The sequence below is a fragment of the Mycobacterium sp. SMC-19 genome, assembly GCF_045310815.1.
Classification (GTDB): Bacteria; Actinomycetota; Actinomycetes; order Mycobacteriales; family Mycobacteriaceae; genus Mycobacterium.
Genome location: NZ_JBJIAM010000001.1, coordinates 453,716 through 509,440 on the forward strand (window position 1 = coordinate 453,716; position 55,725 = coordinate 509,440).

Below are 55,725 nucleotides of genomic sequence, written 5' to 3' on the forward strand. Positions count from 1 at the left end.
ATTTGGGCCCACCGAGAGTCGCCCCCTCGCCGGGTGGCGGTGGCACCATGGAGGTCATGCATGTGACCGTCCGGATTGCCGCACCCCTGCTGGCCGCCGCGGCACTGACCGCCGCGCCGGCCGCCCACGCCGATGACGCGAGCTATCTGGCCCGGGTCAACGCCGCCCCGGTGGCGATCCCGGTCGCCGACCAGGTCAAGGTGACCTCGGGGCACTACGTCTGCGCCGAGTTGCGGATGTATGGCCACACCGGGACTTACCGCTCCGGCATCTCGCCGGGCGACCTGGTGCGCCAGCTGACCAACACCTTCTATTACAGCCCCGAAGCGGCCGACGTCCAGATTCAGGCGGCGCAGGCTGAGATCTGCCCGGAGACGTTGCGGCCCTGAGGCTTAGCCGAGGCCGAACCCGGCGCCCGGCCCACCCTTGGCGTTGAGGTCATCGAGGATCGCCTTGAACATCACGATCCCCGGCCCCGACTGATCCAGCGGTGCGGTCGGGAAGCTTCCATCGCGAACCATGCCGACGAGCAGGTTGTCGATGGTGATCGGGGCCCCGTCATCACCGGGCTTCCACCACTCTTCACCGGCAGTGTCCACACCGGCTGGCCCTATGTCGTAGCAATTGAGGCCGGTGCCCCGGCCGAGCTTGCAGGCCTGCTTGGGGGCGGCGGGTTCCGGGGCGGGGGGTTCCGGGGCGGCGGGCTCTTGGGCGGCCGGTTCTGCATTAGCAGATTCTGGGGCGGGTGACTCCGGGGCGGCAGGTTCCGCGGCGACGGGTTCCGGGGCCGGAGGCGTCGGCTCTTTCGGGCCCAGGCCGAAGATCCCAAAGCCTTCGTAGTCGCCGATCGGTTTGACCTTGACCGGGTCGAACTCGATCACCGCGTAACCCAGTCCCTGGTCGGCGGCCACCACCGTGCCCACACCACCGTGATCTTCGGCGCCCTCGACGACCACCGACGAACCCGGCCCACCGCAGTTCGCGGCGGTAAAACCGATCAGCCGGCCGCTGCTGTCGTGGCCCATCGCGGTCAGCGTGCACAGTGTGTCGTCGTGGAGCACGATCCCGGCACCGCCGCCGAGCTGGATCTTGTCACTGGCCGCGGCGGCGGGCGGCAGACCTGCGGAGGCGATCACGGCGGCGATGACGATTGCCGGCGCTCGTCGAGTCAAGGCACGGTGCACAGCGACTCAGTCTAGGGGCGGGCCTGATCGACAACCGTCATTCCAGCTCGCACACCGGGCTTGACCTGAACGGTCCCGCAAACCATGCCGGCAGCGTACGGTCGAATGTGAGCCGATTGATTGTCGGCGGCGGTCCACCCAGACGCGGCCCGGGCGGCCTCCTCGGGCAATTGTGATTCCTCCGCCTACCTGCACCCGCGGGCCAGACGAATCCGACTGTGACGGAACCGCCCGTGGATTGTGAGATCTGGTGCGACACTTAGCCATACCGAGATCAGCGTTCGACCGCAATACGCCTACCGCCCTGGTCATCGAAAGATCCCAGAGGCAGCAAGAGCAGTTGCGATGATCTACCCGCTCGGAGGCGCACGCCATGCCCGTCCTATCCGGCTCACGCTGGCTCGCGAACTCGGCCACGACATAGACGGTGCTTGGTGGCCACATGCGGATCGCATCACCAACGAATTGCCGAACCTGGTGGCTATCCTGACTCCCCTGCTCGGAGACATCACCGCCATCAACGTGAACTGGTCCGCGCTCCAACGCCCCCCTGACCTGAACTGGCCGGGATGGGAAGGCAAACGCCAGCACGTAATGACTGTCAGCGGCGTGCACGCGCGCGCCAACCTGCTGGTCATCTCCTACGCGACCCACACCGCGCTCGCCTTGATGGTGATGCGCTCCGCCGCAGGCCTGCCGATCGCTGCCGTGGACCGCGACAAACTCGCGTGCTTGACGGCGGGATCAGTCCTGCGGCACGCCAGACAACAACGCGACCCTGCCTACGGTTGCTAGCCACCTGATACCGGGACGCTGACTGCCGTGGCGCGCCGACAACGCATCGGCGCCGATTGACCATGGTGGCCAGGGCCGGGATCGGCCGGCGACGTTCCGATTTTCGGCTCCCCGCGTCACCAGGTCGAGAAGATGCGCCCTGCGAACATCGAATCAGTGTGGGCGACGGCCAGGCAGGAATGTGATGGTCGGCGGGAGGGTTGCTGAAATAGTCTGTCCGCCAATCGGAAGGCCCTTGTTGTGGCACTTGAGCAGTTCACTCCCGGCGTGATCCCGATGGTCCGAGGCGATGAGCGCGAGGTGCTGCGCACGGCGGCCGGTGCCTCGACCGGATTGGTCATGGACTCCAATGCGACCGGCGGGGCGGCGAGCGTCTTGGACATCACCCTGGCCGTGGGCGCGGACGGTGCTGCCCCGCACTTCCACACGCGCTCCTCCGAACTGTTCTTCGTCGTGTCGGGTCAGATCGAATTCCTCGCCGGCGATCACGTGGAGACGTTGAAGGCCGGCGACACCGCCGTGGTCCCGCCGCTGATGCATCACGCGTTCGCCGCCAGCCCGGGCAGTGCGGCGCACCTCTACACCGTGCTCACGCCAGGAGCGCAGCGCTTCGGTTACTTCCGGCTGTTGGACGACATCTTCAACGGCAGAGTCGACCGCTCCAAGCTGGAGGCGGCGCAGGCCGACTACGACAACTGGTTTGTTGAGAGTCCGGTATGGGGTGAGGCGCGAGGCCTGACGACGCGCGGTTAGCCCCAGACAGCAAAAGAACCACCTGGCATCAGGTGGTTCTCATTGTGGCCAGGGCCGGGATCGAACCGGCGACCTTCCGCTTTTCAGGCGGACGCTCGTACCAACTGAGCTACCTGGCCGGAAGGCACCAGGTGCCTCGCCGTAATAAAAGCGACCCTGACGGGACTTGAACCCGCGACCTCCGCCGTGACAGGGCGGCGCGCTAACCAACTGCGCCACAGGGCCTTGCTTGTACTGCTTCACTCCCGGCGTTTCCGCCGCTTGCGAGTACCCCCAACGGGATTCGAACCCGTGCTACCGCCGTGAAAGGGCGGCGTCCTAGGCCACTAGACGATGGGGGCCAGAACCGAATCTCTCCGAGGCACTCACAACGTTTCACGTTGGGAGCTTGGCTAGCTTAGGGCACAGTGGCCCGAATCCTCAAACCCGGCCCCCATCCAGCACGATCGGGCAGGCAGTATTCTGTTCCAGCACGGCCCCTATAGCTCAGTTGGTAGAGCTACGGACTTTTAATCCGCAGGTCGCAGGTTCGAGCCCTGCTGGGGGCACCACACCAACGTCCATCCGCCACATCGACGGACCCACCCGCTGTGATCCGTTTCATACCGTGGGACCAGGCAGAACGGCGCTCAAGTAGGTCATGTCGTCGAACGCCACCGCCAGTTCGTCATCGCCGTACTCCAGGCCGCACTCGTCGTAGAGTTCGCGGACCTGGCGGCCCGTCACCGTCCAGCCGGCACCGGTCAGGTACTCGATGATGTGGTTGCGTTCGCCGTGGTAGATCAGGTCGCCGATCTCCACGTCGAACCCCAGCGCCGACATCTTCTCCCGGTGCTCACGCCAGGCCGGGCTGGCGAACACCGAGGTGTCGCTGATGAATTCGCAGGCCACCCGGCTGCCCGGTGCGCTCAGCGACTTGATGGTGTCGAACAGGGCGTCCTGGGCATCGGGCTGCAGGTAGATCAGCAGGCCCTCGGCGCTCCACACGGTCGGAGCCTGCGGGTCGAATCCGGCGGCCTTAAGGGCCGTCGGCCAGTCGTCACGCAGGTCGATGGCCACGGTGCGGCGCTCGGCGGTCGGCTCGGCGCCCAGGTCACGCAGCGTGGTGGTCTTGAACTCGATCACCTCCGGCAGGTCGACTTCGTAGACCACGGTGCCCGCCGGCCAGTCCAGTCGGTAGGCACGGGAGTCCAGGCCAGAAGCGAGGATCACCGCCTGGCGGATGCCGCTGCGCGTCGCCGACAGGAAGTGCTCGTCGAAGAATCGGGTCCGCACGCCCATGCCGTGGCCCATCCGGATCGGGTCGAACTCGCCGCCCTCGACGACGGGGATGTCGCCGTCGACCATCCGGGTGAAGAAGTCGATGCCCACCGCCCGCACCAGCGGCGCCGCCCACGGGTCGTTGATCAGTTTGTCCGGTCCCGAGGTGGCCAGCGCGCGCTGCGCCGCCACCATGGTCGCCGTCGCCCCCACACTGGTGGCCAAGTCCCAGCTGTCACTATCCGTGCGCGTCATCGATGCCTCTCCGAAAATTCTGCAAACTATCTAGCCAGGCTACCGACCACCGTGGACCACCGCACCGGCGACAACCGTCACCGCCACCAGCCCGGCGTCGAGGGCGACCGGATCACCGGCCAGCAGGCACAGGTCGCCGGGCTCACCGACGGCGATTCGGCGCGGTGCCGCGGGCCGATCGGCCCGGCCGGTGAACCCGCGCAGCGCGACACTGGGCGAGATCCGCTCCCCCGGCCCCAGCACCGCGCCGCTGGGCGTGGTCCGGTGCACCGCGGCACGCATCGCGGCCCAGGGGTCACCGTCTCCGAAGGGCGTGTCGGTGGACAGTGCCACCGGAATTGCGTTGCGCTGCAATGAGGCAACCCGCCACAGTTCGTGGTGACGCTCGGGTTCGATGGTGGCGAGGTAGTCGTCGCCGCGTTCGGCGACGAAGTTCGGCTGGGTGACGACGACGATCCCCAGTGCGGCGAGATCGGCCAGCCGGTCGTCGGGCACGACCGCGGCGTGTTCGATGCGGTCGTCGGGGTGCGGCCCGGCGGCCTGCCAGGCGGCGATCGCGACGGTGATCTGGGCGTCGGTGACACAGTGCAGGGCCACCCCGTGGTCGCGAGCGTGGTTGTCGGACAACGCCTTTATCAGCGCATCCAGATCGAGGCGGTCGTCGTCGAGGATGATTTTGGCCGGCCCGACGGTGATCCCGGAGACAGCGGCGGCCCCAGCCGATGCCAGGCAGTGCAGCCGCTGCAGGAGCTGGCCGGCATTGTGGGCGGCGGCGAACGCGGCGATGTCGGCGTCGCCGTGGCCTGGGGTGGCGTCGGTGATTCCGGTGACGCCGCATGCTGCCAGCTGCCGGCTCAGCCGGGCCAGCGAGGGTTCGCGGTGCGGGAGGCGGGGCGCGGGATCGCCGTGGGCGCGCAGCAGCCGCCCGTCGGGGTGCTCGGTCATCCCGGTGCGGGCCAGACCGGCGGAGTTCAGCACCCACAGCGCGCCGCTGCGGTGCGCCACCCGCATCGGCAGCTGCGGTGAGAACCGATCCAGCAGTGCGGCGTTGAGCTCTCCGGCAACCGATTCGTGGTAGCCGTAGCCACGCACCCAACCGTCAGCATCGGGGGTGGCGGCCCGCAATGCGGCGGCCAGTTCGTCGAGGATGCGCACCTGCGGCGGTCCCAGGCATACCGAATCCAGCGCCGCGGCGGCCGATCGCAGGTGCACGTGGTGGTCGTGCAGCCCGGGAATCACGGTGGCGCCGCCCGCGTCGAGGACGTCTTCGCCGCGGTGCGCGGTCAATGCCGGTGCGATTTCCTCGATGGTGTCGCCAAGGCGGATGTCGACCCGTGCGCCGTCCAGCAGCACCGCGCGCTGGATCAGCACCGCGCCGCCACCAGGTCGCTGATTCGGGCGTTGTCGGCCCCCAGCGCCGGACCGGCGCCCTCAATAGGAGGACGTGGCGGCGCCAGCACCGGTACCTCACCGGCGGGAACACACTCCGGCAGCGCGGCATAGCCGGCGGCGACGGCGGCCAGCGCCAGCGTGATCACCTCGCCCCCGCCGCGGGCCAACGAATCGGAAACCGCCGCAGCGGCTTCGATGCCGGTCAACGGGTCGGCGATGGCGTCGGCGCAGAACACCTGGCCATCACCCACCAGGCCGCCGGCGACCGCGGCGTCGTCGCCGAACCCGGTGTAGCCGCTGGCGGCACCGTGCGCGGTGATCTGCAGCCATACCCGCCCGGGCCGGCCGGCCACGTCGAGCGGGCCCAGGCCGCGGCGGGCCAGTGCGGCCGGACGCGAGCCCTCCAACACCACATCGGCGACAGCCAGCAGCTGGGCGAGCACCTTGGCGCCACGATCGAAATCCAGGGCGCAGGAGAGCTTTCCGCCGTTCATCCAGTCGAAGAAGGCGCTGGGCCCGCCGCGGGTGCCGTCCGGACGCGTCGGGCTTTCCACCTTGATCACCGTCGCCCCGGCCTGGGCGAGCAGGCGCCCGCACAGCGGCCCGGCCCACAGTGACGTCAGGTCGACGACAAGCGCTCCGTGCAGACCGCGGACCGCGCCCGCCGGCCCCACTCGGCGCACCACCGGCGCGGCCGGGGCGGTCTCGCCCAACGCCGCGGCGGGCAGATCCAGCAGCCGCGCCCGCTGCACGACCTCGGCCACCGGCCGTGTCGAACACCACCCGGCGATCGCCACCCATGGCTCGCGGCACTCGGATTCGATCAGGGCAGGCACGGCGTCGAGGTCGTCGGCGCGAGCGAGCGTCAGCGCCCACCACCCGTCCGCGGCGGCCAGCAGCCGCGAGGCTCCCCCGGCCGATACCCGCCCGGCGCGCGTCCAGCCCAGCAGCCCGGCGCGGCCGGCCAACAGCTCCGCGGCGTCGGCCCGGACACCGGTCGCGGCGGTGAAGCGGCCCAGCACCTGCGTCGCGCGCGGCAGTATCGCGGCCCGGGAGAAATCCGGGCGTCCGTCAGGCTGCCCGGTCAGCCAGGCCAGCCCCGACGCGCCCCAGCCAGCCGCGGCCGTCACGTGACCTCGTCGACAAGGCCCCACCGCAGCGCGGTCTTCGCGTCAAGGGTGCGGCCGGACAGAATGAGATAGGCGGTACGCCACCGCCCGATCCGGCGGGTGACGCTGACGGTGCCGCCCGCACCTGGGATCAGACCCAGACTCAGCTCGGGTAGCCCCAATGTCGTGGCGGGGTCCGCGCGCACCCCGCCGCAGAAGGCGGCCATCTCCAGGCCGCTGCCCAGCACCTGGCCGTGAATCTCGGCCCGACAACGCGCGCCCAGCCGAGCGGTCAGCGCATCCAACGCCAGCGCCGGGCTGTGCCGGGTGCGGGCCAGATGCGCGCTGGCCACGTCGGTGAACCCGCCGAACTCGGCGAGGTCGCCACCGCTGCAGAACGACGGCCCAACACCACTGAGCACCACTTCGTCGATCGAGGGGTCGGCGGCGGCCACGGCCAGTCCATCGAGCAGGACCGCCCGGGTCGCGTTGTCGAAGGCGTTGTGGCGCTGCGGCCGGTTGAAGCGCAGTCGCAGGGTGTCGCCGTCGCGGTCGAGCAGCAGGGGATCGGCGACCTCCGACACGGCGGCCGGGCCGCGGGCCGCCAGCCAGCCGGCGAACTCCGGGCCGGCTTGCAGCACCGAGTAAGCCAGCGATTCGGTGACCACCCCGGACCGGGCCGGTGCCGCAGGGTCCACCGCGCGCAGCACGTCGTCGCAGATCGCCGCCGCCTGCGGCCAGCGCGCGCAGCGGTCCGTGATCTCGGCGAGCGCCTCGGGCACCGAGGCGACGGTGATCACCCGCCGATCCGTCGTCTCGGTCTCCGAGAGGGTGAAGGTGGCGTGCTGCAGCCAGTGGTCGCTGTGCGAAGTGTCGAAGCGAGCGCCTGCCGCGATGATGATCCCGGCGCCGGGCGCGGCGTCGGGCACAGCGGCGTCGAGGTCGATCGTTGCGATCATGTCGCACGTCAGCGTACCCAGCGGCGGTGTTGCCACAGCCCGTACGATATCGAAACTACCGAAAAATGATAATGTCGTTCTCATGGCGGTTCGGAGGGCGCAACGGTGAGTATTTCGCTGCTGCTGGAGATGGCGGTGTCCGCCGACCCGGATCGGGTCGCGGTCGTCTCCGAGACCACCCGCTACACCACCGCGGAGCTCAACGCCCTCGCCGATGCCGGGGCGGGAGTGATCGAGGAGACCGGCGCTGCCAGCGTGGTCTACGTCGGGATGGGCGGCGACATGCTGCCGCTGCTGTTGTTCTCCGCGGCGCGGTCCGGACGGCCGTTCGCGCCGCTGAACTACCGGCTCAGTGGCCAGGCGCTGCGGGAGCTGATCGAACGACTGCCACAGCCGCTGGTCGTGGTCGATAAGGAATACCGCGACATCCTCGGCGATATCGGTGTGGCAGTCATGGATTCCGACACCTTCTGCGCCCGCGCTCAGACCGCCACGCCCGCGGTGCAGTGGCCCGATCCCGACGATGTGGCAGTGGTGCTGTTCACCTCGGGCACCACATCCAAGCCCAAAGCCGTTGAGCTGACGCACAACAACCTGACCAGCTACGTGACCGGCACGGTGGAGTTCGACTCCGCCGATACCGGCGATGCCGCGCTGATCTGCGTTCCGCCGTATCACATCGCCGGCGTCGGCGCGGCGCTGAGCAACCTGTACGCCGGGCGCAAAGCGGTCTATCTGCGCCGGTTCAGCGCCGCGGAGTGGATCCGGCTGGTCAACACCGAGGCGGTGACCACCGCGACCGTGGTCCCAACCATGTTGGAGCGCATCGTCTCCGAGTTGGAGACCCGCCCCGCCCCGCTGGCCACCCTGCGCAACCTCGCCTACGGCGGCTCCAAAGTAGCGCTGCCGCTGGTGCGCCGGGCTCTGGATCTGCTGCCCGAGGTCGGCTTCGTCAACGCCTATGGCCTGACCGAGACCAGTTCGACGGTCGCGGTGCTGACCCCCGAAGACCACCGGACCGCCTATGCGTCCAGCGAGGAAGCCGTCCGCAAGCGGTTGGGGTCGGTCGGGCGCGCGGTGCCCGGGATCGAAGCCGTCATCCGCGACGATGAGGGCCGGGTGCTGCAAGCCGGACAACCCGGCGAGCTGTACGTACGCGGCGAACAGGTTTCGGGCAAATACACCGGCATCGGATCGGTGCTCGACGGCGAGGGCTGGTTTCCCACCCGCGACCTCGCGGTGCTCGACGAGGACGGCTACCTGTTCATCGTCGGGCGGTCCGACGACACCATCATCCGGGGTGGGGAGAACATTGCCCCCGCCGAGATCGAGGACGTATTGGTCGAACATCCCGAGGTCCGCGACGTCGCGGTGGTCGGCGCACCCGACCCGGAGTGGGGACAGATCATCGTCGCGTGCGTGGTGCCGGCACCGGGTGCGTCGCCGGACCCTGACGCACTGCGCGAGTATGTTCGACAACAGCTGCGAGGGTCGCGTACCCCGGACCGGATCGTCTTCCGGTCGGAGTTGCCGACCACCCCGACCGGCAAGGTGTTGCGGCGCGAGCTGGTCTCTGAAATCGAAGCACAGCACGCCAATATCGAAGGGGCGCAATGATCAAGTCCGGTACCCGCCTGAAGAGTCAGGTTTGCGACACCCAGGTCATCGTCGTCAAGACCGCCGACAGCCTCGATGACCTTCGTGCCGGTGGTGCACCGATGGTGCCGCTGGATGACGCGACGTCCGGCGGTGCAGCACTGGATCCGGACTACTCCGGCGGCGCGGTGATGGGCAAGCGCTACGTCGACGAGGCGGGCGCCGAGGTGCTGGTAACCAAGGCCGGCGCCGGAACCTTGAGCATCGGTACCGTGCCGCTGAGCATCAAGGAAGCCAAGCCGCTGCCGGCCAGCGACTAAGCGCTCAGCTCGCCGGCTCGCCGGCCGTTTCCGATTCGTCGCCGACGCGCATCAGGTGCGCCAGGCGACCGACGAACACCGGCGGATAGATCCCGACGCCGGCTCGGGTGATCCACTCGGAGGCGAACTCCGGTTCGTTGATCCACTGCCCGGCGCCGAGTTCGTCGTCTGCTTCTTGCAGCATGAAGATCTCGCGCGGATTGTCGAAGGCCTGGAATATCAGGATCTTCCGGATCCCGGCCGCGGTGAAGTGCTGCTCGGTGTCATGTACGTGGGAGATCAATGCCTGGGTGTCGCCGACTTCGGCCACGGCGGCGACTACGACACCCGGCGGTTCGGCGAGGCTCGCCGGAGTCGGCCCCCGGGCCGGCGGAGGCGAGACGAAGCCGGGACCGCCGAATGAACCGAGCGGTTCGGCGAGGCTCGCGGGTTCGGCGAGATCGATGCGTTCCACCAATGATCCGGCGAACACCGCCGGGATATCGCTGACGCCGACGGCGTCGAACCAGGCCATGAAGGCCTCATCGCGCAGCAGGTCGACCACCGGCTGCGCGGCATGGATCGCCATCACCGCCAGTACCCGGCCTGGATCCACCGACGAGGTGTAGACGAGGACGTGATGGGCGCCCAGGTGGGCAAGGCTGTCGCGGTGGCGCTGCATCAGCGGCCAGACCTTGGCCGGATCCGGCACCCGATAGTCGGTCACCAGCACCAGGGAGCGTGCCAGTGGGTCAGGCATCATGTCGGTCGCGCGCTGCCCGCGCCCTTCAACTGGCTGGGCTCAGGTCCGCCGCGACCGAGGTACACGCGGCCGGCCCACAGCGAAACGTCTCGATATGGGCGTCCCAGGCCTGGGAGCCCGCCGGGTCGATACCGGCCGCTCGCAGCGCCTGAGCCTTGAAGGCGCGAGCCGCCGCGCTGAGCCGGTGCTGACGGGCGTCGACGTCGCTGTCCAACTCGGCCGGCACATCGCCCCACAACGTCACCTCGGTGCTGCTGTGCTCCAGCGCGTCGATCACCCCCTGGCGCACCCGGGCGTGACCGTCGAACATCTCCGCGCACACCGCGATGGTCTGCGGGTGCGGCCAGTGCTCCCACTGGGTGAGCACCGACGCCAGGTCCAGCACCTTGGCCCCCAGGATCTCCAGGGGGCGGGTGTCCTCGGCGTCATCGATCAACACGGTGACGTCCCAGCCCGCGGTCGCACGGTCATAGAGCCAGCCGCCGGCGGCCATAACGACGTCGACGACGCTGCGCCCCACGATGTCGAACCGGTAGCGCATGTCCTGCTCCCCGGCCCCGGTCACCGCTGCGCGCCCTTTTCCTGAAGCGCGAAGTCGCGGGCCAGCGTTTCCGCGTACCCCGCGAACACCTCGGTCAGGGGAATTGATGGATCCAGCAGCCATGACATCTCCATTCCATTGATAAAGGCGATAATCTCCGCGGCCTTGGCAGTCGCGTTGAGGTCTGTGCGGTAGCGGCCGTCGTCCATGCCCCGCCGGATCAGGTCGGCGACGATCTCCAGCGCACTGCGGTACCGGTGCAGCATCCGGTCGTGCAGCGGCGCCTCGGGCAGGACGTTCTCAGCGAGCAACACGGTGAAGGTGCCGACCAGTTCGGGCGCCCGGGTGAACCGCTCGGCCACCCGCTGGATCTCCTCGATCAGGTCGCCGCTGCGGTCGGCGTGAATGTCGTCGTCGGCGTCGCGGGCGTCGAGCACCGCGTGCAGCAACTGCTCCTTGGACGCGAAATGGTGCAACAGGCCGGCCGCGCTGACGCCGGCGTTGCGGGCGATCTGCGCCAGTGAGGTGTTGCGCCAGCCATTGCGCGCCAGCAGGTGCTCAGCCGCCAGCAGAATCCGCTGCCTGCGGTCCTCGCCTTTGGCGAGAAGTGTGGCGTACGGCCGGGGTGACGTCACCGGTCTCCTTTGCTTAACCAACCAAGTGAACACACAGTAGGTTGGTTAGGCCTGCTGTGACAAGGGTCTCATCCAACTAATTTTTTGGCGGAGCTCTCACCGAGCGTGAAGTTGGCTTCACGCTCGACGTTTGAGCGTGAAGCTGCCTTCACGCTCGGGCGGAATCCGGGGTGTGTTTCCCGCCCTCACAAACCCAGCGATTTGGCGACGATCATCTTCATCACCTCGCTAGTCCCGGCATAGATCCGGGCCACCCGCGCATCGGTGTAGAGCCGGGCGATCGGGTATTCCATCATGTAGCCGTAGCCGCCGAACAGCTGCAGACAGCGGTCGATGACCCGGGCCTGCATCTCGGTGCAGAACAGTTTGGTCCGGGCCGCGTCCGCACCCGACAAAATGCCCTCGACGTGATCGGCGACCGCCCGGTCGAGCATGCACTGGGCCGCCTCGATCTCGGTGGAGACCGCCGCCAACTCGAACTTGGTGTTCTGGAACGAGGCGACCGGCGAGCCGAACACGTTGCGGTTCTGCACGTAGTCGATGGTCGCGGCCAGCGCCGAACGGGCTTGGGCGACCGACCCGACCGCCACCGTGAGGCGTTCCTGGGCGAGATTGTGCCCCAGGTAGCTGAAGGCCTCGCCGTCGGCCCCCAGCCGGTTGGCCGCCGGAACCCGCACGTCGGTAAAGGACAGTTCGGCGGTGTCTTGGACCTTGCAGCCCATCTTGTCCAGTTCGCGGCCGCGCTCGAAGCCGGGCATGCCGCCCTCGACCACCAGCAGGGTCAGCCCGCGGCGACGGTTGTCGGGGTCGGTTGAGGTGCGGGCCACCACAATCACCAGGTCGGCCTGGATACCACCGGTGATGAAGGTCTTGGCCCCGTTGAGGATGTAGTCCTCGCCGTCTAGGACCGCGGTGGTGCGCATTCCGGCCAGATCCGATCCGGTGCCGGGTTCGGTCATCGCGATCGCGGTGAGCAGCTTGCCGGCCGCCATACCGGGGAACCAGCGCGCCCGCTGTTCGTCGTTCGTGTAGTGCAGGAAGTACGGCAGGATCACCTCGAGTTGGGTGCGCACCGTGGACAGCGTGACCAGGGCGCGCGCGGCTTCCTCCTGGAGCACCACGTTGTAGCGGTAGTCCTCGACGCCCGCGCCGCCGTATTCCTCGGGGATGGCCATGCCCAGCATCCCGAGCGAGCCCAGGTGCTCGAACACCTCGCGGGGCATCCGGCCGGCCTTCTCCCAGTTGGGGTATTCGGGCACCACGTGCTTCTCGACGAAGTCGCGGGCCAAGGCACGGAATGACTCGTGGTCCTGCGTGAACAGATCGCGCCGCATGGAAAGTCCCCTAACCGACCAGCTCGACGATCGTGGCGTTGGCGGTGCCGCCGCCCTCGCACATGGTCTGCAGGCCGTAGCGAATCCCGTTGGCGCGCATGTGGTGAATCATCCGGATCATCAGCACCGCTCCCGATGCACCGAGCGGGTGACCCAGGGCGATCGCACCGCCGACCGGGTTGAGGCGCTTGGGGTCGGCGCCGGTCTCGGCCAGCCACGCCATCGGCACCGGGGCAAAGGCCTCGTTGACTTCGAAGACACCGATGTCGTCGATGCTCAGTCCGGCGCGCTGGAGCACCTTCGCGGTGGCCGGGATGGGCCCGGTGAGCATCAGGACCGGGTCGGCGCCGGTCACCGCGCCGGCGGTGTAGCGCACCAGCGGGGTCAGCCCGCGCCGGGCGGCCTCGTCCTCGCTCATCACCAAAAGCGCTGCGGCGCCGTCGGAGATCTGCGAGGAGTTGCCGGCGTGGATCAATCCGTCCTCGCGGAAGGCCGGCTTGAGCCCGGCCAGCTTCTCGGCGGTGGTGCCGCGGCGGATGCCCTCGTCGGCGTCCACCACCCCGCCGTCGGTCGCGACCGGGACGATCTGATCGCGGAATGCACCGGCGTCCTGCGCGGCGGCGGCCAACTCGTGTGAGCGCGCCGAATACTCATCGACCTGGGTGCGATCGAAACCCCACTTCTCGCAGATCATCTCGGCGCCGACGCCCTGGTTGAACTGGAATCCGTCATAGCGGGCCAGTGCTTTCGGGCCGAAGGGTTCGCCGGTGGCCCGGGCCGCGCCGAGCGGAACCCGGCTCATCACCTCAACACCGCCGGCGACCACGATGTCCTGTTGGTCCGACATCACCGCCTGCACGGCGAAGTCCAGCGCCTGCTGACTGGAACCGCAGGCCCGGTTGACCGTGGTTGCTGGGACGTGTTCTGGCCAGCCCGCGGCCAGCACCGCGTATCGGCCGATGTTGGAGGACTGATCGCCGACCTGCGACACGCAGCCCCACACCACGTCGTCGACGACGCCGGGGTCGGTTCCGGTGCGCTCCATCAGTTCGCCCAGCACGATCGCGGACAGGTCCGCGGCATGGGTGCCGGCCAGCCCGCCGTTACGCTTTCCGACGGGGGTGCGCACCGCGCCGACGATCACCGTGGGTCGCATCTGACTACTCCGATCTCGTTGACTTCGGCAGCCACCCGCCGGTGAAGCGCGGCGGGCGTTTCTCGGCGAACGCCGCATAGGCTTCCGCGGCATCGGTGCCCGCGAAGTTCACGATCTGGGCCCGTGCCTCATTGGCCAGGGCCTCGGGCAGGGTGGCGTCGGCGCCCTGATTGAGCAGCGCCTTGGTCTGCGCCAACGCTCGCGGCGGGCCGGCGGCCAGCCGGTCGGCGAGCTCGTCGACGAAGGCGTCGATCTCGCCGGAGCCCACCACCCAGGTCACCAGGTTCAACGCCTGCGCCTCGCCGGCGTCGATGGTCTCGGCAAGCAGTGCGAGCCGCTTGGCCTGTTGCAGCCCGACGAGTTTGGGCAGCAACCAGGATCCGGCCAGATCGATCGAGAGCCCGCGCTTCGAGAAGATCTGGCAGAACGTCGATTCCGGTGTCGCGACCACCAGGTCGCAGCCCAGCGCCAGGTTCCAGCCGGCCCCCACCGCGACGCCGGTCACCTTCGCGATGGTGGGGATGGTCAACTCGTGCAGCGCCAGTGCGACGTCGGACAACCGGCGCAGTTTCTCCACCGGGTGCACCTCATCGGGGGTGCCGATGTCGGCGCCCGAGCAGAACGCCCCGCCGGCGCCGGTGATCACCAGCGCGCGCAGGTCGGGGTCGTCGGCGGCATCGCGCAGCGCGTCGCGCAGCGCACGCCACAGCTCCGGGTTGATCGCGTTCTTGCGTGCTGGCCGGTTCAAGGTCAGCGTTCGCACGCCGTCACGGTCGGTGCAAAGCAGCACGGGCGCAGTGTCGGGAGCCATCAGCGCCCAGCCTGCCGTATGACCCCGCCGGCGCGCAGGCCGTCGATCTCCTCGCCGGTCAGCCCCAGTTCGTCCAGCACCGCGTCGGTGTGTTCGCCCAGGCCCGGCACCGCCCCCATCGGCGGGTGGTAGCCGGAGATCACCGGCGGCGGCAGCAACGACGGGATGGGGCCGGCCGGGGTGTCGATGCTGTGCCAGCGGTCGCGCTGCGCCAGTTGCGGATGGGCCAGCACGTCGCTGGGCGCGTTGTAGCGGGCGTTGCCGATCCCGGCGGCGTCGGCGGCGTCCTGGATATGCGCCAGGTCGTGGCGGGCGCACCACGCGGCGATCGCCTCGTCCAGGATCGCGCGGTTGACGACCCGGTCGGCGTTGCCGGCAAAGCGGGGATCGTCGGCGAGATCGTTGCGGCCCAGTAGTTCCCGGGCCAGTCGCTGCCATTCCCGGTCGTTGGTGGTGCCCAGCACCACGGTGTGCCCGTCCGCGGTCGGGTAGGCCCCGTAGGGCGACACTGCCGGTGAGCTCATTCCCAGCGGCTGCTGGTCGATCCCGGAGTGCCGGGCGTAGGTCAGGTGGTAGCCCATCATCTCGGCCATGGTGTCGAACAGGCTCACGCTGATCGATGGAGCCGGCGAATCCGGTTGGGCACCCGCTCCTTTGCGGCCCACCAGCAGGGCCATGATCGACAGGGCCGCGTACAGGCCGGTGGTGACGTCGGCCACCGGCGGGCCCGGTTTGGCCGGGGCACCCGGGTTGCCGGTCACCGAGCACACGCCCGACTCCGCCTGCACCAGCAGGTCGTAGGCCCGCTTGTGCGACAACGGTCCGCCGGCACCGTAGCCGTCGATCTCGACGGCGATCACGTTCGGGTGCCGCTGCGCCATCTGCTCGCGGGACAGGCCCAGCCGAGCCGTGGCACCCGGCGCGAGGTTGGACACCAGCACGTCGGCACGGTCCAACAACCGGTGCAGGACATCGCGTCCCGCTTCGCTTTTCAGGTCCAGGGTCACCGATTCCTTGCCCCGGTTGACCCAGACGAAGTGCGCCGCCTGGCCGTTGACGACATCGTCGTAGTAGCGGGCGAAATCGCCGCCGTCGGGGTTTTCCACCTTGATGACCCGCGCGCCGAAGTCGGCGAGGGCTCGGGTGCACATCGGCGCCGACACCGCCTGCTCCAGCGCCACCACCGTGACGCCGGCCAGCGGCGCGTTGGAGGGCTCCGGCATCACATCACCATGCCGCCGTCGACCGGCAATACCTGCCCGGTGACGTAGGAGGCGGCATCGGAAGCCATGAAGACGAACGCACCGGCGACCTCGCTGGGCTCCGCCCAGCGCTTCATCGGGATGCGGTTCATCATGTTGGCCGCAAACTTCTCATTGGTGCGGATGGTCTCGGTCATCGGGGTCGCCGCCAGCGGCGCCAACGCGTTGACGCAGATCCGCTTGGTCGCCAGTTCCCGGGCCAGCGATTTGGTGAACCCGATCAGCGCCGCCTTGGCCGCCGAGTAGTTGACCTGCCCGAGGGTGCCGGTCAGGCCCGCCGCCGAGGTCACGTTGACGATGCGGCCGGTGCCGTCGGTGGGGACATACGGCAGCACGGCCTGGGTGCAGTTGAAGGCGCCGACGGTGTGCACGTCAAGCAGCAGTCGCAGGGACTCGGCGGTCAACTTCTCGAACATCGCCGGGCGGGTCACCCCGGCATTGTTGATCAGGATGTGGATCTTTCCGTCGGCCAGTTCGGCGGCCTTGGCGGCGGCCGCCTCCGCCGAGTCGGGATCCGTGACATCGAGCGCCGCGGATTCGGCCCGGCCACCGGATGCCGAAATCCGTTCGGCCACCGCGGCTGCCGCGTCGGCGTCGACGTCGGTGACCAGCACCGCCGCCCCGGCTTGCGCGAGTGCGGCCGCGACCGCCGAGCCGATGCCGCCGGCTGCCCCGGTCACCACCGCGCTGCGACCGGTCAGGTCGAAGTAGCCGGCCATCAGTAGCTCCTCGGCAAGCCGAGCACGTGCGAGCCCAGGAAGTTCAGGATCATCTCCTGGCTGACCGGGGCGATCTTCATCAGGCGAGATTCCCGGAAGAACCGGGAGATGTTGTACTCCTCCGAGTAGCCCATCCCGCCGTGAGTCTGCAGCGCCCGGTCGGCGGCCGCGAAACCGGCATCGGCACAAAGGTATTTGGCCATGTTGGCCTCACGACCGCAGGACTTGCCGTTGTCGTAGAGCCAGGTGGCCTTGCGCAGGATCAGTTCGGCGGCGTCCAGGCGGGCCAGTGAGTCGGCGAGCGGGAACTGGATGCCCTGGTTCATACCGATCGGCCGGTCGAACACCACGCGCTCGTTGGCGTACTTGACCGCACGGTCCAGCGCGACCCGGCCGATGCCGAGGGCCTCGGCGGCGATCAGCATGCGCTCGGGGTTCAGCCCGTGCAGGATGTAGGAGAAGCCCTTGCCCTCGTCGCCGATCCGGTGTTCGGCCGGGATGCGCAGGTCGTCGATGAACACCTCGTTGGACGACACCGCGTTGCGGCCCATCTTGGTGATCGGCCGGATGTCGACATGGTCGCGGTCGATATCGGTGAGGAACAGGGTCAGGCCGTCGGTGGGTTTGGCCGTCTCGTCGCGCGGGGTGGTGCGGGTGAGCAGCAGGATCTTCTCGGACTCAAGGGCTTTGGAGATCCACACCTTGCGCCCATTTACCACGTAATCGCTGCCGTCACGCTTGGCGAACGTGGTGATGCGGGAGGTGTCGAGGCCCGCGGTCGGTTCGGTGACGCCGAAGCACACGTGCAGGTCGCCACTGACGATGCGGGGCAGCGTCTCGGCCTTCATCTCGTCCGAGCCGAAGACCACGACCGGCTGCATGCCGAAGATCGACAGGTGGATCGCGCTGGCGGCATTCATCCCGCCGCCCGAACGCGCCACTTCCTCGGCCAGGATGGTGGCCTCGGTGATGCCCAGCCCGTGACCGCCGTACTCCTCGGGGATGGTCATGCCCAGCCAGCCGCCGCCGGCGATGGCGTCGTAGAACTCCTGCGGGAATTCGTGCGCCTGGTCCTTGGTCATCCAGTAGTGGTCGTCGAACTTGGCCGCGAGTTCGGCGACCGACTGCCGGATCAGCTGTTGATCCTCGGTCAGTTCGAAGCTCATTCCGCCGGACATGATCCCCTCCAGCCCATCACCTCGTGCACGTTGTTAGTCGAAAGCGAGAATAGCATTCTCGTTTATTGGGTTCCTTCGGCGTACCAGGTGCGGAACTCGGCGTAGTTCGGCATCTCTTCGGAGTTCGCCTTGGGATCGATGCAGACGTGGATCACCGCGGTGCCGCCGGCGGCGAAGGCACGCTCGATGGCCGGCCCGATCTGTGTTTCGTCGTCGACGTACTCCCCGCGGGCACCCATTCCCTCGGCGATCTTGTCGAACCGCACGTTCTTGCCCCAGTGCACGCCGGGCTGCGGCGAGGGTTGCTCGAAGGTCCGCTTGTACACCCCGACTTCCAGGCCCCACTGGTGGTCGACGCCCACCACGCAGACCAGCGGCAGGCCCAGCCGGGCCGCGGTCTCCAGCTCACCGATGTGAAAGAGGAACGCCGAGTCGCTGGTCAGCAGCATCACCGGCCGCTTGCCGCCCTCGGCGACCGAGGCTCCCACGGCATAGGGCAACCCGGTGCCCAGGTGCCCGAAGTTCTGATTCCACATCACGTCGTGCGGCTTGGCCTGCGAATAGGTCCACTGGAATATGACGGTGGCGCCACCGTCGCGCACCATGATGCCGTCGGCGGGGAAGGCCCGAGTGGCCTCGACCACGTAGCGCGCCGGGTGCACCGGGGAACGGCCGGCCGGTGCCGTTTCGGCCAGTTCCGCGAGCTGGTCGGCGTCCTGTTTGATCCACCGGTCCAGGTCGGCAGACGGGGTGCGGGGACTGCCTTGGAGGGCATCCACCAGCTGCGGCACGACGCCCCGCAGGTCACCCACCAGTGCAACGTCCACCGGCCGGTTCACCCCGATCGCCAGCGGGTCCTGCTCGACGTAGATCCACTTGCGCTCGCCGTTCTTGTCGGCCCAGTGCCGGGTGGTGCCGTAGTGCACCGGCTCCCCCAGCTCGGTGCCCAGCGCCACGCAGACGTCCGACCCGGCGACGGCCTCGACGGCTGCCGTCGAGAAGCCGTAGGGGAAGGTGCGTTCCTCCAGACCGGGAATGAAGGCGGTGCCGCCGGAGGTCTGAATCACCGGGCAGGCCATCAGCTGAGCCAGCTCGGCGACCGCGGCCGCACTGCGCGAGGTGTGTACGCCGTGGCCTACCAGCAGGATCGGGCTGGACGCCTTGCGGATGATCTCGGCGGCCTGCGCCACTTCGGGCGCGCCGGCCCGCTGATTCACCAGCCGATAGCGGTGTGGCTCGGGCGGATCGGCGACGTCGAGTTCTTCGAGGATGACGTGCGACGGGTATTCGATATAGGCCGGTCCGGGGGTGCCGGACATGGCGCGGCGGATGGCCTCGTGCACGATCTCGTCGGTCTGATCGGCGTATTCGATCGACGCGCTGTACTTCACCGACGGCGTGAAAAGCTCTTCCTGGCGGACGAATTGGATGCGTCCGCGCCGCACCCGCCGCTCGGTGATGCGGGCACGCTGACCGCCCAGGAACACCACCGGGGAGTTCTCCACCTTCGCGCACATCATCGCGCCGGCGATGTTGGCCACCCCCGGCCCCAGGGTGCCGATGCACAGGCCCGGCCGGCCGGTCATCCGCGAGGCCGCCTCGGCCATGAAGCCGGCGCTCTCCTCGTGGTGCGGCGCCACCACCGACCAGCCCCGTTGTTCGGCCTCGACGAACATGTGCACGAAGTTGGGGTCGGGGATGCCGAACAGCGTGTTGACGCCCTCGGCCTCGAACAGTTCCAGGATCCGGCGATAGACGGGCATACCCACTTCTCGAAACTCCTTGCTTGACTTGTTAATACCGTTGAGCGAGACGACGACGGTACGCTGCCGGGGATCCGAACAGCGACCGGTTGAAAGTGGCGCGCTTCAGGTAGACGTGGATGCCGCTGTCCCACGTGTAGCCGATGCCGCCGTGCAGTTGTAGCGCTTTGCCGACCACGTCGACGGCGGCCGCGCAGGTGTAGGACTTCGCCATGGCGACAGCGGCGTCCACGTCTGAGTGGTTGTGCACCACGGCGTGGACGGCGTCGCGGACCAGGGTGCGGGCCACCGTGATCTTCACCAGCATGTCGGCGCAGGCGTGTTTGACGGCCTGGAAGGAGCCGATGGGCCGGCCGAACTGCTCCCGGGTCTTCGCATAGGACACCGTCGCCTCCAGCATGGCTTCGGCCAGACCGAGGCTGTCGCACGCCACCGCGACCGCCGCCCGATGTCCGAGCGTCTGCGCGCTGCCCGCGAACCGCAGCACCGCCGGGTCGGCCACATCGATCCCATCGGCGGCGACCGTGGCGACGTCGCGGGTCTCGTCGAGCACCGGCTGGTCGGTGACGCTCAGCGCCTCCACGACGACCGCCACATCGGCACCGGACGTATCGGCGGCCACCACCAGCAGCCGGTCGGCGCCGTCGGCATCCGGCACGAAGTCGGCACGGCCGGTCAGCCGCCGTTCGGCGTCGAGGGTGAACGATCCCCCGATTACCGTGGCGAGCCGGGTCCGCCCGGCGGCGACCTCGGCCAGCAGGTCGTTGCGAACCTCGCTGTCGCGCAGGCTGTTCAGCAGCCCCACCGACAGCACCGCACCGCCCAGGTAGTGCGTTGCCGCGGCGGCGCGGCCCAGTTCTTGGCAGATCACCGCGACTTCGGCGAAGCTCGCCCCCGCGCCCCCAAGGGCCTCGGGAACCTCCAGGCTCGACCAGCCGGCGTCTGCGACGGTGGACCAGTCGACCCCCCTGCCGCGGGCCAGTACGTCGGCGGCGACCGTTCGCAGGTCGTCGTGCAGCTCGGCGAAATCGGTGGTGGTCACGGCATGCTCGGCTCTCTGGGCAGGCCGAGGCCGCGTTCGCCGATGATGGTGCGCTGGATCTCGCTGGAGCCGCCGGGAATGGTCCATTCCCAGGAGCCGACGAAATCCAGCACCCACGACCCCGACTCCCAGCCGCTGGACAGCGGTTTGTCCAGCACGGTGTGGGCGTCCGGCCCACCGATCTCGGTGCCGAAGTCGGTGAGCCGCTGGAGCAGCTCGCTGTAGTACAGCTTCACGATCGAGGCGTCGGCGGGTCCGGCGGTGCCGGCTTCGACGTTGTGCACCAGTTGGCGGCACATGCCGCGCAGTCCGGTGATCTCGGTTTCCAGTTGTGCCAGCCGGTCGGCCACCACCGGGTCATCGCTCGGGGCGGCATCGACCAGCCAGCGAAAGCCCGCGCAGCCCAGGCGTTCGGCGAGCTCGAGCATGGTCATGCCGCGCTCGGCGCCCAGGGTCGCCTGCGCCACCTGCCATCCGGCGTTCTCCGCCCCGATCAGGTTGGCGGCGGGGATCACGACGTCATCGAGGAAGATCTCGCAGAAGTGCTGGTCGCCGACGGCGTTGCGGATCGGCCGCACCTGGACGCCGGGGGTGGCCATATCCAGCAGGAAGTACGAGATGCCTTTGCGTTTGGGGGCGTCCGGGTCGGTACGGGCCAGCAGCAGACACCACTGCGCATGGCTGGCACCGCTGGCCCAAAGCTTCTGGCCGTTCACCACATAGTCATCGCCCACCCGGCGCGCGGTGGTGCGCAGCGATGCCAGGTCCGAGCCGGCCTCCGGTTCCGAGAAGCCCTGCACCCAGATCTCGCCGTCGAGGATCGCCGGCAGGTGTCGGCGCCGCTGTTCTTCGGTACCGGCGGCCAGCAGTGTTGCGGCCGCGTGGTGGATGCCGACGAAGGCCAGCACCAGCCGGGGCGCGTCGTGGGCGGCGAGTTCCTGGTACAGCACGGCCTGATCGGCCACCGACATCCCGCCGCCCCACTCGCTCGGCCAATGCGGGACCGCGAACCCCGCACTGTGCAAGGTGGCGAACCAGCTGCGCTGGAAGTCGACGAACTCGCGCTCGCTCACCCCGGTCTGGGCGCGGCGCCAGTCCGCGGGGATGTTGTCGCGGCACCACCGGCGTACCTGCGCGCGGAAATCGTCGGGCTGATGCGGTTCCGTCATCGCCGGTTCGCCCGCTCTGCGAAGGCCAGCAGGCGCTGCCGGTGATCGTCGGACTTCATGGTCGCCACCTCGGCGGCGAACCCGGCTTGCAGCGGCCCGCCCAGCACCTGCGACAGGTACATGTTGACCACCCGCTTGGTGCCCTGCAGCGCTTCCGGCGGCTGGGCAGCCAGGCGGGCGGCCAGCTGATGTGCTTGCGGCAGCAACTCTTCGGGTGCCACCGCGCGGCTGGCCAGTCCGAGTTCGACCGCGGTGGCGGCGTCGATGCGATCGCCGGTGTAGAGGTATTCGCGGCTTCGCAGGATCGGGGTGATCAGCGGCCAGAGGGCGGCCCCGCCGTCACCGGCGACCAACCCGACCGCCACGTGCGGATCGGCGAGATAGGCGCTCTGCGAGATCAACACGATGTCGCAGAGCACGGCCAAGCTGGCGCCCAGTCCGACGGCGGGACCGTTGACGGCCGCGATGATCGGCAGCGGGAACCGCAGCATCTCTTCGATGATCTGCGCGCCCTCGCGGATGCTCTCGTCCCGGGCGGCTTCGTCGTCGAGGAAGGTGGTGATCCAGTTCAGGTCGCCGCCGGCGGAGAACGCGCGCCCGGCGCCGGTCAGCACCACGACCCGGATCGTCTTGTCGGCGGCCAGTTGCCGCCACACGTTGGCCAGGCCCCAGTGCAGGTTGGCGTTGACGCTGTTGAGTTCGTCGGGCCGGTTGATCGTGACGGTGCGGACCGGGCCCTCGCCGGTCACCGTGATCTCGGGCGGCAAGTCGTATTTCATGCGTAGGGTCCCGTCAGTCCGGTCTGTTGCACGCGGCGGGCCAGCCGGTCGCGGGTGGCCGACAGTCCCCAGGGCAGGCGGCGCAGCGGCTGGCTGTAGCGCGACAGCCACGACAGTGCGGTCTCGTCGCAGAATCCGACGGCGCCGTGCAGTTGGTGGCAGATGCGGAACACCACGTCGGCGGCCTCCAGCGCGGCCGATCGCAGTGCCAGTGCGTCGTCGACGGCTTCGGGACGCCCGGTCGCGATACTCCACAGCGCGTATTTGGCCAGCATGTCCAGCCCGGCGCGCTCCACCTCGGCGTCGGTCAGTTGAAACTGCACGCCCTGAAACGTCGACAGCGCCTGGCCGAATTGTTCGCGCAGCCGGACGTGGGCGATCGTCAGATCCATTGCCCGGTCCAGCATCCCCAGCAGCGTCCAGCAGGGCAGCGTCAGCGCTAGCGCGAGGTCACCCACGCCATCGGGGTCGACTGGGGCCAAGGTCAGCTCCGCCACCAGAGCCGGCCGGGCCTCCGACTGCGCCACGACGGTGCTGCGGACCCCGGCCAGCGTGACCGTGGCCCAGCGCTTCGACAGCCCCGCCACCACGCCGGCGGGAGCATGGTCGGCGACCACGATCAGCCCATCAACGTCGAGATCGGCCGGCGTGGACAGGCATTCGGCTACCGGGTACGGAAGCGCCCAGTACCCGGCGCCGCGGCACAGTGCGGCGGCGGCCTCGAGTTCGTCGGCATCGGCGCGGGGCTTCAGCTCGAATGTGCCCAACCCGCGCAATACCGGGCCGACCAGCGGCTCCCGCAGGCTGGGATCGGCGTCAGCGCGCATCACCAGGTCGTCGCCGCCGGCCGCTTCGAAGGCGCGGCGCGCCGCCCGTCCGAATTCTTCTGCGTCCGGGCCGAGTTCGAGGTTCATCGCGCCACCGCCAGCAGGGCGCGCGACAGCAGGATGCGCTGCATCTCGATGCTGCCCGAGGACACCGTGGCCGCCTGCGAGTAGCGCCAGTGGTCTTCGACCTCCTGGCGATACCACTGCGCCTGCGGGCCGTCGGGGGCTTCGGCGGCGATCTCCATCAGCACCTCTGCGCTCTCCTGGTCCAGCCGGGTGACCGCGATCCGGTAGGCGGCCGCGTCACCGGGCGCAATGCGGCCACTGGCCTGCAGCGACACCACCCGGTAGGCCATCAGCCGGGCCCGCCGGCAGTGCGTGAGCATGCGCACCCAGCGGGCGATCACCTCGCCGGGCAGAGCCTCCCAGCGCTGCCCGAGGGCATGCGGCGCCGCGGCGAGCAACCGTTCGCAGCGCGCGTAGCGGGCGATCCCGACTCGCTCGAACGCCATCACGTCGCCCACGATCGACCAGCCCGCGTCGAGTTCGCCGAGGACATCGGCGTCGGTGACGCGCAGGTTGTCGAAGAACACCTCGTTGAGATGGTGCGGACCCATCATGGTGCCCAGCGGCCGGACGGTGATGGCGGGATCGTCCATCGGGACCAGGAACACGGTCAGGCCCTGCTGCTTCTTGGTAACTGAACCTTCACCGACCCGGGTGGTGCGCACCAGCAGAAAGCACCACTGCGCCATGGTCGCGTAGGAGGTCCAGATCTTCTGGCCGTTGATCAGCCAACCGTCACCATCGCGGCGGGCGTGAGTGCGCAGTGAAGCCAAGTCGGAGCCGGCCTCGGGTTCGGAGAAGCCTTGGCACCAGATCACTTCACCGGCCGCGATGGGCGGCAGGTGGCGGCGCTGCTGCTGCGGTGTCCCGTGCCGCATGATGATCGGCCCGACCCAGTTCACCCCCATGTACTGCGCCCCGCGCGGCTCATGATGCGCCCACATCTCCTCACGCACCACGGTCTGCTCCCACACCGAGGCGCCCGCCCCGCCGAATTCCTCCGGCCAGGACATACACAACAGATCCTGCTCCGCCAGCACCCGGCAGAACCGTTGTGCTGCAGCAAGGTCCGAAGGGTCATCGGTGAACGCGCCCGGGAACCGATCGGGCAGTTCCCGTTGAATCAGTTCGCGCAGCTGGACTCGCAGTTCCCCGGCGCGCGCCCCCATGTCCAAGTCGAGGGTCATGCGGTGCCCTGCTCGAGTCCGAGTTCGGCAAAGATTGCCGCGGTGTGCGCGCCGAGTTCCGGGGCCGCGCCGGCGACCCGACCGGGAGTCCGCGACAGCCAGGTGGGCACCCCGGGGAAGCGAACCGGTCCGTTGGGGGTGTCCACGGTCTCGAACAGACCGACGGCGTTGAGGTGCGCATCGTTGAACAGTGCCCCGGGCGAGTTCAGCGGGGCCGCCGGGATTTCCAGCTCCCCGAAGAGCGCCAGCCATTGGGCGGTGGTGCGCTCCTTCATCGTTTGCGCCACCAGCCCGTAGATGGTGTCGATCTGCCCGGCCCGCTGCGCCAGAGTGGCGTACTGCTCGCAGGCCCAGGGCGGCTGCACCGCGCCGATGAAGGCGTTCCAGTGCTTGTCGTTGTAGATCAGCGCGGCGATCTGGCCGTCGCTGGTCTCGTACGGTCGCCGGTTGGGCGCCACCGTGCGCGGGTAGACGGCCGGGCCCAGCGGCGGGTCGAACATCGCACCGTTGGCGTGCTCGACAAGCATGAACGAAGCCATGGTCTCGAACATGGCGACTTCTACTTCCTGACCCTGTCCGGTTCGCTCCCGGTGGAACAGCGCCATCATCGTGGCGTAGAGGGCGGTCAGCCCGGCGATCTTGTCGGCCATGATGGTGCCGACGTAGTCGGCCCGCCCGGTGAGCTGCTCTTGCACCGCGGGCAGCCCGCATTCGGCCTGAATGGTGTCGTCGTAGGCCGGGCGGTCGGCGGCCGGTCCGCGGCGCCCGTAGCCGTAGCAGTTGGTGTAGACGATCCCCGGGTTGAGCGCGGCCACCTCGGCATAGCCCAGGCCCAGCTTGGCCATCGCCTTGGCCCGCATCGAGTGGATGAACACGTCGGCCCGGCCGATCAGCGCGGCGATCGCGGTCTGTCCGGACACGCTGCGCAGGTCCAGCACGACGCTGCGCTTGCCCCGGTTGACGTTGACGAACACCCCGCTCATGTCGGGTGCGGGACCGGCCGAGATGTAGCGGGTGGCGTCGCCCTCCGGGGGTTCGATCTTGATGACGTCGGCGCCCATGTCGGCCATGATCTGCGTGCAGTACGGGCCCATCACCATGGTCGTCAGATCGACCACTCGAACGCCGCTCAGCGGCCCGGGCGCCGGAGTCTCCCCACCTGCCCCATTGACGCCGGCCGTCATTTGTTCGGACAAAATACTCCGTTCTGCGTAATGCAGAACACTATTCCGCAGCGGTTATTCATGCGTCAAGGCCGGATTGCCGCGCTGCGACGGACTATTGTCTGGACTAACTGGGCTTGATAACGTCCGGAGTCATGACTGCCTCCCTGCCGCGCCCTCGCGAGGTGGCCGGCGCCCCCTCCGCCGCGCCCGGTTGGCGGCTGGAGCGGATCACCGAACCGAGCCGGCTGTTCGGCGCGAACGGGCTGCGAACCGGCCCGGACGGCCGGGTCTACGTCGCGCAGGTGACCGGCAGTCAGATCAGTGCGCTGAACGTGACCACCGGCGAGTTGGCGGTCGTGAGCGCACGCGGCGGCGACGTCGTCGCGCCCGATGATGTCGCCTTCGACGCGGCCGGAACCTTGTACGCCACCGAGGTGATGGATGCCCGCGTCAGTGCGCTCGATGCCTCCGGCCGCAGCCGTGTGCTGCGCGACGATGTGCCCTGCGCCAACGGCATCACCGTGTATCAAGACCGGCTGTTCGTCGGCGAATGCCGCGAAGGCGGACGCCTGATGGAACTCGATCGGGCCACCGGCGGCAGGCGCATTCTGGCCGAAAACCTGCCGTCGCCCAACGCCATGGAGGTGGGGCCCGACGGACTGCTCTACTTCCCGGTGATGACCGCCAACGAGATCTGGCGGATCGACCCGTTCGCCGCCGATGCCGAGCCGCAACGGGTCGCAGGCGATCTGGGCGTACCGGACTCGGTGAAGTTCGACGCCGACGGTTTCATCGTGTCCACCCAGGCCGCCAGCGGACAGGTGCTGCGCATCGATCCGCGCACCGGTACGTCCACCGTGCTGGCGCAGCTGCAACCCGGACTGGACAACTGCACCTTCGTCGACGGGCGCCTGTTCATCTCGAACTTCACCGGCGAGATCACCGAAATCACCGGCGCCGGACAGACATCCACGATGCTGCCGGGCGGCCTGAACTGGCCGCTGGATCTCACCATCGATGAGGCCGACGCCCTGTTTGTCGCCGACGGCACCTACTTCTACGCCGTCGGTGCGGGCGGCCGGCTGGAAACCCTCGGCATGCTGTTCAGCCCCGGCTACCCCGGCTTCGTGCGGGGCGTGGCCGCCGTCGGGCCCGGCGAATTCGTCGTCACCACCTCCGGCGGGCAGGTCGCACGCTACGTGCCGGCGCATTCGTCCAGCGAGGTGCTCGCCGACGGTTTCGACCAGCTCTACGGGGTGGCGGTGGGGCCCGCCGGCATCGCGGTCACCGAATTCGGCACCGGCCGGGTCTTGGGGCTGCGTGCCGGTGCGGTGGAAGTGCTGGCCTGTGACCTGGCCGGTCCGGTCGGGATCGAGATCGCCGATGACGGGTCCCACCTGGTGGCCGAATCCGGCGCGGGCCGGGTGCTGCGCATCAGCGACTCAGGGGCCCAGCCGGCGGTCGACGGACTCGTTCGGCCACAAGGGATTGCGCTGGCCGACCGCACGCTCTACGTCGTTGACGCCGGAACGCGCCAAGTGCTCGCCGTCGACCTCGACGCCGGGACTCGGAAGGTGATCGCCGAGGGGCTACCGATCGGGCCGCCGCCGGGCGTGACCCCCAAACCGCTCAACGGAATGCCGCCGTTCTCCGGTCCCCAAGGCCCGTTCGCCGGTATTGCGCGCGGCCGCGACGGCACCCTGTTCGTCTCGGCCGACGGCGACGGCAGCGTGCTGGCACTGCATCCGGTCGGCCCGTGACCGACCACCGCTATCTGAAGGTGGCGCGGACGCTGCGCAAGGAGATCGCCGACGGGGTCTATCCGATCGGTTCGCAGCTGCCCACCGAACATGAACTGTGCGAACGGTTCAACGTCAGCCGCTACACGGTCCGCGAGGCGTTGCGACGACTACGGGAGGACAACCTCGTCCTCTCCCGTCCCCGCGCGGGCACCGTGGTGATCCCCCGCGCCGCGACCAACTGCTACGCCCAAGACGTGGTGTCGATCGATGATCTGGTGGCCTTCGCGGCCGGCGCGCAGTTCGAAATCGACTCCAACGCCATGGTCACCCTGGACACCGATGTCGCCGCACGCACCGGTCTGCCGGTGGGCAGCGAATGGCTGGCCGTGCGCGGCAACCGGCGCGCCCAGGGGCAGGCCGTACCGATCTGTCGGACCGAGTACTACATCAACCGGGCATTCGCCGGGGTCGGCCGACTGTTGCAACGTCACTCCGGACCGATCTTCCCGCTGATCGAGGACGTGTTCGGGGTCAGCGTCGTCGAAGTCCGCCAGCACATCCGGGCGGTGATCATCACCCCCGAACTCGCCACTGCCCTGGCCGTCCAGCCCGGCACCGCCGGGCTGCAGATGCAGCGCAGCTACACCACCTCCGAGGGTGAGATCGCCCAGGTAACGGTGAACACCCATGCCGGCGACGACTATCGCTACTCGATGACGCTGCACCGGGTGACCGGACCGAGCGGCCCGTGACCACGTTGGGCGACACCCTGGCGCAGGCCGCCGCGCAGACCCCCGAGCGGGTGTTGCTGATCGATGGTGATGTCCGCCTGACCTGTCGGGAACTGCTCAGTCGGGCAACGGAACTGGCGCAAGCCTTGCTGCAGAGGATGCCCGCCGGCAGCGTGGTGTCGTTCATGCTGCCGAACTGGCATGAAGCTGCCGTGGTCTATCTGGCAGCGACGTTGGCCGGGATGGTGGTCAACCCCATCCTGCCGTCGCTGCGCGACGCGGAACTGACCTACATCCTCACCGACTCGGGCACCCGAATGCTGTTCGCACCCGAGAAGTTCCGCGGCCACGACTACGCGGCGATGCTGGCCCGAGTGACCGAGGCGCTGCCCGAGGCGCCCGAAGTGGTGACGGTGCGCGGGTCCTCGACCGGTCACACCGACTACCGCGCACTGTTCGATCGCGTGGCGCCTGCCGTGGATCTGCCGGCAGTGAACAGCGATGCGGTACGGCTGCTGCTGTACACCTCCGGCACTACGAGCCGGCCGAAGGGAGTGCTGCACAGTCACGGTTCGATCCACGCCCTGATCCGCCAGCTCGGTGAGTACTGGCGAGTGGCGCCCGGTGCCACGTTTCTGGTGCCCTCCCCCGTCGCCCATATCGGCGGATCGATCTACGCGTTCGAAGCCCCGCTGCTGCTCGGCACCACCGCCGTGCTGATGGAGACCTGGAACCCCGATGCCGCGGTCGCGCTGATGCTCGCCGAGCGCTGCACCCACGTGGCCGGGGCAACGCCGTTTCTGGCCCAGTTGCTCACCGCCGCGCGCGCCGCCGGCACCCGGCTGCCCGATCTCACGCTCTTCGTCTGCGGCGGTGCGTCGGTTCCGGCGTCGTTGATCCGCGAAGCGGCAGGCTACTTTCACGCCGCCGTCGTCACCCGGGTGTACGGGTCCAGCGAGGTTCCAGTCAGCACGGTCGGATCGGTGGGCCCCCATGACCTGTCCCACGCCGCGGAGACCGACGGCCGGGCCGGGATCGCCGACATCAAGTTGGTCTCGCACCTCGGCGCTCCCCCCGGCGAGGGGGAGATCTACGTCCGCGGCCCGCAGATGCTGCTGGGCTACCTGCACCCCGAGGACGGGCGCGGCTGCTTCGATGAACAGGGTTACTTCGCGACCGGCGATCTCGGTCGGTGGGTCGACGAGGACTATCTGCTCGTCACCGGACGCCTCAAGGACGTGATCATCCGCAACGGCGAGAACATCTCCGCGCGCGAGGTGGAGGACATCCTGATCGGTCACCCGCAGATCGCCGAGGTCGCCGTGGTCGGGATCCCCGACGTGCGCACCGGTGAGCGCGCCTGCGCGGTGATCGTGCCGGCAGGCCAGACCCCGCCGGGTGTCGCCGAGCTGCGCGCCATGCTGGCCGAACACGGCGTTGCACGGTTCAAAGCCCCGGAGCAGGTGCTGATCTGGGATGCGTTGCCCAAGAACGATGCCGGCAAAGTGGTCAAACAGCAGATCCGGGCAGAGCTGGCCCGCGCAGAGATAGGTGAGTAGATCATGCAGGTGGCGATCGTGACGGGGGCCAGCAGCGGAATCGGGTTCGGCTGTGCGACAAAGCTTGCCGAGGAAGGGATGGCGGTGCTGGCAACCGGCCGCGACGCCGGACGGCTGGCCGGTCTGGCGGCGCAGCTACGGGAGTCCGGAATCGATCCCGACCGGATCGCCACCGTGGCGGTCGACCTGACCACGACGCAGGCGCCACAGCAGATCATCGAGGCCGCCCTGTCCCGGTGGGGCCGGGTGGACTACCTGATCAACAACGCCGGCATCGGCAGCCCCAAACCGCTGCACGAGACCGACGACGACACCCTGGACCACTTCCTGAATCTGATGCTGCGGGCGCCGTTCCGCCTGGCGCGCGACGTGCTGCCGCACCTGCAGCCCGGGTCGGCGATCATCAACATCACCTCCACCTTCGCGGTGGTGGGCGGACTGCGCGGCGGGGCGTACTCGGCCGCCAAGGGCGGGCTGACCGCGCTGACCACCCACATCGCCTGCCAGTACGGCGCCCAGGGGATCCGCTGCAACGCGGTGGCCCCCGGCGTCACCGTGACCCCGATGGTGCAGCAACGCCTGTCCGACAATCGGTTCCGCAGACTCAATGCCGAGATGACACCATCTCCGCGACTGGGCCGGGTGGACGACATCGCGGGCACCGTGGCCTTCCTGTGCTCGGACGCCGGTTCCTTCATCAACGGCCAGACCATCGTCGTCGACGGCGGCTGGAGCTCGACCAAATACCTGTCCGACTTCGGCCTCGACTCCGACTGGGTCCAGCCGTGAACCTGTTCACGTTGCTGGAGCAGGCCGCAACCCGGTTCGGCGAGCAGGGTGCGGTGTATCACGGCGAACGGCGGCTGCACACCTGGAGCGAGCTGGCCGATCGCGCACGACGGCTGGCGACGTCGCTGGGCCGGCTAGCAGGAGCCGGCGCACGGATCGCGATCGCCAGTGAGAACCGGCCGGAGATCATCGAGCTGATGTTCGCCACCTGGGCGGCCGATTGCGTTGTGGTTCCGCTCAATTACAAGCTGCACCCGCGCGAGATGGCGCAGATCATCGACGACGCCGGTGCAGCACTGATCTTCGCATCCCCGAAACTGGCCTCGGGACTGATCGAGACCGTTGACGCACCCGTCGAGACCATTGGCGGGGCAACCTACCTGGACCGGCTTGCCTGCCCTCGCATCGAAGAGGTCAACCCGGATCCGTCCCGGCTGGCGTGGCTGTTCTACACCAGCGGCACCACCGGGCGCTCGAAGGGTGCCATGCTGACCCACCGCAATCTGATGGCGATGACGGTGGCGCACCTGGCCGACCTGGACGACCCCGACGCTGACTGCAGCCTGATCCACGGCGCGCCGATGTCGCACGGATCGGGGCTCTACATCGCGCCCTACGTGCTGCGCGGGGCCCGCCAGGTGGTACCGGCATCGGGCTCGTTCGACGCGGACGAATTCCTCGACCTGTGCGGGCATCATCGCGGCGCCACGGCCTTTTTGGCGCCGACGATGGTGGGCCGACTGGTGGCCACCGGTCGGCAAAGGCCGGCCAAGCTGCGCACCATCGTCTACGGCGGCGGGCCGATGTATCTCGGGGACCTCAAACGGGCGATGACCGCGTTCGGGCCGGTGTTCGCCCAGCTCTACGGCCAGGGCGAAGCACCCATGACGATCACCGGCCTAAGCCGCACGGATCACCTCGGTGACGACGCGATCGTGTGCTCGGTCGGCTGGCCGCGCACCGGCGTCGAGGTCGCGGTACTGCGCGAGGACGGCACCCGAGCACCCGCCGGCGAGGTCGGCGAGATCGTCTGCCGCGGCGACGTGGTCATGGCCGGCTACTGGAATAACCCGGACGCCACCGCCGAGACCATCCGAGACGGCTGGCTGTTCACCGGCGACAAAGGATCGTTGGACCCCCGCGGTTTTCTCACCCTGCGCGACCGCTCCAAGGATGTGGTGATCAGCGGGGGCAGCAACATCTACCCCCGCGAAGTCGAAGAGGCACTGTTGAGTCATCCCGGCGTCATCGAGGCTTCGGTGGTGGGCGCACCCGACGCCGAGTGGGGCGAGATCGTGGTCGCGTTCATCGTCGGCGATGCGCCAGTCGCCGAGCTGGACAGCCATCTGCTGGAACGCATCGCGCGGTTCAAGCGCCCCAAGCGCTACGAGTTCGTCGACGCGCTGCCCAAGAACAGCTACGGCAAGGTGCTCAAACGCCAGCTGCGTTCCACCTTGGCCGCGAGATTGCGCTGACGCAGGGAAATTCGAGCAACTAGCTGCGGGAGCGCAATCTCGCGACGAAGCGCTATTTGACCTGAGACTTCATGTCATCGAGGTTGACCAGAATCGGCCATCCGCACACCGACAGCGCGTTGCCGTGGCCGGTCTCGTGGATGTCGAACGCGGACTGGATCGCCGAGTGGAAGCCCTGCACGTCGAGGGTCTGGTTGACCGCGCGTTTGGCCTGGCGCAGCGCGAACGACGGCATGGTGGCGATGTGCTCGGCGAGTTGGCGAGTCTCGGCGTCCAGCTGCTCACGCGGGACCACCCGGTTGACCATGCCGGTCTGCTCGGCTTCCTGTGCGGTCATCGCGCGGCCGGTGAACAGCATCTCTTTGGCCTTGCGCGGACCCAATTCCCAGGTGTGCCCGTGGTATTCGACCCCACCGATGCCCATCAGCACCACCGGGTCGGAGAACTGCGCGTCGTCGGAGGCGATGATCAGGTCGCACGGCCAGCACAGCATCAGCCCGCCGGAGATGCAGCGGCCCTGCACGGCGGCGATCGACGGCTTGGGCACGTTGCGCCACCGCAGCGTGTACTCCAGGTAGCGCTTGCATTCGTGCTTGTAGATGAACTCCAGCGTGATCTTGTCCGGCACCGGGCCGCCGCCCTTGAGGTCGTGGCCGGCCGAGAAGTGTTTGCCATTGGCGCGCAACACGATGACGGCGACGTCATCGTCGTCGGCGGCGCGCGTCCAGGCCGCGTCGAGCTCGTCGAGCAGCTCGGTGTTCTGGGCGTTGGCGGCGTCGGGCCGGTTCAGGGTGATCGTCGCAATCTTCTCGGCGACTTCGTAGTCGATGTACATGAGCGTCCTTCAGGTTGCGCCGACAACTGGCGAGAATGCCCTTCTCATACCGGGCAAGTTACCATCTTCGCCACCGGGATGGCAGCGCCGCGTTAGCCGACGTCAATCCGGACCTGTTCTCCGGTAGGGTGCATTCGTGTTCTCCCAAAAAGGCAACCGTTGGAGCCGCTGGTGAGTAACCCGGAAGAAGAGCCCGTCTGGAAGCAGCGGGCGGTCGAGCGGTCGATCAAGACCGCACGGTTGCGGGCCGCCCAGCGCGTTCAGCGCTTCCTGGACGCGGCCCAGGCCATCATCATCGAAAAGGGCAGCACCGACTTCACCGTCCAAGAGGTCGTCGAGCGCTCCCGGCAGTCGCTGCGCAGCTTCTACCTGCAGTTCAACGGCAAACACGAGTTGCTGCTGGCACTCTTCGAAGACGCCTTGGTGCGCACGTCCGACCAGATCCGCGCCGCCACCGACGGCCAGACCAAACCGCTGGAGCGGCTGAAAGTGGCGATCGAGCTGCTCTTCGAGCTGTCTCGACCAGACCCGTCGGCCAAGCGACCACTGTTCACCGACTTCGCGCCGCGCCTGCTGGTGTCACACCCCACCGAGGTGCGGGTGGCCTTCACCCCGCTGTTGACACTGCTCACCGAACTGATGGAGGCCGCCGACGCGGCCGGCGAGCTGCGCAAGGGCGTCAACGCCCGGCGTATGGCGGCCATGATCATGCAGACCGTCATGTTCGTGGCGCAGTCCAGTGCCGAGTCCGACGATCCGGCGGCCCACCCCATCAGCGCCGATGAAGTCTGGGACTTCTGCGCGCACGGCCTGGCCAAGTAGTCCCCCGCTTTTCTGCGCGAGCGTGCGCGTTTGCACGCGACACGCCGCGAAGAAGTGACATTCTGCGCACCCTCGCGCGCCTAGCGCAACGACCCCCAGCCCCGGACCGTCCATTCGGGCTTCCCTAGCCGTAGGCACGTATGCTCTAATCGAGAATGTGATTTCCATTTTGTGTGAGCCCGCCGCCCGGGTCGGTGTCGCCGATGCGTAAGGCCCTCGCTCCCGACGTCACCAACTGGCCCGACGAGAACGTGGCGCTGATCGGCAGCCAGTGCGCGGATTGCCAGGCGACGGTGTGGCCGCGCCAGGATCACTGCCCGCGATGCAGCGGCCCGCAGATGCAGGATCTGTTGCTGCCGCGCCAGGGCACCTTGGAAGCCTGGACCACGCAGGGCTTCGTCCCGAAGCTGCCCTACGCCGGCGGCGAGACCGCCGAGGGCTTCACCCCCTACGGGGTCGGGCTGGTCCGACTCGGCGATGTCGTCCAGGTCGAGGCTCGCCTGACCGAATCCGACCCCGCCAAGCTGAAATTCGGCATGCCCGTCGAACTGACCATGGTGCCGTTCTATGTCGAGGACGACGGGACCGAGATTCTCACCTGGGCATTCCAGCCCGTCTAAGGAGACCTGGAACATGACGGTAGCGAACAACGACGTCGCGATCATCGGTGTCGGGCTGCACCCCTTCGGCCGATTCGACAAGTCCGCAATGCAGATGGGCGCCGAGGCCATCCACCTGGCCCTGGCCGACGCCGGGGCGCAGTGGAAGGACATCCAATTCGGAGTCGGCGGCAGCTATGAGATCTCCAACCCCGACGCGGTGACACGACTGGTCGGCCTGACCGGCATCCCGTTCACCAACGTGTTCAACGCCTGCGCCACCGCGGCCACCGCCACCCAGGTCTGCGCCGACAACATCCGCTCCGGCAAGTACGACATCGGCATCGCGATCGGCATGGACAAGCACCCGCGCGGCGCGTTCACCGACGACCCGGCCAAGCTGGCGCTGCCGGCCTGGTACGCCGAGAACGGCCAGTTCGTCACCACCAAGTTCTTCGGCATGAAGGCCAACCGCTACCTGCACGACCACGGCATCTCGGCGCGCACGCTGGCCAAGGTCGCCGCCAAGAACTTCCGTAACGGTGCGTTGAACCCCAACGCATTTCGGCGCAAGCCGATGTCCGAGGACGCCATCCTGGACTCGGCAGTGCTGAACTATCCCCTCACCCAGTACATGTTCTGCGCCCCCGACGAAGGTGCGGCCGCGGTGGTCATGTGCCGCGCCGACATCGCACACCGCTTCAGCGGGAAGCCGGTCTATCTGCAGGCCACCGAGATCCGCACCCGCACTTACGGCGCCTACGAGGTGCATGGGACCTCGGCTCCGATAGAAGAGGACGTGGCGCCGACGGTCTACGCCGCCCGCGCCGCGTTCGAGAAGGCCGGCGTGACGCCGGAAGACGTCGATGTGGTCCAGTTGCAGGACACCGATGCCGGCGCCGAGGTCATCCACATGGCCGAGTGCGGCTTCTGCGCCGATGGCGACCAGGAGAAGCTGCTCGCCGACGGGGCGACCGAGATCAGCGGGTCACTACCGGTCAACACCGACGGCGGACTGATCGCCAACGGCGAACCGATCGGCGCCTCGGGCCTGCGCCAGCTGCACGAACTGGTGCTGCAGCTGCGCGGCCAGGCCGGTGAGCGCCAGGTGCCCGGGGGCCCGAAGGTGGGGTTCGCCCAGGTTTACGGCGCGCCGGGCACGGCGTCGGCCTCGATCGTCACGGTCTGAGCCAGGCCCCTTCGCGGGAGTCCGCGCACGCCTGCGGCCAGATATCGACCTTTCGAACCACCTCGATCTGTACTACCTTCCGTAGTAGGTGAGGCGTCCTGATCATTACGGGAGGTGGATGGCGTGGCGACAACGGACATTGCCGCAAAGTACTCACCGTCGATGTCGCGGTTCTACGACAAAATCGTTGCCGACGCGGTGCTCACGGCCGTATCACCGCTGGTGAGCCGCGTCCGGAATGCGGTCGTCGATGGCAGTTCCGTTCTCGAAATCGGCTGCGGTGGAGGACAGTTCGCCCTTGCGCTGATTGAACAGCATCCGGGTATCAGCGTCACCGGCGTCGATCTGTCTGCTGAGCAGGTCGCCCGAGCAACCGCCCGAGCCAAAGCCCTACCTTCCAAGGACTCGCAGCGAGTTCGTTTTCAGATGGCCTCCGCATCGGATATTCCCTTCCCCGAAGGCAGCTTTGAATCAGTTGTCAGCATTGCGTCGATCAAGCACTGGCCCGAACGCGACAAGGGCATCAACGAGATGGTCCGCGTTCTGAAGAATGGCGGGCTACTTCTCATCGCCGAAGTTGACCGGGGGTGCCATCTTGATGATGCGAGAAGGTTCGTACGCGACGTTCATCTGCCGGCACCGATGCGCCTGCCGTATCTATGGATGTTTCGGACCTACGTTGCCGGTCAAGGACTCGACCTCGATGAGGCGCGCACGGCCATCGCCGGCCAACCCCTCGTCGATGCCGCCGTGCACCGGATCCCCGGAACACCATTCCTCCTGATGAGCGGGGCGAAGCGGGACACAGCCACGATCTGAAACGGTCTCAGTTCACCTGTCGAAGGCCAGCTGACCCGGGACGTGTCTCGCAACTGAGGTTGCCGAAACCGCGCAGCTGCCCGGCGGGTCAGTCCTCCAGCATCGGCGGCGGCCGGTAGGCCGGCTGGTAGCCCGCGATCCGGATCGGGCTGCCGATCAGCCGGAACTCCCCTGCGGTGACGATCATTTCGGGATGTTCCTTCAACGCCTCGGGCAGTGTGCGAACCGCGGCCGCCGGAATGCCCAGGGGACGCAGCCGCGCCTCCCAGCCGGCCGCGGTGTCGCCGGCAAGCGCGGCGGTGACCACCGCGAGCACCTCGTCACGGCGGACGGCGCGCTCGGCCATCGTCGTGAAACCGTCGATACCCGCTTCGGTGGCGAACGACTTCCAGAACCCATCATGGGTGACGAACAACGCCAGATATCCCTGTGCGGTCGGGAATAACTGTGCCGGAACGTAATACGAATGCGCGCCGTGCGGATGCCGTTGGGGTTCGACCCCGTCGTTGAGGTAGGCCGAGGCACGGTAGTTCAGTTGCGACAGCATCACATCCAGCAATGACACCTCCACCTGCCCGCCACGACCGCTGACGATCTGCGCCAGCAGGCCCAACGCCGCCGTCAGCCCGGTGGAGTTGTCCGCCGAGGAGTAGCCCGGCAGGGTCGGCGGCGCATCCGGGTCCCCGGTCATCGCGGCGATCCCGGTGGCTGCCTGAATCACGTAGTCGAAGGCCGGTTCGTCACCGCCGTCCAGGCCGAAACCGGTCAGCGCGACGCAGACGATCCGCGAATTGAAGCGTGACAGGGCGTCATAGGTCAGCCCCAGTCGCTTGATCACCGAGGGCTTCATATTCACCAGCAGCGCATGGGAATCGGCAACAAGCTCGCCCAACGCGGCCTGTCCGGCCTCCGATGCCAGATCCAGCTGGACGCTGGTCTTGTTGCGGTTGAGGCTGGCGAAGTAGCTCGGGCCCACCTGCCGGGAGATCTCCCCGCCCGGCGGCTCGATCTTGATGACCTCGGCGCCGAGGTCGGCCAGCAGCATGGTGGCGTACGGGCCGGCCAGCATCACCCCCACTTCGAGGATGCGGATCCCCGCGAGCGGTCCGCTCACCTAAACCGCCTTGACGAGTTCGGCGATCACCTCGCGGGTGCGGTACTTGGAGGCGATCAGTTCGTCGCGGTTGTCCCCGATCGGCAGCAGCCGCACCGACAGATCGGTCACCCCGGCGTCGGCGAACTGCTTGAACCGCTTCAGGATCGATTCCTCGTCGCCGGCTGCGCACAGGTCGCCGACATTACGGGCCGAACCGCGGTCCAGCAGCCGCTGATAGTTGGGCGAAGTCTCCGCCTCGGCCAGGATCCGGTTGGCGCGTTCCTTGGCGGCCTCGATCTCGGAGTTGGCGCACAGGGTGACCGGGATGCCGGCGACAATGCGCGGCTGCGGCTTGCCCGCATCGGCCGCGGCCTTGTTGATCTTGGGCGCGATGTGCTCGGCGATCGCCTTCTCATCGGCCATCCACAGCGACGTGCCATCGGCATGCTCGCCGGCGATCTGCAACATCACCGGGCCCAGCGCGGCCACCAGCACCGGCATCTTGGTGTCGGCACCGAGCGCGGTCGGGCTGTGCACGGTGAAGTGGTCGTTCTCGACGTCCACCGGTCCCGGGCCGGCGACGGCCGCATTCAGCACCTGCAGGTAGTCCCGGGTGTAAGCGGCCGGTTTGTCATAGGGCAGGCCGAGCATGTCCCGGATGATCCAGTGGTGCGAGGGCCCGACGCCCAACGCCAGCCGGCCGCCAGAGATGGCGTGCACCGAAAGTGCTTGACGAGCAAGTGCAATCGGGTGCTGAGCCTGCAAAGGCACCACGGCGGTGCCGAGCTCGATGCGGGTGCTGTGCGAGGCCATCAGCGCCACCATGGTCAGCAGGTCGAAATCATCGGGTACCTGCGGCATCCACGCGGTGGACAGCCCCGCCGAATCAGCCCATTCGATATCAGAGATCAGTTTGGCGACCTTGCGCGCCATATCGCCGCGTTCGGCGCCGATCATCACCCCAAGTCGCATGCCTACAACGCCTCCGCCTTCGAAACCACCTCGCGCACCCCGGTCACCAGATCGTCCAGCGATGTTCCGGTGGGAAACACCGCCGCCGCACCGGCTTCCAGCAGCTTGGGTACGTCGCCCTGCGGGATGGTGCCGCCGACCACAACGGCGATGTCCCCGCCGTCCGCGGCACGCAACGCCTCGACGATGCGGGCCGTCAGCGCGACGTGCGCACCGGACAGGATGCTCAAGCCCACCACCGCGACGTCCTCCTGCAGGGCGACCGCGACGATGTCCTCGACCTTTTGCCGGATGCCGGTGTAGATGACCTCGAAGCCGGCGTCACGCAGGGTGCGGGCGACGATCTTGGCCCCGCGATCGTGGCCGTCGAGACCGGGTTTGGCGACCAGGACCCGGGCCGGGACGGCTGCGGAGGGAGAAAGCGACGAAGTCATCAGTACACCACCGGTTGCTGGAATTCGCCCCAGACGTCCTTGAGCGCCGAGACCATCTCGCCGACCGTGCAGTAGGCGTTGGCGCAGTCGATCAGGGGATGCATGAGGTTGACGTCGCCCTCGGCCGCACGCGCCAGCGCTGCGAGCTTGGCGGCGACGTCATCCGCGTTGCGCTCGGCCTTGACCCGCGCCAGCCGCTTGAGCTGGACGTCGCGGCCTTCGGCGTCCAGCTCGTAGGTGGCGATCTCCGGTGCCGGCTCATCGGATGTGAACTTGTTGACGCCGACGACCGGCCTTGTGCCCGACTCGATCTCGTGGTGGATCTTGAACGCCTCGTCGGCGATCAGGCCCTGCAGGTAGCCGTCTTCGATGGCACGGACCATGCCGCCGTGGTTCTCCAGGTCGGCCATGATCTCGATGATGCGTTCTTCGGTGGCGTCGGTGAGCGCCTCGACGAAGTAGGAGCCGCCGAGTGGATCGGCCACCCGGGCCACCCCGGTCTCGTAGGCCAGGATCTGTTGGGTGCGCAGGGCCAGCGTCGCGGATTCCTCGCTGGGCAGAGCGAACGGCTCGTCCCAGGCGGCGGTGAACATCGACTGGACCCCGCCGAGCACCGCGGCCATCGACTCATACGCCACCCGAACCAGGTTGTTCTGAGCCTGCGGGGCGAACAGTGACGCACCGCCGGCCACACAGCCGAAGCGGAACATCGACGCCTTGTCGGCCTGCGCGCCGTAGCGTTCCCGCACGATCGTGGCCCACCGGCGGCGGCCGGCCCGGTACTTCGCGATCTCCTCGAAGAAGTCGCCGTGGGTGTAGAAGAAGAACGAGACCTGCGGGGCGAACTGCTCGATACTCATCCGGCCGCGCTGCACGACGGTGTCGCAGTAAGTGACGCCGTCGGCCAGCGTGAACGCCATCTCCTGCACCGCGTTGGCGCCCGCATCACGAAAGTGCGCGCCGGCCACCGAGATCGCGTTGAACCGGGGCACTTCGGCGGCGCAGAATTCGATGGTGTCGGCGATCAGCCGCAGCGACGGTTCGGGCGGCCATATCCAGGTGCCGCGCGACGCGTACTCCTTGAGGATGTCGTTCTGGATGGTGCCGGTGAGCTTGGCCCGCGGCACCCCGGAACGTTCGGCGGCCGCCACGTAGAACGCCAGCAGGATGGCGGCGGTGCCGTTGATGGTGAAGCTGGTGCTGATCTTGTCCAGCGGGATGGAGTCGAACAGGATCTCGGCATCGGCCAGGGTGTCGACCGCGACGCCGACCCGGCCGACCTCCTCGCCGACCTCGGGGTCATCGGAGTCGTAGCCGCACTGGGTCGGCAGGTCCAGCGCCACCGACAGCCCGGTGCCGCCCTGGCTCAGCAGGTACTGGTAACGCCGGTTGGACTCCTCGGCGGTCCCGAAGCCGGAGTACTGACGGAAGGTCCACAGCCGTCCGCGGTAGCCGGACTCGAAGTTTCCGCGGGTGAAGGGATACGTGCCGGGCGCCGGCGGCTCTTCGCGCCGGTCGTCCGGGCCGTACACCGGTTTCAGCGGGATCCCTGAGGAGGTCTGCACTGGGTCGCTCATCGATGGATACGGTACTTGCAAAAAATGAGAATGCCAATACCACTACCGCGACGTGCGCGAATGCCGGTTGCTACCCGGCCAGGTTGAAGTTGCCGCTGGCCCCGTAGACCGACAGTGAGACCAACAACGTCACCGAGACGACGACGATCAGCGAGGTCCGCACCGCGTTGCCCACCGCGACACCGACCCCGGCCGGACCGCCGGCGGCGAAATAGCCGAAGTAGGTATGGATCAACAAGATGGTGATCGCCATCAAGAAGGCCTGCAGGAACGACCACAGCAGGTCGATGGGGTTGAGGAAGGTGCGGAAATAGTGGTCGTAGAGTCCGGCCGACTGCCCGAACAAGAAGACGGTGGTGAAGCGACTGGCCACGAACGACAGGATCACCGCGATGGCATACAGCGGAACGATCGCGACCAGCCCGGCGACGATGCGGGTGCTGACCAGGTAGGCGATCGGGCGGATGGCCATCGATTCCAGCGCGTCGATCTCCTCGTTGATGCGCATGGCCCCCAGCTGCGCGGTGACCCCGGCACCGAAGGTGGCGGCCAGGCCGATCCCGGCGACCACCGGCGCCGAGATCCGCACGTTGATGAACGCCGCCAGGAATCCGGTCAAAGCCTCGATGCCGATGTTGCCCAGCGAGCTGTATCCCTGCACCGCCAAGGTGCCGCCGGCCGCCAGTGTCAGGAAGCCGACGATCACCACGGTCCCGCCGATCATCGCCAGGGTCCCGGTGCCCATGCTGATCTCGGCGATCAGCCGGATGACCTCGCGGCGGTAATGCGCGAACGCGAACGGCGTGGTGGCGATCGCCTTGCCGTAGAACAGCGTGTGGTCGCCGATGCGCCCCATCGCGGCGATCGGTCGCCGCAGCTGCCGGGTGACACCGGGATAGACGGCCGCCAGGGCACGAAGCGCCACGGCTCAGCGCGCCGTCATCTTGATGCCGATCGCGGTGACCACCACGTTGACCACGAACAGCGACATGAACGCGTACACGACGGTCTCGTTCACCGCGTTGCCGACGGCCTTGGCGCCACCGCCGGAGATCGTCAGGCCGCGGTAGCAGGCGACCATTCCGGCGATCAATCCGAACAGCGCCGCCTTGACGCAGGAGATGACCAGTTCGGGCACCCCGGTCAGCAGGGTGATCCCGGCCGCGAATGCACCCGGGTTGACGTCTTGCACGAAGACCGAGAAGACGTAGCCGCCGAGAATGCCGATGATCACCACGAGACTGTTGAGCAGCAGCGCCACCAGCCCGGCGGCGAGCATCCGCGGCGTCACCAGCCGCTGCACCGGGTTGATGCCCAAGACCTCCATGGCGTCGATCTCTTCGCGAATCGTGCGTGACCCCAGGTCGGCACACATCGCGGTGGCACCGGCTCCGGCCACGATCAGCACCGTCACCATCGGTCCGACCTGGGTCACGGCACCGAACGCCGCGCCGGCCCCGGACAGGTCGGCAGCACCGAGCTCGCGCAGCAGGATGTTGAGAATGAAGCTGACCAGGACCGTGAACGGAATGGCCACCAGCAACGTCGGCGCCAGCGAGACGCGCGCGACGAACCAGGACTGCTCGATGAATTCCCGGGCCTGGAACGGACGTTTGAACAAGAACCTGACGGCGTCCACCGACATGGTGAAGAGCCCGCCGACCGCCTCCATCGGCCCCGCCAGGCGAACCATCGCCGATTCCGGGGACCAGCGGATCAGGTCCTTCATCCCCATGGGGCAGGCTCCTCCGAACGGGCGTTAACGATGCGTGTGGATACTATCCGATTGGCAGATTGTGCGATACCAGCTTCTAATTTTTGTGCACACCCATTCTCAATTTAGAGCATGGAATTCATCTATAATCGTCCGTCGATCCTCAGCTCGGGATGCACCCACGCCGGTGACCTGCGCTCTTTGAAGGCGCGGAACCCTTCGACGGCCTCCGGCGCACCGAGGCTGGTGTTCATCCCGATCCGGTCGAACAGGCCGAGGTAGGAATCCAGGCTGGACTTGACCACTGCACGGGCGGCCGGCGCGGTGCGGCAGCACTGCGCCAGCACGTCGCGCGCGGCATCAGCCAGTTCCTCGTGCGGAACCACACGTGCCACCATGCCCCAATCGAGGGCTTCCTGCGCGCCGAAGGTGCGGCCGGTGAACATCAGGTCGCGGGTTCGCACGGGCCCGATCACTCGCGCCAGCATCTGGCTGTAGTAGGTGTCGGCGATGCCGCGGAACAGCTCGGGCACCCGGAAGGTGGCCCGGTCGCTGACCACGGCCACGTCACTGCAGAGCGCGATCTGTAGCCCGCCGCCCTGACACAGCCCGTTGACCGCGGAGACCACCGGCTTGACCGAACTGCGCAGGGTGTCGAACGGGGTGATGTCCATGCCCAGCGCGGCCCCGAACGTGAGCCAGTCATCTGCGCCTCCGCCGCCCATGTCCCCGCCGGGGGCGAATACGTCTGCGGTGCCGGTGATCAACAACCCGGCCAGCTCCGGATCCTGATTGACCCGGCCCACCGCATAGCGCAGGCCGAAGTACATGGCCGGCGTCATCGCATTGCGGGCCTCGGGGCGATCCAGGGTGCAGACCGCGATCGGACCCTCACGCCGAAACGTCAGGTACGGCGTTCCCAGCCAGTCCCCCTCTGGCGGTCGCGGCCCCTGCGCGTGAGCATCCATCAGACCCCCACCTCTCCTTCTTCGGCGCGGACGATCAAGGCTCAGCCGGCCAGCTCGCCCACCAGCTCCAGCGTGCCCAGATCGCGGATGGCCTGGCACCCGCGGCGCAGCATCGTGACGAACATGTCGTCGCCGCGGTCGGTGTCGGTTGCGAACACCAACCCGAGCGCGCAGATCAGCGGCACCTGCAGCGCGCCGAACCGGTAGTCCTGCCAACAGGTTTCCCAGTCATAATCGCTGACGCCGTGGCCCAGCAGCGCGCTGTGATAGGCGGTGACCAGGTCGGCTTCGATTGCTTTGCGCAGCTCGGGCGCCAAGCTGGTGCCGGTGAAGAACGCCAGGTCGCGGGCCGGCAGTCCAACACCCAGCGTCTGCCAATCGACCACCCAGATGTGGTCGCCGTCGGGACTGAACAGCATGTTGTCCAGCCGGTAGTCGCCGTGGATCAACGCGAACCGGCCCAGCGGCGCCGACACCCACGGGGTGATCAGGTCCAGCGCAGCGGTCAACGTCGCGCAGTCGGCGTCGCCGAGCTGGGCGCCAAGGCGCTCAACGGTGGTCTCGGCGCACATCCGGGCGATGTCACCCATGCCCTTGGCGCCGGCCTCGTCCAGCTGGGTCATGGCCAGGCCGGGGAAGGTCAGCCAGCGCTGGTCGCACCAGGTGGGCGCGTGCAGCCCGGCCAGGGCGGTCACCGCCAGCCGGGCCTGGCCCTCACCGCACCCCGCGATCTGATCGCCCTGTACCGCGGGCGCCCGATCGGAGAGCAGCAGGGCGTACTCGGTTGCGTCATTGGTGATTTCGCAGTGGAAGCACTGCGGTATCGGAATCTTGACGCCGTCGGCCACCTCACCGTAGAAGGCGCACTCGCTGCGATAGCCCAGGACCACGCGATCGCGGACGGCGTCGTCGCCGGCCGGCAGCTTGATCACGAAGCTGGCCGGCAGGTCGGCCGGGTTGTCGGCATAGCGAGCCGCCACCCGATAGGTGGCCCCCGTCTGGCCGGTGCCGACCGGGGTGACGTCGACCGCGGCCACCTCGACGGGCTCGCCCCGGGCGCTCAACACGGCCGACAGCCACTGGCTGGTCACGTCGTGCGGATGCCGGGGTATCGACGTCTGCGTGGTCACCGGGCACGCTCCCGCGCAAGGGAACTCATAGCCGAAGTCTCTCCGGACAGCCGCTTCCAGCCATGCCGCGAGACGTTACAGTAAGAATTTCAGTATGGTCAACGAAAGAGGACGCCGCAGATGACGAACGCCCCGGACTGGCAGGAGACACTGGAGGATCTGGATCGACGGCGCCAGCACACGTGGGCCATGGGCGGCCCCGAGCGGGTGGCCAAACATCGCGGCAAGGGCAAGCTCGACGCGCGCGCCCGGATCGGGCACCTGCTGGACCCGGGCAGCTTCCGCGAACTGGGCACCATGGTGGGCGGGCAGATCGCCGCCGACGGCATCGTGGTCGGCTCGGGGCTGATCAACGGCTCCCCGGTGATGGTGGGCGCCGAGGATTTCACCACGCTGGCGGGCAGCATCGGCCCCGGCGGCAACGCCAAGCGCTACCGGATCGCCGAGCTGGCGCTGCGCGACAAGATCCCGCTGGTAATGCTGTTGGAGGGCGCCGGATTCCGCCCCACCGGTGAGCATTACGGGCGCACCCCGACCGACCTGCTGGCCCAGGCGCAATGCTCGGGCAAGGTACCGACCGTCGCCGCGATAATGGGTCCCTCGGCCGGGCATGGCGCGCTGGTCGGCCCGGTCTGCGACTTCCGGATCATGAGCCCGCACGGCGCGATCTTCACCGCCGGCCCGCCGGTGGTCAAGGAGTCCACCGGCGAAGACATCTCCAAGGAGGACCTGGGCGGTCCCGAGGTCGCGCTGAACAGCGGTGTGGTGCACAACTTCGGCGCCGACGACGAGACGGTGCTCGACGACATCCGCCGGTATCTGTCCTACTTCCCGTCCAGTGCATGGTCCTACCCCACGGCGCTGCCGTCGGACCCAGCCGCGCAATCGCGGACTACTCCCGAGCTGCTCGACATCGTGTCACGGGACAACCGTCGGGTCTACGACATGCGGTCGGTGCTCGACGTCATCTTCGACCGGCCCGACTGGTTCGAAGTGCAGCCGCGGTTCGGTAGGGCGATCATCTGCGCGCTGGCCCATCTGGGTGGCCACCCGGTGGCCGTGGTGGCCAACCAGCCGCAGGTGCTGGCCGGCTCGATCGACACCGACGCCGCGGACAAGGCGGCGCACTTCATCATGGTGGCCGATTCGTTCCACCTGCCGATCGTGTTCTTGGCCGACAATCCCGGCATGCTGCCGGGCAGCCGCTCCGAGCGTGCCGGGGTGTTGCGGGCCGGTGCCCGGATGTTCGCTGCACAGACCGCGGCCAGCACGCTCAAGCTTCATCTGACGCTGCGCAAGGCCTATGGCTTCGGTTCCATGGTGATGTCGCTGCTGGGGTTCGATGCTCAGGTGGCGACGTTCGCCTATCCCGGGGCGACGATGGGGGCGATGAGCGCGGCCGCGCTCAGCTCGGCCACCCACGCCGGGGAGGATCTGTCCGCCAAGCTGCGTGAGACCGAACTGCAGGCGTCGTATCACTCCGCCCAGCAGCTCGGCTTCGACGAGCTCATCGATCCCCGCGAGACCCGCGATGCGCTGCTGTGTGCCCTGCAGCGCGGGCTACGTAGCCGCCAGGCCGCCGCCGAGCCGGTGACCCGAACCGTCATCATGCCCTGATGAGCACTCTGCGCGAGGCGCTGCTGGGCGGCTGGGAGCTGTCGTCATTCCATTCGGTCGACGCCGACACCGGCGCGGTGTCACACCCGTTGGGTACGGCGCCGCGCGGTCTGATCCTCTACACCGCCGACGGGTATATGTCCGCGCAGCTGACCGGCAGCGCGGACGCCGTGCTGCCCGCCTACATCGCCTACGGTGGCCGATTCCGCGTCGACGAGGACACCGCGACCGTGCATCACGAAGTCAGCGTCTCGATGCTGCCGGAGCTGCTGGCGAGCCCGCAACTGCGGCAGGCACGCGTGGACGGCGACCGGCTGACGCTGTCGGCGACGACCACCAACGATGGTGTGACGACGCTCAACACCTTGGTCTGGGTCAGACGTCGATGATGACCTTGCCGATCGCTTTGCGGTCGGCGACGTAGCGCAGCGCGGTTGCGGTCTGCGCGAGCGGGAAGCGGGCGCCGATGTAAGGGCTGACCTTGCCGTCGGCGAACAGCCGGTTCAGTTCGACGAGGTCACGCTCGTTCTCCGCCGGAAAGTCGGTGGCGAACGTCCGGATCTCCATGCCCTGCACCGTGATGCCCTTGAGCATCACCAGATTCAGCGGAATCGCCGGAATCGAGCCGGCGGCGTAGCCCAAGGTGATGAACCGTCCGCCGCGGGCCAGGCTGCGCAACGCCGGCTCGGCGTAGGAACCGCCGACCGGGTCGAGCACGGCCTGCGCGCCGTCGCCGGTGATTTCGCGGATCCGCGTCTTCAGGTCCTCCCGGTCGTAGTCGACCGTCGCGGCAGCACCGCGCTGACGACACACCTCTAGCTTCTCCGGGCTGGAGGCCGCGGCAAGCACCTTCGCACCCATCGCCACTGCCAGGTCGACGGCGGCCAGCCCGACTCCGCCGGCCGCGCCCAGCACCACCACCCAATCGCCTTCTGCCCCTTGGGCAACCGAGCGCAGTGCGTGATACGCCGTGCGATAGGTGACGCCGAATCCGGCCGCGGCCGCGTAGTCGATGCCGTCGGGAATGGCACTCACCGCTGCCGCGGGCACCAGCGCCTGCTCGGCGAAGCCACCCACGAATGAGGCGCCGGCCACCCGGTCGCCGACAGCGAACGGCACCCCGTCACCGACTGCGATCACGTCACCGGCCAGCTCGCTGCCGGGCGTGAACGGCGCCGGGATCTTCAGCTGATACTTGCCGTCGATCAGCAGCACGTCGGGGAAGTTGACCGCCGCGGCCCGCACCCGGACCACCAGCGTGCCGGGGGCGGGCGTCGGGTCGGGCAGCTCCTTGAGCACCAGATCTTCGGGCGGACCGTACTGCTCGCAGACGATCGCGCGCATCAGGCGGCCCCCAGCCCGCGAAGGCAGAACGACACCAGGTGATCCACATCGGCCCGCTTCGGCCGCCGGCCGCTATTGAGGTAGCCACGCATGGTCGACAAGGTAGCGCCAAAGACCAGATCGGCATCCCGGCGGGGGTCGTCGCCGCCGAGCGCACTGATCGGGGCGGTGAGCAGATCCCGCAGCGGGGCCAGGATGTCCTCATCGGAGCGCGGCCGGTCGGCACTGACCGCCAGCTGGGTGCTTGCGGCGCGGCTCAGGCTCAGCAGGTGCGGGTCGGAGAGCTGCGCCAGCGCGCCCCGGATCCAGCTCGCGACCTTGGCTTGCGGCGTGGGTTCCTTGGCCAGTTGATGCTCCAGGTAGGACACCACGAGTGCGACGCCGCGCTCCATCACCGCCAGGATCACGTCGTCCTTGCCGGCGAAGTAGCGGTAGAACGCCTTGTTCGACGAGCCCGCCTCGGCGACGATGTCGCATACCCGGGGCGGCTCGGGCGCCGTGCGTTCCAAGACCGTTACCGCTGCGGCCAGGATCCGCTCCACCTCGGCGGTGGCCTCGCGCTGGCGGTCGTCGAGCGCACGGTGCACCGCGGCGTCGACACGTGTGGTCATGGCACCGCCGGGATCCGGTCAATCAGGTCGCCGTACTTCGCGCGGGCGGCCTCGATGCGGTTGTCCAGGAACTCGCTGGGCCACTCCGGGTCCTCGGCGTCGTAGTCCTTGAGCAGCAACCGGGCCAAGTTCACCTTGTGCGCCTCGGTGGGGCCGTCGGCCAGGCCCAGGGCCACCCCGCCAAGGAGCACACTGGTCAGCGGTAACTGTTCGGTCAGACCCATCGCACCGTGCACCTGGATGGCGCGCAATCCGATGGACTTGAGCACCTGCGACGCCAGGATCTTGCAGACCCCGATCTCGGCACGGGCCGTCTTCTCGTCTCCGGAGTCGATCAGCCAAGCCGCGTGCAGCACCGTGAGCCGGAACCCGAGCAGCTCGGCGTAGGAGTCGGCGATGAACGCCTGCACCAGCTGCTTGTCGGCCAACGAACTGCCCTGGGTGAAGCGACTTTTGGCGCGCCGGGCCATCATATCGATGGCACGTTGGGCCACCCCGATCGAGCGCATGGCGTGATGCAGCCGTCCGCCGGCCAGCCGGCTCTGCAGGATCAGGAAGCCTTGACCAGGTTCGCCCAGGATCGCGTCGGCCGGGACCCGCACATTGTCGTAGCGCACCAGCGAGTGCCCGGCTTCGTGGGGATGCGACCCCACCAGGTGATGGGTGGCTTCGACGACCAGCCCCGGGGTGCCAGCGGGGATCAAGAACGTCGAGGCACCGCGGTGCACCGGCACATCTGGGTCCGTGATTGCCACCACGATGAAGAACGACGCCACCGAGGCATTGGAGGAGAAGTACTTGCGCCCGGTGATCACCCAGTCGTCACCGTCGCGGACGGCCCTGGTGGTGAACACCCGCGGGTCGGCGCCGCCCTGCGGTTCGGTCATGGAGAAGCAGGAGAAGATCTCCCCCGACAGCAACCCGGTCAGATAGCTGTCCTTCTGCTCTGTCGTGCCGAACCGGGCCAGGATCTCGGCGTTGCCGGTGTCGGGGGCCTGGGTACCGAACACGATCGGCGCCCAGCTGGAGCGGCCCAGGATCTCGTTGATCAGGGTCAGCCTGACCGCCCCGAATCCCTGGCCGCCCAACTCCGGCCCCAGATGTGGTGCCCACAAGCCCTGTTCGCGTACCCGGTCCTTGAGCGGGTCGACGATCCGGCGACGTTCGTCGGTCAGCGGTAGGTATTCGCAGCCGGGAAACAGCACCTCCAGCGGCTCCACCTCGTCGTGTACGAACGCCCGGATCCAGTCGAGCTTCGCCTCGAACTCGGGTTCAGTGGAGAAGTCCCACGCCATTTTTCGCTCCTATCACGGTAGGTCAGATACTGCCGCCGTCGGCCCGCACGATCGATCCGGTGGTGAAGCTTGAGGCGTCCGACATCAAAAAGAGTGCCGCGCCGACGATCTCCGGTGGATTGCCGGCGCGCTGCAATGCGGCGGCACCGAACGGGTTGTCGTTTTCTCCGAAGTTCCATGCCTTGGAGATATCGGTGAGGAACGGCCCGGGCATCAAGGTGTTGACGCGCACCGTGGGGCCGTATGCCTGGGCCAGCGCTTCGGTCATGACGTTGAGTCCGGCCTTGGACGCGGCGTAGGGGATGAACGACGGATGGGGGCGCAGCGATCCGTGGGTGCTGACGTTGATGATCGAGCCACGGCCCGCGGTCACCATCCGTTCACCGATCAACGCCGACAACCGAAATGGGCCTTTGAGGTTGAGGTTGACCACGGCGTCGAACATCTTCTCGGTGACGTCGGTCTGCTTACCGTAGACCGGCGACATACCCGCGTTGTTGACCAGTACGTCGACCCGGCCGAACCGCTCGTAGGCCGCGTCGACCAAGCCGTCGAGCTGATCCCAGCGCCCGACGTGCACCGCATGCGGCAGGGCAGAGCGTCCGGTCTCCGCCTCGATCTCGGCCGCGGTTGCCTGGCAGGCCTCGAGTTTGCGGCTGGCGATCACCACATCGGCGCCGCAGCGGGCGGCCGCCAGCGCCATCTCACGTCCCAGGCCGCGGCTGCCGCCGGTGACCAGCACGACCCGATCGGTCAGGTCGAAGAGCGAATCCGCGTAACCCATGTCAGCCTCGCTTGCCCGGCAGAGAACGGGCGAGTTCGGCTGCGGCGCTGATCAACTGCGGGATCATCGGCCCCATGGCAGCGGCGATCTTCGGATCGACGCGGTCACCGGTGACCGAAGCGGCGTAGGTCTTCTCCAGCACGATTCCCAACTTCCAATTGGCCAGCACCAGGTAATAGTCGATGTTCTCGGTGGACAGTCCGCTGACCTGCTCGTAGCGTTCCAGCAACTCCGATCGGGTCGGCATACCCGCAAGGTCGGCGTAATACCCTTGGGTGCGTGGGTTTTCGCCGTCGTAGCCGAGCAGAGCCCAGGCCAGGTCCAGCAGTGGATCGCCGATGGTCGTCATCTCCCAGTCGATGATCGCGACCAGTTTCGCGGGCGCGCCGTGGGCGTACATCACATTGGCGAACTGATAGTCGCCGTGCATGATTCCCGGCGTGTAGTGCGCCGGCCGGTTACGGCGAAGCCAGTCGGCGGCCTCGTCCAGGCCCGGCAGGTCCCGCACCCGATAGCTGTCCAGAAAGGCCAGCCAGCGGTCCACCTGGCGCTCATGGAAGCCCTCCGGGCGCCCGAAACCGTCGAGTCCCTGCGCGCGCCAGTCCACCCGACCAAGTCGGGCGGCGCCCTCAACCAGCTCGAAGGCCAGGCCACGGCGAGTACTCAGATCGGCGTCGAATGGCACGGGCCAGGCGTTGCCGGTCGAGTTCCAGCCGTCCACCTCGGCCATCACGTAGAACGGTGCGCCGAGCAGCTCGCCGCTGTCGTCGGCGGCGATCAACTGCGCGTGCGGGACGTCCGTGCCCGACAGCGCCCGTACCAGCCGGATCTCGCGCCGCAATCCATCGATGCGGGCGGAATCCGCCCGGGCGCCGGGCATCCGCAGCACCATCGTGGCCTCGCCCCGGCGCACCCGGTACAGCGTGTTCTGCGAGCCGCCGCTGAGCGGTTCCAACACTGCTTGTTCGCCCTGACCAGGAGTATCGGGGGCACCATGGGCGTCGAGCCATCGCGCCAATAGGGCGCTGTCGAGCAGTGCCGCCTGTCCCTGCGCCATCGCATGCACCTCGCAATCTCTAGATGGAGAATAGCGTTCTCCACGCGACAGCACCAGACCACGTTTGAAATTGCACCCGGGGTCGTGGATCGACGAAATCTACAGCCCTGGAGGCAATCTCAACGATTGACCGGTAATGGTGGTGCTTGTGGGGCAATCCGATCCCCAGTGACCTGCGTCAGGTAAGCACCTCGGAGATCGGGGCACCCGCGGCGATCTTGGCGCGCGCACCCATCACCTTGCCGGGCCGGCCCGCTCCCACCACACCGGCGAGCACACCGTTGCGCTCGTAGTAGGCCAGGAACTTGTGGCCGTCGTCCTCGACCAGGTGAACGGTGTCGGTGGCCTCCGGCTCGCCCAGGCACTGAATCTTCACGTCGTACTGGTCGCTCCAGAAGTACGCCGGCACCGCCACGTCATGCAGCGACTCCCGGCCGAGCATGGTCGGGACCATCGTGCGGACCTGGGTGACGACATTGCTCCAGTGCTCGACGCGTACCTGGTGCCCGTCGCGACCCCGCCAGAACGCCACGTCGCCGACGGCCCACACGTTCGGCGCACTGGTGCGCCCGGTCGCGTCGCACAGCACCCCGTTGTCGACGTCGACGCCGCAACCGTCCAGCCACTCGGTCGCCGGCCGCGAACCGACTCCGAGCACCACCACGTCGGCGGCCAGCTCGGTGCCGTCGGTGAGCACCACGGTCTCGACGCGGCCCGTGCCGCGCACCTCGGCGACACCGACACCGCTGCGGACATCGACGCCGTTGGTCCGGTGCAGCCGCGCCACCAGTTCGCCGATCTGCTCACCGAGCACCGCCGCGAGCGGGGTGGGCTGCGGCTCGACCAGCACGACGTCCACGCCCAGCTTGCGCAGGCTGGCCGCCGCCTCACAACCGATGAACCCGGCGCCGATCACCACGGCGCGGCTGGCGCCGGCCGCGTCCTCGCGCAGCGCCAGGCTGTCCTCGAACGACCGGACCACCCGAATGCCGTCCAGGTCGCCGAAGCTCGGGATACGCCGCGGCACCAGACCGGTGGCGATCACGAGCTGGTCGTAGCCCAGCACACTGCCGTCTGCCAGCGTCACCGATTGCGCCGCGGTGTCCACGCTGCGCGCGCCGCAGGCCAACCGCAGGCTGATGTCGTGGGACGTGTAGAACTCCGGCGGCTCCAGCGTGGTGTCGTCGCGCTCGCCGCGCAGCACCTCTTTGGTCAACGGCGGCCGGTCATACGGCGGGCGAGTCTCGTCGGAGACGATGGTGATCGGCCCCGCGTATTCTTCGCGCCGCAATTCCTCGGCCGTGCGCACGGCCGCCAAGCCGCCGCCGACGATAACGATCCCGTTGTCGGGCACCACGATCCCCCTGTTTCTCCCGGCCAGGGGCGATCAGTACTTGAGCGCGCCCTTGTCGACCTGGATCTGGACTCCCGTCAGGATTCCAGAGCCATCACCGGCCAACCAAACCACCACGTCGGAGACCTGGTCAGGGGTCATGAACGACTGCGGGTGCAGCGGCATCGGGGGGAAGGCGTGCAGGTAGTCGGGGCGTTCGGTGAAGATCTGCGCCATCACCTGCGGCTCGATCATCGGGGTGTCCACCGAGTAGGGGTGAATCGAGTTGACCCGAATCCGGTGCGCACCGACCTCCAGAGCCAGCGTGTTGGTCAGGCCCACCAGGGCATGCTTGCTCGCCGCGTAGTGGCCGTTGCCGGGGGTGGCCTTCAGCCCGGCCGACGAGCTGACGATCACGATCGAACCGCCGTTGTCAGCCTCGATCATCGCCGGCACCGCCGCCCGGATGGTGCGCCAGGTGCCGGTCAGGTTCACGTCGATGACGGTGTTCCACTGCTCGTCGGTGAGCTCCCAAAGCCGGCCCCAGCTCAGCACGCCGGCGTTGGCCACCACCACGTCGAGGCGACCGAACTGCTCGACGCCGTCGTCGACCAGCTGCCGCAGCGCCGCATCGTCACGGACGTCGACCGATCGGGCCAGCACCTTGCGGCCGTGGGACTCGACCGCACTGACCATCTCGGCGAATTCCTCGGGCGTGGCCGCCGGATAGGTGATGCAGTCCGACGCCGGGGCGCAGATGTCGGCGGCAATGATGTCGGCACCAGCGGCCGCCAGCCGGATCGCGTGCGAACGGCCCTGGCCGCGCGCCGCACCGGTGACAAAGGCCACCTTGCCCTGCAGATTGTGGTTCTGGCTCTCGCTCACTCGACGAGGCTAGCAGCTGCATATGGAACGTGTTCTAATTCGGCGCCTCAGAGGTCGGCGATGATCTGGGCACGCTTGCGTGCGTACTCTTCGTCGGTCACCGTTCCCGCCGCGTGCAGTGCCGACAACTCCTGCAACCGCTCACCGACGGATGGCTGCTCGGCGGCCGGTACCGCTGCCGGCTCACCTGCCGCCGACTCCTGCGCGACCGCGCGGCGCACCACCGCGCTGATCTGCTGGCGCAGTGCGGGGTTCGCCCGTACGTCCACCATCTGGTTCAGACCCACGCCGTGCGATTTGAGCAACTGCAGGATCTCCATCAGCGGGCCGGATCGCCCGCTCAGATCGTAGGTCTGGCCGTCTTCGGCAACGGTGAACTGCGCAGGCACCAGCCCGTTGACCAACGCGCTTCGTTCCCAGTCGATCAGGTGCTTGCCGCTGACCGGGTCGACTTGGACCACTAGCTTGCGGGCGGTGATGTTCCCCAATCGGCTGACGCTGGCGATGACCCGGTCTTCGCGATCCATCGGGGTCAGGCCCGGCCCGGTGATGTGCAACTGCAGTTTGACCAACGGCTGGTCGTTGATCCGTGTACCGGTCTCGGTGATGCCGTTGATCTGCGCGAGCCCCAATACCCCGTCGCGTTCCAGCAGGGCGGCATCGCTGGCCGATCTCGCCCCGAAATACGCCAGCGCAAGGGCCACCAGTACGTCGACCACGGTGATCGCGATACCGCTGTAGTACATCCACCGCGTCAGCTCGTACTCGCCGATGGCGTAGTAGACGATCAGGAAAATGGGCCCGACCAAGCCCCCGCACAACAGGACGAGCAACTGCGCCTTGACGTATCGCCACAACATCACGCGACCAGCGTCTAACACTCACCTGCCGAGCAGACGCAAAATCCCCCTTTTCCCGAAGGAAAAGGGGGACCTTACGACTGCTTGCGCAGGAACTACTTGATGATCTTGACGACCCGGCCGGCGCCGACGGTACGACCACCCTCACGGATGGCGAACCGCAGACCCTCGTCCATGGCGACAGGCTGGATCAGCTTGACGCTCATCTCGGTGTTGTCACCGGGCATGACCATCTCGGTGCCCTCGGGCAGGGTCACCACACCGGTCACGTCGGTGGTCCGGAAGTAGAACTGCGGACGGTAGTTGTTGAAGAACGGCGTGTGGCGGCCACCCTCGTCCTTGGACAGGATGTAGGCCTGACCCTCGAACTCGGTGTGCGGGGTGGTGGTGCCGGGCTTGACCACAACCTGGCCACGCTCGACGTCCTCACGCTTGATACCACGGATCAGCAGACCGACGTTGTCACCGGCCTGACCCTGGTCCAGCAGCTTGCGGAACATCTCCACACCGGTGACCGTGGTCTTGGTGGTCTCCGGACGGATGCCGACGATCTCGACTTCCTCGTTCACGTTGATCACGCCGCGCTCGACACGACCGGTGACCACGGTGCCACGACCGGTGATCGTGAAGACGTCCTCAACCGGCATCAGGAACGGCTTGTCGGTCTCGCGGACCGGGTCCGGAACGGACTCGTCGACGGCCTCCATCAGGTCCTCGACGGACTTGACCCACTTCTCGTCGCCCTCGAGCGCCTTGAGAGCCGACACCCGGACCACCGGGGCCTCCTCGTCGAACTCCTGGGCAGCCAGCAGCTCGCGGACCTCCATCTCGACGAGCTCGAGGAGTTCCTCGTCGTCGACCATGTCGGACTTGTTCAGCGCCACCAGGATGTAGGGCACACCGACCTGACGGGCCAGCAGCACGTGCTCGCGGGTCTGCGGCATCGGGCCGTCGGTGGCCGCGACCACCAGGATCGCGCCGTCCATCTGGGCGGCACCGGTGATCATGTTCTTGATGTAGTCAGCGTGGCCCGGCGCGTCAACGTGGGCGTAGTGCCGCTTCTCGGTCTGGTACTCCACGTGGGAGATGTTGATCGTGATACCGCGCTGGCGCTCCTCGGGAGCGTTGTCGATCTGGTCGAACGCACGCGACTCGTTCAGGGCCGGGTACTTGTCGTGCAGAACCTTGGTGATAGCCGCGGTCAGCGTGGTCTTGCCGTGGTCAACGTGACCGATGGTCCCGATGTTGACGTGCGGCTTCGTCCGCTCGAACTTCGCCTTCGCCACTTCTTGTCCTCCTGGACTTGTTGGTGCTGGGTTACAGCAGGTTTGATCTTTTTGGGTTTGTGCCACCGTAGCGGCACGGGCGGGCAGCTGGTTACTCGCCCGTTGCCTTCGCGATAATCTCCTTCGCCACCTGCGCCGGCACTTCGGCGTAGGAGTCGAACACCATGGAGTAGTTCGCCCGGCCCTGGGTCTTCGACCGCAG

Annotated in this window: 56 protein-coding genes and 4 tRNA genes (1 of these 60 running past the window's edge); 17 read left to right on the forward strand and 43 right to left on the reverse strand. The window is 68.0% G+C overall.

Translation table 11 applies throughout. The features are described 5' to 3' along the window. The first annotated feature begins 47 nt into the window (after positions 1 to 47). Positions 48 to 389, forward strand: a complete 342-nt coding sequence (locus ACJH5R_RS02210; protein WP_406781205.1) for a DUF732 domain-containing protein — start codon at positions 48 to 50, stop codon at positions 387 to 389. A gap of 3 nt (positions 390 to 392) precedes the next feature. Here the strand turns inward: ACJH5R_RS02210 and ACJH5R_RS02215 are convergent, their stop codons facing one another. Next, positions 393 to 1,184: a serine protease gene (locus tag ACJH5R_RS02215; RefSeq protein ID WP_406781206.1), complete on the reverse strand. Its 792-nt coding sequence runs from the start codon at positions 1,182 to 1,184 to the stop codon at positions 393 to 395. A gap of 345 nt (positions 1,185 to 1,529) precedes the next feature. Here ACJH5R_RS02215 and ACJH5R_RS02220 point away from each other — a divergent pair, with 345 nt between their 5' ends. Beyond that, the gene (locus ACJH5R_RS02220) at positions 1,530 to 1,979 is read left to right on the forward strand and encodes a DUF5994 family protein (protein ID WP_406756205.1); all 450 of its coding nucleotides are present in this window, start codon (positions 1,530 to 1,532) and stop codon (positions 1,977 to 1,979) included. A 240-nt stretch (positions 1,980 to 2,219) separates the two neighbouring features. Further along, on the forward strand, positions 2,220 to 2,732 hold the full coding sequence (locus tag ACJH5R_RS02225; protein WP_406756206.1) for a cupin domain-containing protein: 513 nt from the start codon (positions 2,220 to 2,222) through the stop codon (positions 2,730 to 2,732). 45 nt (positions 2,733 to 2,777) lie between these two features. Here the strand turns inward: ACJH5R_RS02225 and ACJH5R_RS02230 are convergent. The 3 genes from ACJH5R_RS02230 to ACJH5R_RS02240 form a co-directional block, all read right to left on the reverse strand. Further along, positions 2,778 to 2,851: transfer RNA gene (locus ACJH5R_RS02230), tRNA-Phe, on the reverse strand. A 32-nt stretch (positions 2,852 to 2,883) separates the two neighbouring features. Continuing rightward, positions 2,884 to 2,957, reverse strand: a tRNA-Asp gene (locus ACJH5R_RS02235). Positions 2,958 to 3,000: 43 nt separating this feature from the next. Next, positions 3,001 to 3,073 (reverse strand) — tRNA-Glu (locus tag ACJH5R_RS02240). A 134-nt stretch (positions 3,074 to 3,207) separates the two neighbouring features. On the opposite strand from ACJH5R_RS02240, the gene ACJH5R_RS02245 reads away from it, so the two are divergent. After that, a tRNA-Lys gene (locus ACJH5R_RS02245) sits at positions 3,208 to 3,283 on the forward strand. 49 nt (positions 3,284 to 3,332) lie between these two features. On the opposite strand, the gene ACJH5R_RS02250 is transcribed toward ACJH5R_RS02245, so the two are convergent. From ACJH5R_RS02250 to ACJH5R_RS02265, 4 genes are read right to left on the reverse strand one after another with little or no spacing between them, the layout of a single operon-like run. Continuing rightward, positions 3,333 to 4,247, reverse strand: coding sequence for a class I SAM-dependent methyltransferase (locus tag ACJH5R_RS02250; RefSeq protein WP_406781207.1), 915 nt, complete (start codon positions 4,245 to 4,247; stop codon positions 3,333 to 3,335). A gap of 39 nt (positions 4,248 to 4,286) precedes the next feature. Beyond that, positions 4,287 to 5,618: an amidohydrolase family protein gene (locus tag ACJH5R_RS02255; RefSeq protein ID WP_406781208.1), complete on the reverse strand. Its 1,332-nt coding sequence runs from the start codon at positions 5,616 to 5,618 to the stop codon at positions 4,287 to 4,289. Then, positions 5,612 to 6,769, reverse strand: a complete 1,158-nt coding sequence (locus ACJH5R_RS02260; protein ID WP_406781209.1) for a CoA transferase — start codon at positions 6,767 to 6,769, stop codon at positions 5,612 to 5,614. Before ACJH5R_RS02260 ends, ACJH5R_RS02255 begins: the two co-directional genes overlap by 7 nt. Then, positions 6,766 to 7,707, reverse strand: coding sequence for an enoyl-CoA hydratase/isomerase family protein (locus tag ACJH5R_RS02265; RefSeq protein ID WP_406781359.1), 942 nt, complete (start codon positions 7,705 to 7,707; stop codon positions 6,766 to 6,768). The genes ACJH5R_RS02260 and ACJH5R_RS02265 overlap by 4 nt, the downstream gene beginning before the upstream one ends. Positions 7,708 to 7,812: 105 nt before the next feature. Between ACJH5R_RS02265 and ACJH5R_RS02270 the strand changes: the two genes are divergently transcribed. Further along, on the forward strand, positions 7,813 to 9,324 hold the full coding sequence (locus tag ACJH5R_RS02270) for a class I adenylate-forming enzyme family protein (protein WP_406781210.1): 1,512 nt from the start codon (positions 7,813 to 7,815) through the stop codon (positions 9,322 to 9,324). Then, entirely contained in the window at positions 9,321 to 9,623 is a 303-nt protein-coding gene (locus ACJH5R_RS02275; RefSeq protein WP_406781211.1) for a hypothetical protein, read from the forward strand. Before ACJH5R_RS02270 ends, ACJH5R_RS02275 begins: the two co-directional genes overlap by 4 nt. A gap of 4 nt (positions 9,624 to 9,627) precedes the next feature. Here the strand turns inward: ACJH5R_RS02275 and ACJH5R_RS02280 are convergent, their stop codons facing one another. The 16 genes from ACJH5R_RS02280 to ACJH5R_RS02355 form a co-directional block, all read right to left on the reverse strand. Beyond that, positions 9,628 to 10,365 carry a fatty-acid--CoA ligase gene (locus ACJH5R_RS02280; RefSeq protein WP_406781212.1) on the reverse strand — a complete coding sequence of 246 codons (738 nt, stop codon included), beginning with the start codon at positions 10,363 to 10,365 and terminating at the stop codon, positions 9,628 to 9,630. Between the two features lie 25 nt (positions 10,366 to 10,390). Then, complete coding sequence (locus ACJH5R_RS02285; protein WP_406756566.1) at positions 10,391 to 10,906, reverse strand: hypothetical protein; 516 nt, start codon at positions 10,904 to 10,906, stop codon at positions 10,391 to 10,393. 20 nt (positions 10,907 to 10,926) lie between these two features. Beyond that, on the reverse strand, positions 10,927 to 11,541 hold the full coding sequence (locus tag ACJH5R_RS02290) for a TetR/AcrR family transcriptional regulator (RefSeq protein ID WP_406781213.1): 615 nt from the start codon (positions 11,539 to 11,541) through the stop codon (positions 10,927 to 10,929). A gap of 185 nt (positions 11,542 to 11,726) precedes the next feature. After that, a complete protein-coding gene (locus tag ACJH5R_RS02295) occupies positions 11,727 to 12,875 on the reverse strand; it encodes an acyl-CoA dehydrogenase family protein (protein WP_406781214.1) in 1,149 nt (382 codons plus the stop codon). Between the two features lie 10 nt (positions 12,876 to 12,885). Beyond that, complete coding sequence (locus tag ACJH5R_RS02300; protein ID WP_406781215.1) at positions 12,886 to 14,031, reverse strand: thiolase family protein; 1,146 nt, start codon at positions 14,029 to 14,031, stop codon at positions 12,886 to 12,888. A gap of 4 nt (positions 14,032 to 14,035) precedes the next feature. Further along, positions 14,036 to 14,842, reverse strand: coding sequence for an enoyl-CoA hydratase/isomerase family protein (locus tag ACJH5R_RS02305; protein WP_406781216.1), 807 nt, complete (start codon positions 14,840 to 14,842; stop codon positions 14,036 to 14,038). Then, positions 14,842 to 16,065, reverse strand: coding sequence for a CaiB/BaiF CoA transferase family protein (locus tag ACJH5R_RS02310; protein WP_406781217.1), 1,224 nt, complete (start codon positions 16,063 to 16,065; stop codon positions 14,842 to 14,844). The genes ACJH5R_RS02305 and ACJH5R_RS02310 overlap by 1 nt, the downstream gene beginning before the upstream one ends. Further along, positions 16,065 to 16,823, reverse strand: a complete 759-nt coding sequence (locus ACJH5R_RS02315; RefSeq protein ID WP_406781218.1) for an SDR family NAD(P)-dependent oxidoreductase — start codon at positions 16,821 to 16,823, stop codon at positions 16,065 to 16,067. The genes ACJH5R_RS02310 and ACJH5R_RS02315 overlap by 1 nt, the downstream gene beginning before the upstream one ends. Then, positions 16,823 to 18,001: an acyl-CoA dehydrogenase family protein gene (locus tag ACJH5R_RS02320; protein ID WP_406781219.1), complete on the reverse strand. Its 1,179-nt coding sequence runs from the start codon at positions 17,999 to 18,001 to the stop codon at positions 16,823 to 16,825. The genes ACJH5R_RS02315 and ACJH5R_RS02320 overlap by 1 nt, the downstream gene beginning before the upstream one ends. A 62-nt stretch (positions 18,002 to 18,063) precedes the next feature. Further along, positions 18,064 to 19,770, reverse strand: coding sequence for a thiamine pyrophosphate-binding protein (locus ACJH5R_RS02325; RefSeq protein WP_406781220.1), 1,707 nt, complete (start codon positions 19,768 to 19,770; stop codon positions 18,064 to 18,066). Between the two features lie 25 nt (positions 19,771 to 19,795). Beyond that, positions 19,796 to 20,806 carry an acyl-CoA dehydrogenase family protein gene (locus ACJH5R_RS02330; RefSeq protein WP_406781221.1) on the reverse strand — a complete coding sequence of 337 codons (1,011 nt, stop codon included), beginning with the start codon at positions 20,804 to 20,806 and terminating at the stop codon, positions 19,796 to 19,798. After that, on the reverse strand, positions 20,803 to 21,975 hold the full coding sequence (locus ACJH5R_RS02335) for an acyl-CoA dehydrogenase family protein (protein WP_406781222.1): 1,173 nt from the start codon (positions 21,973 to 21,975) through the stop codon (positions 20,803 to 20,805). Before ACJH5R_RS02335 ends, ACJH5R_RS02330 begins: the two co-directional genes overlap by 4 nt. Then, positions 21,972 to 22,754 carry an enoyl-CoA hydratase/isomerase family protein gene (locus tag ACJH5R_RS02340; RefSeq protein WP_406756241.1) on the reverse strand — a complete coding sequence of 261 codons (783 nt, stop codon included), beginning with the start codon at positions 22,752 to 22,754 and terminating at the stop codon, positions 21,972 to 21,974. The genes ACJH5R_RS02335 and ACJH5R_RS02340 overlap by 4 nt, the downstream gene beginning before the upstream one ends. After that, a complete protein-coding gene (locus ACJH5R_RS02345; protein ID WP_406781223.1) occupies positions 22,751 to 23,668 on the reverse strand; it encodes an acyl-CoA dehydrogenase family protein in 918 nt (305 codons plus the stop codon). The genes ACJH5R_RS02340 and ACJH5R_RS02345 overlap by 4 nt, the downstream gene beginning before the upstream one ends. Then, the gene (locus tag ACJH5R_RS02350) at positions 23,665 to 24,834 is read right to left on the reverse strand and encodes an acyl-CoA dehydrogenase family protein (RefSeq protein ID WP_406756243.1); all 1,170 of its coding nucleotides are present in this window, start codon (positions 24,832 to 24,834) and stop codon (positions 23,665 to 23,667) included. The genes ACJH5R_RS02345 and ACJH5R_RS02350 overlap by 4 nt, the downstream gene beginning before the upstream one ends. Then, positions 24,831 to 25,967, reverse strand: coding sequence for a CaiB/BaiF CoA transferase family protein (locus ACJH5R_RS02355; protein WP_406756567.1), 1,137 nt, complete (start codon positions 25,965 to 25,967; stop codon positions 24,831 to 24,833). Before ACJH5R_RS02355 ends, ACJH5R_RS02350 begins: the two co-directional genes overlap by 4 nt. A gap of 185 nt (positions 25,968 to 26,152) precedes the next feature. On the opposite strand from ACJH5R_RS02355, the gene ACJH5R_RS02360 reads away from it, so the two are divergent. From ACJH5R_RS02360 to ACJH5R_RS02380, 5 genes are read left to right on the forward strand one after another with little or no spacing between them, the layout of a single operon-like run. Continuing rightward, the gene (locus ACJH5R_RS02360; protein WP_406781224.1) at positions 26,153 to 27,760 is read left to right on the forward strand and encodes an SMP-30/gluconolactonase/LRE family protein; all 1,608 of its coding nucleotides are present in this window, start codon (positions 26,153 to 26,155) and stop codon (positions 27,758 to 27,760) included. After that, a complete protein-coding gene (locus ACJH5R_RS02365; protein ID WP_406781225.1) occupies positions 27,757 to 28,494 on the forward strand; it encodes a GntR family transcriptional regulator in 738 nt (245 codons plus the stop codon). The genes ACJH5R_RS02360 and ACJH5R_RS02365 overlap by 4 nt, the downstream gene beginning before the upstream one ends. Continuing rightward, positions 28,491 to 30,032, forward strand: coding sequence for an AMP-binding protein (locus ACJH5R_RS02370; protein WP_406781226.1), 1,542 nt, complete (start codon positions 28,491 to 28,493; stop codon positions 30,030 to 30,032). Before ACJH5R_RS02365 ends, ACJH5R_RS02370 begins: the two co-directional genes overlap by 4 nt. 3 nt (positions 30,033 to 30,035) lie before the next feature. Then, positions 30,036 to 30,821 (forward strand): SDR family NAD(P)-dependent oxidoreductase, encoded by a 786-nt coding sequence (locus ACJH5R_RS02375; protein WP_406781227.1) that lies wholly within the window; start codon positions 30,036 to 30,038, stop codon positions 30,819 to 30,821. Further along, a complete protein-coding gene (locus tag ACJH5R_RS02380) occupies positions 30,818 to 32,296 on the forward strand; it encodes an AMP-binding protein (RefSeq protein WP_406781228.1) in 1,479 nt (492 codons plus the stop codon). Before ACJH5R_RS02375 ends, ACJH5R_RS02380 begins: the two co-directional genes overlap by 4 nt. 52 nt (positions 32,297 to 32,348) lie before the next feature. On the opposite strand, the gene ACJH5R_RS02385 is transcribed toward ACJH5R_RS02380, so the two are convergent. Beyond that, positions 32,349 to 33,131, reverse strand: coding sequence for an enoyl-CoA hydratase (locus ACJH5R_RS02385; protein ID WP_406756249.1), 783 nt, complete (start codon positions 33,129 to 33,131; stop codon positions 32,349 to 32,351). Positions 33,132 to 33,302: 171 nt separating this feature from the next. On the opposite strand from ACJH5R_RS02385, the gene ACJH5R_RS02390 reads away from it, so the two are divergent. The 4 genes from ACJH5R_RS02390 (at position 33,303) to ACJH5R_RS02405 (ending at position 36,560) form a co-directional block, all read left to right on the forward strand. Beyond that, positions 33,303 to 33,953, forward strand: coding sequence for a TetR/AcrR family transcriptional regulator (locus ACJH5R_RS02390; protein WP_406781229.1), 651 nt, complete (start codon positions 33,303 to 33,305; stop codon positions 33,951 to 33,953). A gap of 203 nt (positions 33,954 to 34,156) precedes the next feature. Continuing rightward, entirely contained in the window at positions 34,157 to 34,573 is a 417-nt protein-coding gene (locus ACJH5R_RS02395) for a Zn-ribbon domain-containing OB-fold protein (RefSeq protein WP_406756251.1), read from the forward strand. Between the two features lie 13 nt (positions 34,574 to 34,586). Further along, positions 34,587 to 35,741, forward strand: coding sequence for a thiolase family protein (locus tag ACJH5R_RS02400; protein WP_406756252.1), 1,155 nt, complete (start codon positions 34,587 to 34,589; stop codon positions 35,739 to 35,741). 123 nt (positions 35,742 to 35,864) lie between these two features. Then, complete coding sequence (locus ACJH5R_RS02405; RefSeq protein ID WP_406781230.1) at positions 35,865 to 36,560, forward strand: class I SAM-dependent methyltransferase; 696 nt, start codon at positions 35,865 to 35,867, stop codon at positions 36,558 to 36,560. 88 nt (positions 36,561 to 36,648) lie between these two features. Here ACJH5R_RS02405 and ACJH5R_RS02410 read toward each other — a convergent pair whose 3' ends face one another. The 8 genes from ACJH5R_RS02410 to ACJH5R_RS02445 form a co-directional block, all read right to left on the reverse strand. After that, on the reverse strand, positions 36,649 to 37,674 hold the full coding sequence (locus ACJH5R_RS02410) for a CaiB/BaiF CoA transferase family protein (RefSeq protein ID WP_406756254.1): 1,026 nt from the start codon (positions 37,672 to 37,674) through the stop codon (positions 36,649 to 36,651). Further along, positions 37,675 to 38,628, reverse strand: a complete 954-nt coding sequence (locus tag ACJH5R_RS02415; RefSeq protein ID WP_406756255.1) for an LLM class F420-dependent oxidoreductase — start codon at positions 38,626 to 38,628, stop codon at positions 37,675 to 37,677. Positions 38,629 to 38,630: 2 nt separating this feature from the next. After that, a complete protein-coding gene (locus ACJH5R_RS02420; RefSeq protein WP_406756256.1) occupies positions 38,631 to 39,062 on the reverse strand; it encodes a cobalamin B12-binding domain-containing protein in 432 nt (143 codons plus the stop codon). After that, positions 39,062 to 40,639 carry a methylmalonyl-CoA mutase family protein gene (locus ACJH5R_RS02425; RefSeq protein WP_406756257.1) on the reverse strand — a complete coding sequence of 526 codons (1,578 nt, stop codon included), beginning with the start codon at positions 40,637 to 40,639 and terminating at the stop codon, positions 39,062 to 39,064. The genes ACJH5R_RS02420 and ACJH5R_RS02425 overlap by 1 nt, the downstream gene beginning before the upstream one ends. A gap of 70 nt (positions 40,640 to 40,709) precedes the next feature. Further along, complete coding sequence (locus ACJH5R_RS02430; RefSeq protein WP_174549759.1) at positions 40,710 to 41,495, reverse strand: ABC transporter permease; 786 nt, start codon at positions 41,493 to 41,495, stop codon at positions 40,710 to 40,712. 72 nt (positions 41,496 to 41,567) lie between these two features. Then, a complete protein-coding gene (locus ACJH5R_RS02435; RefSeq protein ID WP_105294824.1) occupies positions 41,568 to 42,368 on the reverse strand; it encodes an ABC transporter permease in 801 nt (266 codons plus the stop codon). Between the two features lie 128 nt (positions 42,369 to 42,496). Then, on the reverse strand, positions 42,497 to 43,321 hold the full coding sequence (locus ACJH5R_RS02440) for an enoyl-CoA hydratase/isomerase family protein (RefSeq protein ID WP_406756258.1): 825 nt from the start codon (positions 43,319 to 43,321) through the stop codon (positions 42,497 to 42,499). Between the two features lie 41 nt (positions 43,322 to 43,362). Beyond that, positions 43,363 to 44,451: a phosphotransferase family protein gene (locus ACJH5R_RS02445; protein ID WP_406781231.1), complete on the reverse strand. Its 1,089-nt coding sequence runs from the start codon at positions 44,449 to 44,451 to the stop codon at positions 43,363 to 43,365. Between the two features lie 120 nt (positions 44,452 to 44,571). On the opposite strand from ACJH5R_RS02445, the gene ACJH5R_RS02450 reads away from it, so the two are divergent. After that, positions 44,572 to 46,068 (forward strand): acyl-CoA carboxylase subunit beta, encoded by a 1,497-nt coding sequence (locus ACJH5R_RS02450; protein WP_406756260.1) that lies wholly within the window; start codon positions 44,572 to 44,574, stop codon positions 46,066 to 46,068. Next, on the forward strand, positions 46,068 to 46,457 hold the full coding sequence (locus ACJH5R_RS02455; protein WP_406781232.1) for a lipocalin-like domain-containing protein: 390 nt from the start codon (positions 46,068 to 46,070) through the stop codon (positions 46,455 to 46,457). Before ACJH5R_RS02450 ends, ACJH5R_RS02455 begins: the two co-directional genes overlap by 1 nt. Here the strand turns inward: ACJH5R_RS02455 and ACJH5R_RS02460 are convergent. The 10 genes from ACJH5R_RS02460 to fusA all read right to left on the reverse strand — a co-directional run. Further along, entirely contained in the window at positions 46,444 to 47,412 is a 969-nt protein-coding gene (locus ACJH5R_RS02460; RefSeq protein WP_406781233.1) for an NADPH:quinone oxidoreductase family protein, read from the reverse strand. The genes ACJH5R_RS02455 and ACJH5R_RS02460 overlap by 14 nt on opposite strands. Then, on the reverse strand, positions 47,412 to 48,023 hold the full coding sequence (locus tag ACJH5R_RS02465; RefSeq protein WP_406781234.1) for a TetR/AcrR family transcriptional regulator: 612 nt from the start codon (positions 48,021 to 48,023) through the stop codon (positions 47,412 to 47,414). Before ACJH5R_RS02465 ends, ACJH5R_RS02460 begins: the two co-directional genes overlap by 1 nt. Then, positions 48,020 to 49,318: an acyl-CoA dehydrogenase family protein gene (locus ACJH5R_RS02470; RefSeq protein WP_406781235.1), complete on the reverse strand. Its 1,299-nt coding sequence runs from the start codon at positions 49,316 to 49,318 to the stop codon at positions 48,020 to 48,022. The genes ACJH5R_RS02465 and ACJH5R_RS02470 overlap by 4 nt, the downstream gene beginning before the upstream one ends. Positions 49,319 to 49,340: 22 nt before the next feature. Continuing rightward, entirely contained in the window at positions 49,341 to 50,102 is a 762-nt protein-coding gene (locus tag ACJH5R_RS02475) for an SDR family NAD(P)-dependent oxidoreductase (protein WP_406781236.1), read from the reverse strand. A gap of 1 nt (position 50,103) precedes the next feature. Further along, entirely contained in the window at positions 50,104 to 51,159 is a 1,056-nt protein-coding gene (locus ACJH5R_RS02480) for a phosphotransferase family protein (protein ID WP_406781237.1), read from the reverse strand. A 178-nt stretch (positions 51,160 to 51,337) separates the two neighbouring features. Further along, entirely contained in the window at positions 51,338 to 52,516 is a 1,179-nt protein-coding gene (locus ACJH5R_RS02485; protein WP_406781238.1) for an NAD(P)/FAD-dependent oxidoreductase, read from the reverse strand. Positions 52,517 to 52,546: 30 nt separating this feature from the next. Continuing rightward, positions 52,547 to 53,377 (reverse strand): mycofactocin-coupled SDR family oxidoreductase, encoded by an 831-nt coding sequence (locus ACJH5R_RS02490; protein WP_406756268.1) that lies wholly within the window; start codon positions 53,375 to 53,377, stop codon positions 52,547 to 52,549. A gap of 47 nt (positions 53,378 to 53,424) precedes the next feature. Continuing rightward, positions 53,425 to 54,237: an SHOCT domain-containing protein gene (locus ACJH5R_RS02495; RefSeq protein ID WP_406756568.1), complete on the reverse strand. Its 813-nt coding sequence runs from the start codon at positions 54,235 to 54,237 to the stop codon at positions 53,425 to 53,427. 95 nt (positions 54,238 to 54,332) lie between these two features. Beyond that, positions 54,333 to 55,523 carry an elongation factor Tu gene (gene tuf, locus ACJH5R_RS02500; RefSeq protein ID WP_308485647.1) on the reverse strand — a complete coding sequence of 397 codons (1,191 nt, stop codon included), beginning with the start codon at positions 55,521 to 55,523 and terminating at the stop codon, positions 54,333 to 54,335. A 91-nt stretch (positions 55,524 to 55,614) separates the two neighbouring features. Continuing rightward, a protein-coding gene (fusA, locus tag ACJH5R_RS02505) for an elongation factor G (protein ID WP_406756269.1) crosses the window boundary here: on the reverse strand, positions 55,615 to 55,725 show its end. It continues 1,992 nt past the right edge of the window; the window shows 111 of its 2,103 coding nt (coding positions 1,993-2,103); the start codon falls outside the window, past its right edge; the stop codon is at positions 55,615 to 55,617.

Bases quoted from the DNA above. Each gene is read 5' to 3' on its own strand.
- ACJH5R_RS02280 (WP_406781212.1), bottom strand. From the start codon at position 10,365: ATGATGCCTGACCCACTGGCACGCTCCCTGGTGCTGGTGACCGACTAT.
- ACJH5R_RS02460 (WP_406781233.1), bottom strand. From the start codon at position 47,412: ATGCGCGCGATCGTCTGCGAGCAGTACGGTCCGCCCGAAGATCTGGTG.
- ACJH5R_RS02450 (WP_406756260.1), top strand. From the start codon at position 44,572: ATGACGAACGCCCCGGACTGGCAGGAGACACTGGAGGATCTGGATCGA.
- ACJH5R_RS02335 (WP_406781222.1), bottom strand. From the start codon at position 21,975: ATGACGGAACCGCATCAGCCCGACGATTTCCGCGCGCAGGTACGCCGG.
- ACJH5R_RS02340 (WP_406756241.1), bottom strand. From the start codon at position 22,754: ATGAAATACGACTTGCCGCCCGAGATCACGGTGACCGGCGAGGGCCCG.
- ACJH5R_RS02220 (WP_406756205.1), top strand. From the start codon at position 1,530: ATGATCTACCCGCTCGGAGGCGCACGCCATGCCCGTCCTATCCGGCTC.
- ACJH5R_RS02210 (WP_406781205.1), top strand. From the start codon at position 48: ATGGAGGTCATGCATGTGACCGTCCGGATTGCCGCACCCCTGCTGGCC.
- ACJH5R_RS02300 (WP_406781215.1), bottom strand. From the start codon at position 14,031: ATGCGACCCACGGTGATCGTCGGCGCGGTGCGCACCCCCGTCGGAAAG.
- ACJH5R_RS02435 (WP_105294824.1), bottom strand. From the start codon at position 42,368: ATGAAGGACCTGATCCGCTGGTCCCCGGAATCGGCGATGGTTCGCCTG.
- ACJH5R_RS02305 (WP_406781216.1), bottom strand. From the start codon at position 14,842: ATGGCTCCCGACACTGCGCCCGTGCTGCTTTGCACCGACCGTGACGGC.
- ACJH5R_RS02295 (WP_406781214.1), bottom strand. From the start codon at position 12,875: ATGCGGCGCGATCTGTTCACGCAGGACCACGAGTCATTCCGTGCCTTG.
- ACJH5R_RS02455 (WP_406781232.1), top strand. From the start codon at position 46,068: ATGAGCACTCTGCGCGAGGCGCTGCTGGGCGGCTGGGAGCTGTCGTCA.
- ACJH5R_RS02480 (WP_406781237.1), bottom strand. From the start codon at position 51,159: ATGGCGCAGGGACAGGCGGCACTGCTCGACAGCGCCCTATTGGCGCGA.
- ACJH5R_RS02320 (WP_406781219.1), bottom strand. From the start codon at position 18,001: ATGTCCGGCGGAATGAGCTTCGAACTGACCGAGGATCAACAGCTGATC.
- ACJH5R_RS02495 (WP_406756568.1), bottom strand. From the start codon at position 54,237: ATGTTGTGGCGATACGTCAAGGCGCAGTTGCTCGTCCTGTTGTGCGGG.
- ACJH5R_RS02265 (WP_406781359.1), bottom strand. From the start codon at position 7,707: ATGATCGCAACGATCGACCTCGACGCCGCTGTGCCCGACGCCGCGCCC.
- ACJH5R_RS02430 (WP_174549759.1), bottom strand. From the start codon at position 41,495: ATGGGGCGCATCGGCGACCACACGCTGTTCTACGGCAAGGCGATCGCC.
- ACJH5R_RS02425 (WP_406756257.1), bottom strand. From the start codon at position 40,639: ATGAGCGACCCAGTGCAGACCTCCTCAGGGATCCCGCTGAAACCGGTG.
- ACJH5R_RS02385 (WP_406756249.1), bottom strand. From the start codon at position 33,131: ATGTACATCGACTACGAAGTCGCCGAGAAGATTGCGACGATCACCCTG.
- ACJH5R_RS02415 (WP_406756255.1), bottom strand. From the start codon at position 38,628: ATGCGACTTGGGGTGATGATCGGCGCCGAACGCGGCGATATGGCGCGC.
- ACJH5R_RS02395 (WP_406756251.1), top strand. From the start codon at position 34,157: ATGCGTAAGGCCCTCGCTCCCGACGTCACCAACTGGCCCGACGAGAAC.
- ACJH5R_RS02375 (WP_406781227.1), top strand. From the start codon at position 30,036: ATGCAGGTGGCGATCGTGACGGGGGCCAGCAGCGGAATCGGGTTCGGC.
- ACJH5R_RS02475 (WP_406781236.1), bottom strand. From the start codon at position 50,102: ATGGGTTACGCGGATTCGCTCTTCGACCTGACCGATCGGGTCGTGCTG.
- ACJH5R_RS02310 (WP_406781217.1), bottom strand. From the start codon at position 16,065: ATGCCGGAGCCCTCCAACGCGCCGCTGGCCGGCGTCACGGTGGTGGCG.
- ACJH5R_RS02440 (WP_406756258.1), bottom strand. From the start codon at position 43,321: ATGGATGCTCACGCGCAGGGGCCGCGACCGCCAGAGGGGGACTGGCTG.
- ACJH5R_RS02250 (WP_406781207.1), bottom strand. From the start codon at position 4,247: ATGACGCGCACGGATAGTGACAGCTGGGACTTGGCCACCAGTGTGGGG.
- ACJH5R_RS02420 (WP_406756256.1), bottom strand. From the start codon at position 39,062: ATGACTTCGTCGCTTTCTCCCTCCGCAGCCGTCCCGGCCCGGGTCCTG.
- ACJH5R_RS02285 (WP_406756566.1), bottom strand. From the start codon at position 10,906: ATGCGCTACCGGTTCGACATCGTGGGGCGCAGCGTCGTCGACGTCGTT.
- ACJH5R_RS02470 (WP_406781235.1), bottom strand. From the start codon at position 49,318: ATGGCGTGGGACTTCTCCACTGAACCCGAGTTCGAGGCGAAGCTCGAC.
- ACJH5R_RS02465 (WP_406781234.1), bottom strand. From the start codon at position 48,023: ATGACCACACGTGTCGACGCCGCGGTGCACCGTGCGCTCGACGACCGC.
- ACJH5R_RS02345 (WP_406781223.1), bottom strand. From the start codon at position 23,668: ATGAACCTCGAACTCGGCCCGGACGCAGAAGAATTCGGACGGGCGGCG.
- ACJH5R_RS02350 (WP_406756243.1), bottom strand. From the start codon at position 24,834: ATGACCCTCGACTTGGACATGGGGGCGCGCGCCGGGGAACTGCGAGTC.
- ACJH5R_RS02275 (WP_406781211.1), top strand. From the start codon at position 9,321: ATGATCAAGTCCGGTACCCGCCTGAAGAGTCAGGTTTGCGACACCCAG.
- ACJH5R_RS02360 (WP_406781224.1), top strand. From the start codon at position 26,153: ATGACTGCCTCCCTGCCGCGCCCTCGCGAGGTGGCCGGCGCCCCCTCC.
- ACJH5R_RS02400 (WP_406756252.1), top strand. From the start codon at position 34,587: ATGACGGTAGCGAACAACGACGTCGCGATCATCGGTGTCGGGCTGCAC.
- ACJH5R_RS02315 (WP_406781218.1), bottom strand. From the start codon at position 16,823: ATGGCCGGCTACTTCGACCTGACCGGTCGCAGCGCGGTGGTGACCGGG.